The organism is Ktedonobacteraceae bacterium, from assembly GCA_035653615.1.
GTDB lineage: Bacteria > Chloroflexota > Ktedonobacteria > Ktedonobacterales > Ktedonobacteraceae > DASRBN01.
Genome location: DASRBN010000007.1, coordinates 115,344 through 173,014, shown reverse-complemented (window position 1 = coordinate 173,014; position 57,671 = coordinate 115,344). Strand labels below are relative to the sequence as shown.

Sequence of the window (57,671 nt, the reverse complement as noted above, 5' to 3'; positions counted from 1 at the left end):
GAACAGCTTTCGGGCGTGCAGTTCATAAAGCGCCGGGAGGATTATATCGAAATGCATATTCAGTCCGATCTCAATCCTAATGTGATTGTGGAGGCTGCGCTAGAACACGGCGGAATCATCAGCCGTTTTGAGCTGGCCGAGTCATCACTGACCGATATCTTCATTGAGAAAGTTGGCGCGGTCTCCCTGCCAGATGCGCCTTCTTCCGCGCTTTCAGCATAGAGAAAGAGGATTGCCATGATGCCAAAGAAAGCAGTTGTTACGCCAGACAGAGAGATGCCCTCGCAAAACTCTCCAGAACAGGGCCGTACATCAGTGGTCGTCAGCACGAGCGGTGCCGCCTCGCTCCATAACTGGCGCAATATCCGCCTGATTACTGGGCGCGAATATAAAAATCGCATCACTCAACGAAGTTTCATCATTATGAGCATTCTTCTCCTGATCATTGTGTTTGTTGCCGCTTTCGTCCCTACGATTATGCAGCTAGTGCAGCGTCTTACTGCGAGTCCAGGCCCGCAAACCCAGGTCGTCGTGGTGAATGAAGCCGGTATGATTGCTGGCATGAATGAGACGATGCTGATCTCGGATATCAATTCAGAACTGAACGGGACAAATACCGGAAGTAATGCTCCCTATACGATTAGTGTCCAGTCACCAACCTCTCTGGACAATTTGCAAAGCCAGGTCAAACATGGCAAATTAGATATCCTGCTCGTACTTACTCGTTCCACACAGGGGAATCTCCAGTTTATCTATGATACCGATACCGATCCAAACAACGACCCTAACCTGTCCAATATTCAGACGCTGACCCAGCAGCTCAATTTTCTGGATGTTGCTTATCGCCAGGGCCTTACACCAGCTCAGATACATGATCTGGTCGCATCTCCCAGCTTGACGACGGTATATAGCCAGCAGGGCCAGAATACACGTTCGACGAATCAAATTGTCGCCGAATATATCCTCGCCTTTGCCGGTCCCCTCCTGATCTATACCTGTATCTCGCTGTATATCAATATTGTCGCGTCGGGAGTGGCTGAAGAGAAAAGCAATCGCATTATGGAAATTCTGGTGAATGCCGCAACCCCATTCCAGTTGCTGGCCGGCAAGATTATAGGCATCGGGGCGGCGTGCCTGACCCAGATGGCGTGCCTGGTGGTGGTTGGCATCGGGGCGCTCCTTCTGCAAGCCCCTCTGCAGGACGCACTGCTCGGCGCGAACGCGGGAGGCTTCGGCCAGTATCTTACCAGCATATCCATCCCCTACTACCTCCTCTTCTTGATCTGCATCCTGTTGGCGTTCTTCCTCTATGCCACTCTGGCGGCAGGACTGAGCGCAACCATCAGACGGCAGGATGAGGTGCAAAACGCGATCATGCTTCCTATGATTCTGATCATTACCGGCTGGATTCTGGTCGTTTTCAGTCTCTCTTCTCCTAATGCGACCTGGGTGAAGGCGCTGTCATATGTTCCGCTCTGGTCTCCGATGTTGATACTGGTACGTGTCGCTGTAGGCACAGTTGCCTGGTGGGAGGTCGTTGTGTCGATCACGTTGTTGCTGGTTGCTATCCTGGCCTGCGCCTGGTTTGCCGCCCGCCTGTACCGGGTAGGAGTTTTGATGTACGGGCAGCGGCCAGGTCTAGGGCAGGTGATGAAGCTGGCATTTGGCCGGTGAAGAGATTATTTCCGTTCGCTGATCCAGCCTATTTCCAATGGCTCATAGGTAATCCAGGAACCGGCGAGCGGAAGGTAGGCAAGGTACTCATCGCCAGCGAACCGATATAAACAGTGCGTAAATCAGGGCCACCGAAGTTGACGCTGGTTATCAATTGCAGGGTCTTGCCGGCGGTTGCCAGCAAATCGGTAGGCTGGGCAGTACCAGAAGCAAATTTCTCGTTATAACCTGCCAAAAGTTCATCGTTCGCCTCCTCGAAGACGACATGGTAATCGCCATCCGGGGTAATGATGCCAACGCCGTTACGAAGAATGGTTGTGAGCCAGATGTTCTGCTGGCTATCAAAAGCGAAGCCGTCGATGAATGCTCCTACGCCAAGTCCATCCGGGCCGAATACCTCTTTATCAGTCAGACTTCCATCAGGCTGGACGCGGAAGCGGAGGATGCGGCTCTGCATTGTTTCGGCGACGTAGAGATATTCTTCTTTGGCATCCAGGCGAATCTCGTTGGTGAAATAAATGTCGTCTCTGACAATGCGCGGACCTTTTTCGTCGAGCAAGACAATGTAGCCATCCGGGCGGGGGTTCGCTGCCGCGGGCCACCAGTGAGATTCGCGGGTTGAGCATGCTATCCAGAAGCGATTTTTGCTGTCGATAAAGATAAAGTCCGCACAGGTAAGTTTGACCCCATCGACCTCCGTCAGAAATTCTTCAACCTGGCCGTCGGGTCGCAGCCTCTGGATGGTGCCGGTGCCAATATTCGCAACATAGAGCGTACCATCCGCGGACATCGCCAGGCCATTTGGCTCGCCGCCCATCCCACCAAAAAACTGCTGGCTCCCATCTGGATGAATGCGCGTAACGCCTCCCCGCCCATCTGATACCCAGAGCGTGCCATCGGGCTGACAAAGGACGGATTCGGGCCTTACAAGGTCATGCCCGGTAAAGGTCAAATCACTGAGTTCAAGCCGGAATGCTTTGATAGGAACTGCTTCGCTGCTCATGGTTTGTCCTTTCTACTGCGGAAATAGAAATTACAGGTTTTCCTTTGATAAAGCTAACCAATTACACGAAGACGCTTGCGGTTAAGAACACCTCATTCTATGATGTTAGCAATGGGAGTGGCAAGGAATGGGCTTCATCTTATGAGAATGCGTGATAGAATACGAAAGCAACATAGCGTCAATCCCAACAAGAGATGATGGAGGAACATATGGACAACGCTTACGTTAAAAACAGTGTCGGTATCTGGGCTTTTGGTCCGAACGTCACGCGATTTGTACCACCCGGCTACCATCCTGAAGTTACCAACGAGGATATGGTGACGCGCACAAAGCGCGTGGTCGATGGGCTTGCCGACCTGGTCGATGGGCTGGAATATCACTACCCGGGCGAGATTTCAGAGGATACGGTCGAGGCGATCAAGGCTGCACTTGGGCCGATGGATATCTACTGCATCGCTGCCGGACTGCACCCCGACCCTACTTATAAGCTAGGAGCGTTCATCAATCCCGATCCCGCTCTACGGCGCCGGGGTATCGATACACTCAAACGTGGCGTTGATCTCGCGGCTGTGTTGGGCGCGCACTTTATTATCTGGCCGGGCGCCGAAGGGTACAACTACAATTTCCAGCGTGAGTATGCGCGCACCTGGGATCTATTTGTCGAAGGAGTAGGAGAAGTCGTTGCCCACGCGGCTTCCAGGGGTGTGACCGTCTTTCTGGAACATAAGAACAGCGAACCGGCCATGAATATCCTGATGCGCAACATCTCTGCCACGCTCTATACCATTGATCGCGTGCGCCGCCTGGGGGTCGATACCTCGCGCTTGCAGGTCAATATGGACTGGCAGCACCTGATTATGAATGGCGAGAACCTGGCGGAATACGCGGCGCTTTTGCATAGCGAAGGTAAGCTGGGGCATCAACACGCCAATTCTGGTTGGGGAACCTTCGATGATGATAACATGGTCGGCGCGGCTTTCTTCATGCAGACCCTGGAACTGGCGATGACACTGCAAGATGTGAACTATGGCGCGCAGGGGCAGCGTATCGGCTACGACCTCTATCCATATACCGAGGATCAGATAGCAGCAGTGCGGCGCTCGGTACTGCAATGGGCCTACATCGACGACCTTGCTACCAGGATTGACCGCCAGGCGCTCAATGAGGCGCGTTCCCATGCCGATGCCGTCGAGGCTTATCGCATCGTCTATGAAACCATGGGACTCGATAAGGCTTATATCGATCGCATAATTGCGCGACGCAAACAACATTCATGAGAAATGAGGACTTCTGGCATCAATTTGATCAACTTGTGGCCTCAAATCCCCACCGGGAAGCCGGGAAAAGGTCCAGTTCCTGCCGCTTCTCTATAGGGAGAGTGTAGGGGCCAGACCCGAACATGACAAGGGCAAATGCACTAGATCGCCAAAAAGGATCGGTTCACCCGCGCTATCCATTGGACTATGGGTATCTATCGGGGACGCGATCCGGCGATGGCATTGATGTCTGGATAGGCAGTTTGCCTGTCCAGACGCTGGCCGGCATTATTTGCGCGCTTGACCTGCAAAAGCGCGACGCGGAAATAAAACTTCTCCTCGGCTGCATATCAGACGAGATGCAGCAAATCGTCAACATCCACAACACCGGCTCGCAATCCGCGATATTAATCGAGCGTCCCACTCACTGATCGTACCTTCTTGATAGCAGCAAAGTGTTTTCTTTTCGTTCAGTATCTATATTTTGTAGTCACCCCGTATAACGGAAGGAGAATAGGCGATTTCCTATCAAACTCTGCGTTTTACTATACGGTAGGGATATGTATATATATTTGCAAGTATCTCTTTTTCGCTAATAAGAGACCGAACATGACTACAGAACCACGAGCACAAATATCCATAGACCAGCAAATGACCCAACCGGATGTCGATGCACTACCCCGGCAAAACCGGGAGCATCCGTTAGCTGTGCCGGTAATAACCAGGCGCGTATTGATCGAACGCCAATCAACCATTCCTATGCGGCTCCAGCCACAAGCCATAGAGCAACAACAAACGTTGCCAATGCCGCGAGAATCAAAAAAAAGCTCTTCCCGTTACCTCCGGGGACTGATACCGCTATTTCTTGGCGTAACTTTGTTGATTGCCAGTTTTGTACTTCAAGCTATATTGACGAATTCGCCTCATAAAAATTTAAAATCTGCACTGCTGCATTCGCAGGCAGTTCATGCGCGCGGGCCGCTTGTAAATCAAGCTGCACAGCAGTTTATGCATGATTTTATGCAGAAAGATTGGGCAGGGATGTGGTCAATGTTATCGCCTGATGCGCAGGATTTGTGGCAAGGTGAGAACGATTTCGTGCATTTTGAACAGAGCAAATTTGGCTCCTTACATTTTATAAGCTATACACATGGCTCATCGCAAACGCAGCATGCCTGGCTTGACCCGGATACGACACAGCAATACGCTTCGGCTGTAACATTTCAAGTGACCCTTGATGCTACTGCGCCTGCCGGATTACTTTCCGCACCATCCAATCTGGCTCTCAATCAAGGCCTCTTCAAGAATACTTTGCTGGCGCTGATTCAATATAAGGGTAACTGGCGTGTGCTGGTTGCGGGGCCCGGCGACCTCGATGCGCCCATACTCGTTCCTGCCACGCCTCCTGCCGTCAAATTGCTGATGCCCATCTTTATGTATCATCATGTCTCCAACAAGCCAACCACGAACGTATTGGATTACAACCTGACGGTCACGACAACCGATTTTAACGCGCAACTCAACTGGTTGCAGCAAAACGGATATTCCAGCATTACCCAGACGGAGTTATTCGATGCGTTTTACTACGGCAAAGCGCTGCCAAAGCATCCGGTGATCTTGAGTTTTGATGATGGTTATGAGGATATGTATACTGATGCATTACCGGCACTCCTGGCACATCATTTTCGCGGGGTCTTTTATATCATTACCGGGATGATCGGCGGAAACTATATGACCTGGCCGCAGGTGCGCGCGTTGGCGAAAGACGGTATGCAGGTAGCTTCGCATACCGTACACCATGTCAATATCGGCGAACCCCCATCCTGGACGAGTACGCAGCAAGAATTACTGCAATCGAAAGCGACGCTGGAAGCCCAAATTGGGCAGCCGATTCAATTCTTCTGCTATCCATCCGGCGAACCATTTCATCATGATACCGTTGCCGAGCAACAAATCGTGCTGGCCGATCTTTATAACGATGGCTATGTGAGCGCCACGCTCGATCCGTTCTCGATATTTTCGGCCATCCAGGATGCGCAAACCCCTTACCAGCTTCCTCGTATCCGTGTCAGCGGTGGTGAAACGCTCGATTCTTTCGTGGGCATTCTCCAATACACATTACAGGCAGGGACGGAAGAGCTTGCGTCGTAGAAATTAAATTCAGCGCCGTATCTACTCCTTGACCGCGCTGGTGGGACTTCCGTAAACTGGTATAGAGCGAAATTTTAGCCCTTAAGCGCATTCAGAGGAATGTGCATAAAAGAAAGATATGGCACACGCGTAAAGTCACTGTCTGTTGTTACTAGAGTAAGCCGGTAGTTTAGTGCAGTAGCTGCGTTGGGTAGGCCGCTGGCGAGGTACATTGTGTGCCCTTTTCCATCGGCCCCCCACCAAACTGTACATGCGTCTTTCGATGCATACAGCTTTCCAGTCATTCAATCCGTTGTTTTCCGTCTCGTTGGTCGTCCTGTGTGGATGGCTTGATGACAGAAATGGCAAACCACAAGGGTCTTCCTCCGGCGGGTTTATTTTTTTTATTTTTTTTCTCCGCGTTCTCGGATGATTGTGAGGACAGTTTCGGCGTTCCTCATCACGAATACCTCCCTGTGCTTTCCAATCTGAATTCCCTGCCGCCCTTCGCCATGTGATCGGTGCTACCGTCTCGGACTACTACGGCGGCTCCGTTGCCCTGGACCTCGCGGTCTGTAGGCAATCCCACGCTGCGTCGGTCATATACGTCTCAGCATCAGTTAGGCTCCCTATTCATCCCTTTGTTCACCCCCGTTGGGTGCCCTTTCACGATCTGAAGGTTGCTTCTGCCCTGATTGCTTGCAGAGGCAGATCATGACATCGGTTGCAGACGTTTTTCCGATGGGTGGATACTTACACCAAGTTAGGATTGGGGTTCAGGCAGTGTAGCTTTAGCCATGTGATGCGGGTCTTGCGGGTACGACTCATCCACAACGCCTCTGGATGTTCCCCGCTTTCCCATCATGCTCTGGTCCCCTTCGCTTTTCAGCTCCAGGTAAGATGGGTGGCCCAAGAACCTCCCTTCAAGTTCTTCCCCAGTTGCTGGGGGATATATGTCCGCGTATCGCGGCGCACAATCAGCGTATCGATGTCTCCAATTAATCCTGGCCCGAACGGTGGACGCAATGCACGGCGCAAGTCCGCATATTGCTCAAGCAAAGAATAAGTTAGAGGGTAGGGATGCACTTTCTTGAGCAAGGTTCGAAGGGCAGCTTGATGTCTAGGAAACTCTACAAATCCCTTGAGATATTCGGTAAGCTCTCCGTATACGACAATGCTTGTGCTAGCTTCGTCATTGAGTATCCATGATCGAGCGAGGGAAAGCGCACCTGATCGACCCTGTAGGTAAGCTCCCAGGACATTAGTATCAAGTAAGTATTGTCTCATAGATACTCCAATGGCGGTGTAGGAGGGCTTGCGTGACGAATTTGATCAAGTTCTTCGAACATAGTATCAGGCAGGTCACTCCATGCCCCTGCAGGGTCTTCCCACTCTTCCATTGTTTCTCTTTCCCTGGGAACGGACTTCAAGTTGCCAGATGCAGAAGCCCCCCGTTCGAGGGCTTCTGCCAGAGCTTCAATATAAGTCGCTGCTTCTTCCTGCGCTTCTGGTGGAAGTTGTTCCAGATAAGGCAGGATATCTTGTAATCGTTCTATCATGATACTACCTCTCTATTAACGGATATATTTATCTGGGCCTCTTGTCAAAGAGTATAGCACAATCAGGATAATGATAAAACTTCCTGGGAAGCCTATCTAGCTATTTCCTCTTTAGCTTGTTTCCCGTCCTTTTCAGGTGGCATAATTCACCTGTACCAGATATTTCGCATTCTATGTCTGTTCAATGAAACTGAACAATAGAAAGGACACCTGCCCATGCCCACTATTCGCACACCCGAAGAGCGCTTTCAAAATCTGCCAGGTTTCCCATTCCAGCCGCATTATGTTGATGTAAATGGAGCGCGCGTTCACTATGTAGATGAGGGCCAGGGAGAGGTCATTCTGTGCCTGCATGGGGAACCATCCTGGTCGTATCTATACCGCAAAATGATTCCCATACTGGCCAAAAATCATCGTGTGTTGGCGATGGATTTCATTGGCTTCGGACGTTCCGATAAGTACACCGAACGCGACGAGTATTCGTTCCAGATGCATGCTGACACGTTGAAGAGCTTCATCAATGTATTGGCGCTGGAACAGATTACCCTGGTCGTTCAGGATTGGGGCGGTCTGATCGGCTTAACAGTGGCGACCCAGATGCCTGATCGATTTGCACGGCTGGTCATTATGAACACGGGACTGCCCACCGGAGATTTCCCTATGGGCGAGGCTTTTATGCGCTGGCGGCAATTCGCGGCAAGTTCGACTGATCTGCCGATTGCGCGTTCGATTGTTACAGGCATGGCACATCGCGATGCAATTACGCCTGATGTGGTTGCAGCCTACGAAAGCCCGTTTCCTGATGTGACATATAAGGCTGGGGCGATGGCCTGGCCGCTACTGGTGCCTATCCATCCTGACGATCCTGGAGCAGCAGAAATGCGCAGAGCCACGGAAGAGCTTTCTCATTGGGAGAAACCCGTACTCGTGATGTTCTCCGATGGTGATCCCATTACTCGAGGTGGAGATAGATTTTTCCGTGCGCTCATCCCTGGTGCAAGGGATCAACCGGAGATCGTCATTCGCGATGCAGGTCATTTCTTGCAGGAAGAGAAGGGCGAGGAGATCGCACAGCATATCGTAGAATTTATGGATCGAACACCGCTGAAAGACTAAATGACACATGAGCTTTGCCGATGCCATTTTAACCGAGAACCTTGAGCCATTGCGACAGCATTTGCTACATCATCCTTTGTGGCAGGGCATAGAGACAGGAACGCTTGAACGAGAAAAGCTGCGCCTGTTTGCGCTACAAGACTGGTGGCTGGTACGCGAGGCATACCGACTCGATGCCCTGGCTATCTCGGCCTCTTCCGACCTTGAAGTGCAGGAATTGCTGATCGCAAAGCTGATTCCAAAGGTAGGTGGATACAAACTGCTACTACGATTCGGTGAGGCGCTGGGATTATCGCGGGCCGATTTTGATGCAGTGGAGCCGCTTGCGGGCTGTACGGCTCTGACCAACTTTTTCTATTGGATGCTGGCCTATGGTTCGTCCGGTGAGAAACTGGCCGCCGTCGGTGCGAGCGAGGATATTTTCATCCAGATTTGCCTGCGTATCGGCCCTGCTCTGATGCGCAATTATGGATTGAGCGCCGAACAGGTCGAGTTCTTTACGGCGCATGAAGAAATAAGCGCGCGCGTCACGCCGGTTGACGAGATGCTGCTGGCACGATATACCACACAGGCCGATAGGCAATTGATTACGCGTGCCGTGCGTTTAAGCCACGAATTTGAGCTGATGTTTTATGATACGGTTATGGAAGCGGATCCCAGGCAATAATTCCCTAATAGAAGTAACTCGTATCACTTCTTTGCTTTGGTACGTATTGAATGTAGTACAACATCAGTTAAACGTCCCTCTTCAAGATGACCGGTACAGGAGATATATATGGCAAACCCACAGCTCATGCAAGAACTGGTGAAACAGAAGCTGGAGGCTTTCGAGCAACTGCAACCCGAATTTGAGGCAAGCTTTCCTTTCGTGCAGGACGTTCATGGATTGAAGCGTTTTTCCACGTTTCCTGTGTCCGACTCGGTGCGTTATCTCCACGCTCTGTGGGTATGTGAATGCAAAGATCGCTTGCTGAGCGTTTATAAGAATATTTCGAGGTACGAGGGCCGCGAGTGCCTGGAACTGCTGCGTGGCTGGCAGGAAGGAAATACTGCCGACGTGGTCGCATTTCTCAATCGCAAGCTGGATATGCTGCCTTTTGCCGACCTCACACGCCGCATACACGAAGCGCAGCAGGGCGGAGAGAGTGGGTTAGCCCAGCGCCTGATTCATGGCCGGCGAGTCCTGCTCAATCGAGGCATGAATCTGATGCAGGCGCTGGATGCCATCTTTGCCCCGTCAGAGGATGAACTGATTCGCGAGGTGCAGGCGGCTTGCGCACAGTATGGGCATCGTCCCGAACAGATCGAGCAACAACTGGCCGCAATGGAAGGACTGCTCTATAGCTACGTACCGCATCAATCGCTGTCCCAGCGCAATATGGTTCTGATGAACAAAATGGGTGTACAGGTCACATCCAAACCGGCTGATCGCCCAGGCGAACGTTCCTGGCGCGTGCTTGAGCCAACAGTACCGCCGGGGCCTTATGCCCAGCATATTATAGAGGGCTATCTCGAATTAACCTCACCCTTTTTCAATAACATCAAGAATGATCGTTTCGTCGATCTTCCTGAACCGGGAGAGAACGTCGAGGTACAGCGTGATGTACAAATGGAATAGCATTACGCTCTATTGTGGCTTTTAGATCGGTTCGTATGTTTCAGCTATCCGGCTTTCGGTGATCTTCCAGAGTCCATTGGTTATAAACTGTGTGAAATAATCAGCACTGCGATGGGCCTCGAGCGCATCTTGATCTTTATATTGTTCATACAGGAAGAAACGGCGTGGGTCATTCGGCGAGCGATGAACGATATACAAGACATTCCCAGGCTCTTTGTGGGTATGCTCGGTCATTTTGTGGAAGAGGTCAAGCGCCTCGGCCTCGTGCCCTGGCTGGATGATATAGGTTACGGCAAGACAGATCATGGTATTTGTTCTCCTTGAGTTGAAAAATCCTTCGATACTAGCAAATCATAAATTCCAGGGTGGGCGCAAGAGACTTTGATACCGGTGACAAAATCTGAACTATCGGGTATACTTATATTGCCGGCATTGGTATGGGGGTTACCGACTCGCGGATGTACTTGCTTCTTTTTGGGTGCTATTTGACGTTCATTCTGGCCGAGTCAACCAGGGTAACTACATGGCTGGTCTGTAGTGTTCAGTTTTGTTCATGCCAGTTTGTTCGCGCTTCCGTTCGTCTGATTGTTGCCATAACAAAGAAAGGACTCAGATTATGAAACGTTGCCTTCCTCGTCTCGTTGGCTCAATTGGATTCTTCCTGGTTTCAGCTTTTCTCCTGGTTTTGCTTCCATTTGCCAATCCCCTCATCGCAAGTGCTTACGGTCCTGACGGAGCGGGAAATGGCGGGGCCGTTAGCCACGGGAAAAGCCCGACACGTCCTGCTGTTGGAGCCAGTTTCTCCACTGATGTAAAAGGTACACATTATATTTACGTCAATAATGGTTCTACACCCAACAGCGTGAGTGGCTACAAGCTGACAAAAAAAGGTTTAACACCTTTGCCAGGCTCTCCATATGCCACTGGAGGAACAGGTGGCGGGTCTGGCTATGGTGGGAACCAGATAGCTATTTCACCGGATCATAAATGTGTCTTCGCCAGCGACGATGGCAGCGGCACCTTCAACTCGTTCCTGATTAACTCTGATGGTTCGCTGACATTAGTGACACATGCCACAGTCGAAGCAGCTAATGTCCAGGGCATTGCCGCCTCTCCCAAAGGAGGTGTCGTCTTTGTCGTTATGTTCAACGGCTACTCAAGCGGCCCGGTAGATAGTTTCAGTGTAAACTCTGGCTGTGCTATGACCGAGGCACAACACGCGGACATTAACAATGCCATGGGTAGCGTTGTTGTTTCACCCGATGGAACTGAACTCTTCGTCAGTTCTTATATTGGTGGGTTCATCAATACCTATTCGATTTCCGGCACCTCATTTACCCTGCAACATACGAATTCCGCTAACCCACCTTCTCCTGGCGGTCTGGCTGTAAACGGAACAACACTTTTCGCTGGCAATGCCGGTCCTACTGAAACTGATGCGTACACGTACAATTCTAGCGGCGTGCTCACCGCGCTTCCTGGCAGCCCTGCGTCAGATCCTCAAGGCTCCAATTCAGCACAGGTCTGGTACGATAGCAAAGATAACCAGTTGGTTTGCTCGGAGCAGAACTCAAACAGTTTTGGGCTGTACGCTGTCAAGAATGGTACATATACGTTCCTGGCTCATTTTGCCGGAACGGGAGTTGAACCTACTGCTATGGTCCAGATCGGTAGAACGCTGATAGTCACTAATGATGGCTCAGGTAGCATGAGTGTGTACAAGATAAAGCCTGGCAAGCTGATTTTCAAAAAGATGGTACCGTTGCCGGTCGCTGGTAGCCCAAATGGGATAGCAGGGTTCTAAAGCGCTCTGGCTGCTTAAATTAAAGGGAAAGCAGTTTCAAAAAGCGTCTGTATTCTCCAAAAGACTTTCGCATTTCATCAACCTGCTAGCCCGCTTTTCGAAAACGCAGCCATTACCAGCGTCCTACCCTAATGGTTTATCAGGGGCTGCTTCTATCCGCTGGCTAAAGCACAGCGGATAGAAGCAGCCTCGCTTCGCTTGAGCAAACGTTCTACATGTGGTATCATCTAAGTAGTACCTTTGTGTTATTCCAGTAGACGTGGGCCGTACCTATTGCTTATAGGTCTGGCGGAGTCGTCTGGATACGTCTTGTGCTTCCCAGTGGTTTCTAGGAGGGTCATCATGCCAACTCGCGCAGAGATTTTGGGCACACTTGCAGCATCGCAGACGCAGGTGATGGAGTTTTTTCAAGGGCTGAGCCCGGACGACCTGGAGCGCCCGGCAACGGCGAGTGAAGTTCCTGGAGCAGTTCCGTGGTGTGCTAAGGATCATTTTGCTCACCTGGTAAAAAGCGAGCGCAACATCCAGCAATTGCTGCGCCGTACACTCGCCGGTGAGACTCGAGACGTTCTCTTACGCTCTCAATACCCGCCGGAAGCAATACCGGCCATCCTGGGCGATCTGAGCGCTCTGACCCCAGAGGAGGAGGAGCGGCTGGGGATGGCCATCGCCAGAATCAATCAAACCTACGTGAACGCGCATCATGGCGACAGTATGGAGATGCTGGTAGCGGATTTCCTGGCGGCGCGGCAGGAAACATTGGACCTCCTACAACAATTCACCGATGATCAGCTGGCCACTCCAGTGCCCACTGTTATAGGTGAGCAGTCCGCCGGCGACTTGTTTGCCGGAAGAGCCGGGCATGCGGCTGAGCACATTACCTCGATTGAGGAAGGATTTCGTCAAAGAGCAGGGGGCGCCTCGAAATAGAGCAAATTGCTCTAAGTCCTAAAATAGGTGTTACCTGAGAGTTAGCTCTTCATGGATTAGAAAGGAAACCAGCATGAAATTTCTTCTCACGTCTGGCGGCATCACCAATGACAGCATTCGCAACGCTCTGGTTGATCTGCTGGGGAAAGCCATTGCCGAGTCCAGCGCCCTGTACATTCCTACCGCGCTGTACGCCAACCCCAATGGTCCGGCCATGGCCGCCAGGCTGATCCGCGGAGAGACCAAGACCGCTCCATTCCCTGACGGATTCACCTCCATGTGCGAAGTGGGGTGGAAGTCGTTGGGAGTGCTGGAGCTGACTGCGCTGCCCAGTATCAATGAAGAGCGTTGGCTCCCGTTGGTTCAAGAGACGGACGCTCTGCTGGTGGAAGGCGGCGACCCCCTGTATCTGTGCTACTGGATGCGGCAATCCGGACTGGCCGACCTCTTGCCGGAGCTTGGGCGCGAGACGGTCTATGTGGGACTGAGCGCCGGGAGCATGGTGGTCACCCCCTACTTCGGAGAGACCTACGATGGCTGGTTCTGTCGCGAGCCTCCGGCAAGGAATCTGCCCGCAGGCGACGATCGAGCGCTGGGACTGGTTGATTTTTCGGTGTTTCCGCACCTGGATTACCCCTCTTTTCCGGAGAATTCCCTGCCCAACGCAGAAAGATGGGCCGCCAGGGGGCCGGTGCCGACATACGCGATTGACGATCAGACCGCCATCGTCGTTCTCGATGGCGAAGTCTCAGTTGTCTCCGAGGGCCATTGGAAACGCTTTACGCCCTAATGGGGTGTTTCAGCCCAGTTCTTTTTGAGATGTGAATGCAAGCTCATCCCTTTAGTCTATCAGGTGAGATCATCTCTGTGATTAACAAAACGCGCTCTAAGATGTTGACGGAAGGAGTAGTATAGCTGTGTCGATCAACATTGATTGATACAGCTATACCTGTTGGCCAGGCGCTGATTTTGTTTCGCAACAAGGGGGATTGACTATGAAAGGCGCACACTTCCTTCGTTACCTGCTATTTGTCCTGCTATCCTGCTTTCTCCTCACCTTATCACCCATTGTCTCCGCTCACACCATACCAACTATGCCAGGAAAAATCAGGGAATACCCGATTCCGGGTGGAAATGGCCCCAATGGAATCGTTTTCGGCCCGGATGGCAACTTCTGGGTGGTAGAGACAGATGGAAATACAATTGATAGGATCACACCAGGTATCAAAGTGACACACTTCCCGATTCCTACCTCCCAGAGTATTCCGGCTGAAATAACCGTCGGCCCGGATGGCAATCTCTGGTTTACTGAGGAAATCGGCAACAAAATTGGGCGCATTACCCCTCAAGGGGTGATCACTGAATTTCCTGTTCCAACGGCTAATGGCTGGCCTGCTGGAATTACTTTGGGACCCGATGACAACCTCTGGTTTACTGAATATAACGCGGGTAAGATTGGCAAGATTACTCCTGGTGGGCAAATTACAGAATATGCCCTCGCGGATTCTCAATCTGTTCCATGGGGTATCGTTTCCGGCCCTGATGGCAACCTCTGGTTTACAGAGGCGAACGATAACAAAATTGGACGGATTTCCCCTGACGGGCAGATTACTGAATTTCCGGTCCCTACATCTAACAGCTATCCTTTTGGAATCACCAGTGATGCTAATGATCATCTCTGGTTCACTGAACGAGAAGCAGGTAAGATTGGGCGCATTAGCATCACTGGTAAGATCGCCGAATACCCACTTCCGAAGGCCTCGAGTCAACCATCAGGGATCACTCTGGGTCCTGATGGGAATATCTGGTTCACAGAGGTAATAGGGAATCAGATTGGGCGCATTACTCCGCATGGGATAATCACTGAATACCTGATTCCATCTGACCCCAGTGTCGCGCAGGATATCACGCCTGGTCCACATGGGAAACTGTGGTTCACGGAAGACTATACCAATGATATCGCGAATATCACCGGCCGGTGATATTCGCGAGTTGTATCCAGGGCAGCGTAAATTGAAATGACTCTATTGAATGTTTTTTCATGATGGAGTCGAAGCCGGCCCCGGCGGCGGATTGGTCGGCAGCACCATAGGTGGACGCGGCGACTGGCTAAAGTCGAAGTCTGCCAGCAGGTTGCCGAGGATAGAGGCGTCTTCGCGCACGTCGGGGCGTGGGTCGGGACGACCATCGGTCTTGGGATCGAGGCGCTGGCTGTTCAGGAAATCATCCTCGATGAACTTCAGGTAGGCGTCGAAGCTGAGCGTCTGGTGATCGATGTAGCCCTTTTTGGCGTAAGGACTGATCACGATACCGGGAACGCGCAATCCATATCCATTCTGATCGACCTTCGGCGGCACAACGTGATCGTAGAAGCCGCCCCAGTCGTCCCAGGCCAGGAAGATGGCCGTACTGCTCCAGTCTGGTCCTTGCATGATGGCATTGATCAGGCCGGTCACGTAGGCCTGGCCGACGCTTACTAAGGCAGGTGGATGCTCGCTCTCCTTGCCATCCGGCGTGATCCACGAAACGGCGGGAAGCGTGCCGTTTTTGGCCGCCGTGTAGAAATTGTTCACGGACTGGATATTGTTCAGCTGCCCATCTTGCTTGACAGTATCAAAATTGGGCAAGGGATTCCAGATGCCCGGAGTTTTCGGCCCCTGCTTCACGGGAGCGCATGATGCCGCGTCATCGTCACAGTCAGGCTGGGTGCCTGGCGCGACGTAATAGGCCCAACTGATATGGTTTTTATAGAGCAAGTAGGTGAGGTCGGTCCAGGCGTAATCTGCCTGGTAGGCGTTGGCTTGCTTGAGGCTCACGGGTCCTTTGATGTTATTCACACAACTCTGCGGGTCTCCCGGTTTGCTACAATAGGCCGACCAGGCTGAAACCATGAACAGGTGCGAGGGCAAGCTCCAGGAAGCGTCCGGCTCGAACATATGATCCTGCAATACGAAATTTTCAGCATAGGTCCAGTAGTTGGGAATTTCACGCGCATCGTGATAGCCCATTACATCGGTCTGGCCATTGCCACTGCACGCGGGATTATCCGGGGTGTTACAACTGCCTTTTCCTTTTTCAGCCTGCGCAATGAAACCATCCATCTTGCCATTGTCTATGTCTGCGGCTGCATTTACCGCGCCATGCGGCCCCCCATGATTCAGGTCCTGCGAATCATGGTATGGCTTGACACATTGATGCGTCAGAGGGTCATTGACACAGACGGTAGGCACGCCATTCTGCATGGGAATGCCATCGGCTCCAGGGAATGTGCCAAAGTAGCTGTCAAATGAACGATTCTCCTGCATGATTACAACGACATGTTGGATCTTGTGAATATCGCCATTGCTATTCTGACTTGTAGTAGAGGAGCCGCTACAAGCTGCCAGCGTTGTTGTGGCAATAAGAAATGCCGCGACAATCGAAAAAAGCTTCTTTGAATCTCCAGCTATCTTCTCTTTGAAAAATTGCATGTCTCTCCTTCCTGGCCGGTCCAATTTGATTTGCATAGAATGCTGCATGACCATGTTTGACGAAGAAGCTTACCCTGAAGGAAGCTCTCTGTACATATACTAGCGAAAACAACTCAAGGAAGGTTCAAGAAACCATAAGAATCTGATAAGAATTGCTCGCCTGATGGATATCGTTCAGGAAGTCGCAACGTATTTTGTGGTACTATAGTTGGGAATATGTTTGCTGCTGTAGGGACAGCGCCTTGTGCCTGTCCTGCAACCCTAATGAGGACAGGCACAAGGCGCTGTCCCTACAGCAGCAGGTGAACAAAAAACGCTTTGCAGGCTGAAAGGAAAAAATCATGGACGAGCGCAGATCGTGGGTACTGGTTGCTGTATGGTTCGGTACCATCGCATTGTTGGGTTTGCTCAAACGCTCGCTTGAACGAAGACCGGGCTAAAGCCCGGCAGATAATCAATAGACGGAAAGCGAGTTAACTTTGGATAGGCAAGCAGGCTATATTCAAGTTATTCATGATCTCTATCCTGATTTGGAGATCGAGAAGGCGCATTTAAATCAAAATGGCCAGTTCAACGATATTCTGGTAATTAACGACAAAATTATCTTCCGTTTCCCAAAAACGATGCGTGAGGCGGGCAAGATGGTGACGGAATGCGCGGTTCTGTGGAGCTTACAGGGTCGTCTGCCATTGCCAATTCCCGATCCTATTTATCGTAGCGAGATGGGTGAAGCCATTGGCCATGTTTTTATGGGCTATCATATGCTGCCCGGGGTGCCGCTCTGGCCGCAAACATTGCACGCGATACACGATGAAACGCAGCTCCAGCACCTGGCAGATCAGCTGGCAACATTTCTCCGCGCCTTACACGCTACTCCTGCTGAGGCGCTAGAGGTGAAATTACCGGACTTTCGTGGTTGTGAGGAATGGCAGGAATTATACGAGCGATTTCGAGATAAGCTGTTCCGTTATATGCGACCTGGTGCGCGCGCCTGGACGACCCGGCATTTTGAAGAATTTTTGAGCGACCCGCACAATTGTGATTATACGCCCGCGTTCATTCACGGCGATTTTGGGCCGAGCAATATTCTCTATGATGCCGGTACAAGGAGTATCAGCGGGATTATTGATTTCAGTTCCGCGGGTTGGGGCGACCCCGCCACAGATTTTGCCGCTATTCTCTGCTCTGTTGGCTACGGCGAACAGTTTCTCAAACGCTTCTCTGCTACCTATTCTGGCATAGAGCAGGTGTTGCCGCGCGCGCGTTTCTATGCCGGAACGTTTGCCCTGCAAGAAGCCTTATATGGCCTGGAAGATGGCGACTGGCAGGCTTTTGAACGAGGCATAGCCCAATACCGCTAAGATATCCTTTTTCTCCCCGCCTACAGACCTACCGTAAACAGGACTCCAGACGCATCACATATTTATGCTTCTCGCTTATTCTTTACACAGTTACTGATTGAGGTAACAGTTAGATAACAAAAGAGTAAAGAAAGAGAGAAGAGAAGCAATATGAACACACAAATCATCCTCGAACCAGAGCAAAACCAGAAGGTAGCAAATGCAGTCGTTATGGATGTGCGCGATATCACCAAAAGCCTTCCACTTGGTCACGAGCGCATCGAAATTCTCAAGGGCATTAGTTTTTCGATTATGAGCGGTGAATTTGTCTCCATCGTCGGGCCGTCCGGTTCAGGCAAAAGCACACTGCTGGGCATCATTGCCGGATTGGATAATCCCACCACCGGCCAGGTGCTGGTTGATGGCGTCGATATCACTCGCATGAGTGAGGCCAAACTGGCGGTTGTGCGCAACGGCAAAATCGGCATGGTGTTCCAGGCATTCAACCTGATCCCGACGCTAACAGCGCAGGAAAATGTCGAAGTGCCTCTCTACGTTGGCAAGCATAAGGGTTCGCCTTCCGCGCGAGCGCAAGAGTTGCTGACCCTGGTTGGTCTCGCACACCGGCTCGATCATCGTCCCACTCAGCTTTCGGGTGGCGAACAGCAGCGTGTGGCGATTGCTCGCGCACTGGCAACCGACCCCGCGTTCGTCATCGCGGACGAGCCAACGGGCAACCTGGATGCGCGCAATGGCGAAAACGTCCTCAAACTCATCGCAGACCTGCGCGAAAAAACCGGCAAAACCTTTATCATCGCTACCCATGATCCGGTTGTGGCCTCGCATGCCGACCGCGCTATTCGTATCGTCGATGGCAGAATTGGCGAGATCGATCATTCCAACGGCAGAATCACGCAGTAGTTTCCGGTGCAATCTAAGGAAAGGAAGATACGACAATGAAAACTTCTATGTACTTCAACTATACTTCGCGTTCGCTGCTCCGTGGCGGGCAGCGGACAGTCCTGGCAATCTTCTGTGTAGCCGTCGGTGTGATGGCGATTGTCGCTCTACAGCTTGCAGGGTCTATGCTGCAAAACTCGCTTACTTCAAACACGCGCGATACGAATGGCGGCGATATTGCCGTCACTTCAACAGGTGTGCCGCTTAAGTCGAGCGACCTGTCTGTCTTTGCCCAGCTTGAGAGCAAGGGCACGATCACCAATTATACGGCGGTCACCACCGCGAGTGGCACGTTGAGCGCAACGGGATCGACACTCTCATCTTTTACAGTTGAAGCGGTTGATCCGAATAACTTTCCGGTCGTCTCAGAGCCAACATTTGTCACCCCGGGCAATGGGAACATCGCGAATCTGCTTACCAATGGCCGGGTCATCGTCACCCAGAACTTCCTTGATACCTATCATAAGCATGTAGGTGATAGCCTGAATGTATATACAAAATCGCTGGCCGGTTCGGGCGAGACGTTGCATGTAACCATTGATGGAGTCGTTGCCAACTCGGGCGTGTTTGCTCAGTCAAGCAATCTCGTCCTGGTTTCGCAGCATGATTATACAGCAGCTGCTCCCAATGTACCTGCAGCCTATAATGAAGTCTATGTAACGACGGTAGACCAGGCGCATACCGATGCGGCGGTTAAGGCGATCAACTCACAGTTGCCGCTGGTCTCTACGCAGACGGTTGCGGATGCTCTGAAGGCCCAGCAGACCTCAATCAATAATATCAACGAGTTTTTAGAGATTGCCGGTTTGCTGGCACTGCTGATCGGTGGCGTGGGTATCGTCAACACGATGCAGGTCTTACTCTCGCGGCGCAAGACCGAGATCGCCATGCTCAAGACTGCTGGCTATCGCAAGGTTGACCTTTACCTGCTCTTCGGGTTGGAAGCTGGTATGCTCGGCCTGATCGGTGGAGTCGTCGGCGCGGCAGCAGCTACCGGCGTCAGCTATATTGTACGCTCCTTGATGCAAAATCTTGGACTGGCAATCCCGTTCATCCTGAACCCCTGGACGGTCGCGGGTGGAGTCGCAATCGGCTTTCTCACAGCTCTGATCTTCGGCCTGATGCCGATAGTGCAGGCCGCCAACATTCGACCATTGAACGTGATACGCGAATTGCCGGAAAATAAGGGCGCGAGCAGCGTGATGCTGACGATTGGCCTGCTGGTCATCCTCTCGGTATTGTTCTGCGGGCTGGCCATCGTGATACTGAATAACAATGTAATGCTGGGTATTGGCGCGGTTTATGGAACATTCGCCTTCTTGCTGGTGCTGAGCGCATTCTTCGGACTGGTAGTCTTCATCGTCAGCAAGCTGCCGGTGCCGGAACGCTTCAATCTCAAGTCCCTGGCCCTGATCCTGGCCGGTGTAGTTGCATCGGCGCTGGTCTACCTGCTGCTTCCGGTCTTTGGCATCCTGATGTTCGCGGCTTCATTGATGGGCATTGCCGTTATATTGATGCCTCGCAGCTGGAAGGTTAGCACAAAGATGGCCCTGCGCAACATCGGACGGCAACGCACACGCACGACGACGACCATGGTGGCCCTGTTCATCGGTGTCTTCACAGTAGGCCTGGTGCTGGCGCTGGGGCAGGACTTGCAGGTGCAGATCAGCAATGCATTTACGCAAAACCTGACCTATAACGTCGTCACCCTGACCTCTGGAACAGATACTGCTACCCTGCAAAGCAAGATCAACACGGTGCCTGGTCTCTCGAAGACGCGCACGGATACCTATACGCAGATAGTGCCGGTTGCTATCAACGGACAACCCTTGCAGCAAATCCTGGGATATACGGGACATGATCGCCAGGAAGTGGTAAGTTTCCTGAGTTCGATGGAGGGATACAACCTGGCGCGGAACGTGCCCTCATTAACGATTGTACAGGGGCGCAACCTGAATGCGAGCGATGCGGGAACAAATAACATTGTGATTAGCGACCTGCTGACCAGCTCTGGCCCATTCGGGATGCACCTGAAGCCCGGCGACACGATCACGTTTGCCAGCGCAGACGGCAAAACGACCACTACCGCGACAGTTGTCGGTGTCTATGGTCGCACATCAGCCGGTTCGCAGGTTGGAAGCGTGCAGGTGGCAAACAGCACTGTACAGCATCTCAGCTCGGCAGGCGCCGGAATCACGACCATCACGTACATGAAGATCGACCCGGCGCAAGTGAACAAGGCGCTGAACACCCTTGGCACGATTGTTCCGAACGCTACCGTTCAGAACCTGGCCGATCTCGGAACCTATATCACGCAGATGCTCAATAACATTCTGGAGATGCTGGTCGCGATTGCCTCGCTCTCCTTGATTGCCGGCATCATCATCGTCGCGAATGCCGTCGCCCTGGCAATGCTGGAGCGCCGGCGCGAACTCGGTATCCTCAAATCAGTCGGCTATACCAGCAGCTCCGTCTTGAGCGAGGTGATGATTGAGAATGGTATTGTAGGTTCGATAGGCGCATTCATGGCCATGCTGCTGGCGACGGGCGCGATAGCTCTGCTCGGAAGCTTCCTGTTCAATCTGAAGTTGAGCACGACCCCCTGGATCATCGTCAGCTTGATAGCTGGCGCGGCAGTGCTCGCGATGGGCACAGCTGCCCTGGTAGCATGGGGTTCGGTACGGGTTCGCCCGCTTGAGGTGCTGCGTTACGAATAGGATGTCAATGAGAGATAAAGAGACCTCACACGACCATAGCACGTGAGGTCTCTTTATCTCTTATCAGGTATGTTATACTGAGGACTAAGGATATCTATCAGAAATCGAGGAAAACCATGCTGAAACGCTTCACACGGCCATTCCGCCAGTTACGTGGAAAACTGACGCTTTCATATACACTGACTTCAGTTGTGACGTTTCTGCTCATCGAGTTGACCTTCATCGGCATTGTATTCGGTTTTGTCAGTCTGAACGTCTTGACAATTGTTCTGAATAATCTCAAGCAGGAAACGCCGCAGGCCGCGCCTTATTTTGTGCATGCCTCGCCGGATCGTCAAGAACTGACAATATGGTTGCAAACAATCAGTCCCACCCTGACTAATCAAGGTCCTTTCAAAAATCCGCCTGATTTTCTTGCTGTCGTCGATACACATGGACAAACGTTAGCCTCGATTGGTACGCATGCGATTCCCGTTGGTACGCCGATCTCAGCGCAGCTATCTCCGCAAAGCCGTGCGAATCTGAATGCCGTGCTAAACGATGCAAAAGGCGCAACGAGTAAGATTCGCCAGGAGTCGGATGGAAAGTTGGTGGCGATAGCACCCATCGTAGGACGGAATGGTACATTGCAGGGTGCGCTTCTCATGAAGGTGGTCAAACCGGATATATTTCAGCTGGTTTCAGATCTCTTGTATCTCATCTTATTCACCGGTGGTGTTGTGACGATCATCGCGGCCATCGCCGGGTCGATCTTCGGTTATCTGACGGCACGCGGGCTTACCAGGCGGCTCAAAAGGCTCTCTGTCGCGGCGGACATGTGGGGGCGCGGTGATTTTTCCGCACTGGCACATGATACCTCTCAGGATGAATTGGGGCAAACCTCGCGGCAGCTCAATCGCATGGCCGAACAGTTGCAGAATTTGCTGCAGGCGCGACAAAAACTCGCCATGTTGGAAGAGCGCAATCGGCTGGCACGTGACCTGCATGATAGCGTCAAGCAGCAGGTGTTCGCCATCTCGATGCAGATAGGGGCGACGAAGGTCTTGCTCAGGCGCGATGTGAATGCTGCCGAGGCGCGCCTGAACGAAGCGGAAAAGCTGGTGAAGCAGGCGCAACAGGAATTAACCTTTCTCATTCGCGAACTACGACCCGTTGCGCTCGAAGGCAAAGGGCTGGTTGCCGCGCTGCGCGAACTGGCAACCGACTGGACAAAACAGACCGGCATCGTCGCTACCTTGCAAGTGCAGGGCGTCGAGGGTATGCAGAATGTCCAGGTTCTGCCGCTGGCTGTCGAGGAAGCATTGTTTCGTGTGGCTCAGGAAGCGCTATCCAATGTGGCCAGGCATAGCAATGCGACCCTGGTGCAAATGACGCTGACTATCGCTGATGAGAATGTGACTCTCGCAATTAGTGATAATGGTCAGGGGTTTGATACGACTCAGCATGGAAGTCTGGGTGTGGGCCTGCTTTCGATGCAAGAACGCATGAAGGCGCTTGGCGGAGAAGTACAGGTAGAAAGCATACCCGGAAAAGGAACACGTATCGTTGCGCTTTGCTGCTGGTCAGATGGCGCTACAAACGATCCTACGACTGAACCAGAGAGCAAAGATATGAAAAATCTCTCGCCCACGACGCTGGCTGTCTCGAAGTCTGATTTCAGCGCCCGAAGTGATCCGCGATAAACCTGCAGAAGCCAACAAATACTAAAGCTTTACTTGTTTCTCCAATCAACGCTGCCGCGGCTCCAATTGCCAGCCCTATGATGAGACCTGCTTTGCCCGCTGGATGGTGAATCAGCCGTGAAATATTGTCCATACGTGTAGCTCCTTTCCTTGTATAGAAATAAAGAGAACCAACTTCCCACTCTTTCTTTTACGAGTTTCTTGCCACGAAGGACTCACTGAAAAACCCGAAAAAACACTCCGTTTTTTTGTTACTTTCAACTAAACAATGCCGTTGAAACTCTGTAAGAAACATATAAATAAAAGTTTCTGTATGCGGACATTTTCTTTTGAAATTGGTACCATTTTCTTGTTACCGATGAGTTCGCTTTTCCGTTCTCTTTTGTTAAAGGGAAACTGATGTTTCCCGAAAATTTTTTACGTAAAATTCATACAAAAATGGATGGGGTGGGATGAAATCCATTACTCGAACTTATCAGCCAATTAATTCTTATGGCGTCATCGGAGATTGTCATTCTGTTGTACTGGTTGCCCCAGATGGTTCGGTAGATTGGGGTTGTTTGCCGGACTTCGATAGCCCTGCTATCTTCTGCAGGCTGCTGGATGCTGAAAGAGGGGGGTACTTCCAGATAGCTCCAAGCGACGCAGCGATACCGGGAACGCAACGCTACCTGCGGGGCAGTAATGTGCTACAAACTCGTTTTTCCAGCATACAAGGTGAGGTTGTCCTCACCGATTTTATGCCGGTTGAGACGTTGAGCGCGTGGCAGTTCCGGGAAATGAACAACAACACGTGGACGCGCGAAGATGGTTCTTGCCATTGCCTGGTGCGTATTGCCGAATGTACCCATGGCGAGATGTCTATCACTATGCGGCTCAAGGTCAGTCCTAACTATGCCGCCGCGCCCGGTGAAGTGTTCCTCTCACCCAATGGTACAGGAGCTGTCGTTTCCGGCGGTCAACAGCATGTCGGGCTGGCCATCATAGGTGCGCACCTGCTTCCTTCGTTCTCAATGTGTGTTGTACGTGAGGAAGACGAAATGCATCCCTCTGTCATTGTGCAAGTAAACTTGCGCGAGGGCGAGCGCCTGTTGTTTACGCTGGGCGTGGGTCGTACTGCTCAGGCGGCGCGACGCCTGGTCGAGGTTGAACTGCTCCAGCGCAACTTCGATGCCGAACTCGCTCAAACGCTGCATTGCTGGCGCAAATGGTTGCAAGGGCTAGCCTACCATGGCCCCTACGCAGAGATGGTGGAGCGCAGCGCTCTCGTACTCAAGATGATGACCTATGCTCCTACCGGGGCCATTGTCGCCGCGCCGACTACCTCGCTGCCGGAGGGCCTTAAAGGGGGACGCAATTGGGATTATCGCTTTACGTGGCTGCGTGATGCGACTTTCACCCTCTACGCGCTCAATGTACTTGGCTTCACCGAGGAGGCACATGCCTTTACACACTGGCTGCGTCGTCTTTCGTACTCAAATGGCGAAGATTTGCAGATCATGTATGGCATTCGTGGCGAGCGTGAGCTGGCTGAGCGTGAATTGACGCACCTGAGTGGTTATCGCGATATCGGGCCGGTGCGTGTAGGCAATGGCGCAGCCGGGCAGAAGCAACTGGATGTTTTCGGCGAGGTCCTCGATTGTATTCACCTCTACAGGCGTCAAGGTTGCTTTGAGCGTTATGGAGAGAGGCTCGAAGGTCCGTTATGGGCGATGATGCGTATGCTGGTCGAGCATGTATGTGCCCACTGGCATGAAACCGATAGCGGCATCTGGGAGATTCGCGGCGGCCCGCAGCATTTTGTCTATTCCAAAGTCATGTGCTGGGTCGCGCTTGATCGCGGCATACGGGCGGCGGAACAATTGCACCTGGAAGCCGATTTGCCCAGGTGGAGACAGGTGCGCGATCAAATCCGTGCTAATATTCTCACTCATGGGTACAATACGCAAATAGGCGCATTTACGCAATCCTACAATAGCACGGCACTGGATGCCTCGAATTTGCTGCTGCCACTGGTTGGTTTTATCGCGCCCGATGATCCACGCATGCGCTCAACCGTTGACCGCATTATGGAGCAGTTGACCGATGAGCATGGCTTTGTGTATCGCTATCTTGCCGATGATGGGTTAGAAGGCCACGAAGGTACGTTTACGATCTGTACGTTCTGGCTGGTCGATAACCTGGCAATGCAGGGACGCATCAGCGAGGCAAGGTCGCTCTTTGAGCGGCTGTTGAAACATGCTGGTCGCCTGGGGCTGTTCTCTGAGGAAATCGACTCCGAACATGATATCGCGCTGGGGAACTACCCGCAGGCATTCACGCATATTGCCCTGATTAACAGCGCCCTGAATCTGAAAAAGGCCGAAATGCGTCTTGGCGAACATCATACCGACCCGGTTATCGCCGCCATCAAGTTGCACGATGGAAAGGTGTAGGGACAGCGCCTTGTCCTTTCACACTGCCCCAACGGGCGCCCTGCCTCGCCGGATAGGGCGCCCGATTTTTCATTGAAAGAACGTATCTCTTTCTTCCCTCATATGAGATAATACGAGAAAACAGATCGCAAGAAGAAAGAGTGCATTGTGTCATCACCTGTACACTATCCCACCGCCAGCCTGAAACCACGCCGCGAGGAGAGCCTGCTCAATGGGCACCTCTGGATCTTCTCCGGCGCATTGCAGCAGCCGCCTCATTGGATCGAGCCTGGTGGATTGGTTGATGTCAAATCGGCCACGGGAGATTTCGTGGCCCGTGGCTACTATAACCCCAACACGGATATTGCCATACGCATACTCACACGCGACATCGAGCAGGCTATCGATGATGAATTTATGCGCAGGCGCATTCGCAGCGCGGCAGCATTGAGGAAGGTATTTGATCCCGATAAAACCAATGCCTACCGGTTGGTAAACGCCGAAGGAGACGGTTTACCGGGATTGATCGTTGACCGCTTTGCCGAGGTGCTGGTCGTCCAGATTCATACGCTGGGTATGGAGCGATTGCGTCCGCTGGTTATCGATGCGCTGCTGGAAGAGGTACGAACGCGTGGAATCCTGATGCGCAATGATAGTCAATCTCGCCGGCGCGAGGGGCTGGAAGTAGAGGAGCCACGTGTTGTCTACGGTGGCGTACCCACGCAGGTAGCTGTGCGCGAAAATGGCGTATTGTTCCTGGTGGACCCGTGGGAGGGGCAGAAGACAGGCTTTTTTCTCGATCAACGTGATAAACGCGAAGCCTTGCGCAAATACGCGGCTCGCGCTGATCGCATATTGAACTGTTTCAGCTATACGGGCGGTTTCTCCGTTTATGCTGCTCTTAGCAATAGCAAAGCCCGTGTTACCAGCGTGGACATCTCGGCCCCGGCGATTGAAGCGGCGCGCGAGCAATTCATCCTCAACGGCATCGAGCCAAACGCACATCTATTTCTTATAGCCGATGTTTTTGATTACCTGGAGCAGGCGCACAAGGACGGGGAATTGTTTGATGTGGTGGTACTCGATCCACCTGCCTTCGCTAAAACCCGGGACGCCCGAGCGCAGGCCTTGAAGGCATATCGTCGCCTGAATACCCTGGGCATGCAGGTCTTGCGGCACGATGGTATTCTGTTGACCTGTTCCTGTTCGGGCTTCGTAGGAATGGATGACCTGCTGGGTGCGCTTTCGCAGGCCGCACAGCGCCTGCAACGTCCGGTGCAATTGCTGGAAACCTATACCCATGGCGTTGATCATCCCATTCACCTGGCAATGCCCGAAACTTCGTATTTAAAGGCTGTATTTTGCCGGGTAGGGTAGCCTAGAAAGAATCAATTAACTGGAGCAGCGCTTGCAAACGAAAGGGTTTATGCAGTACTGGAATGGTGGGAAAGAGAGATTGCAGTTCTTGCATTCCCTTGACTCCTACCCCTGTAATCACGATGATGGGTAGTTGATGCGCGGGAATATCTTGCCGGATGCGCTTGATTGCCTCAAGTCCTGAAATGGTACCTGGAAGAAGTAAGTCGATAGTGACGAGGTCGTAAGGGAGGGGAGTGCGGATAGCTGTACCGGTGAGTAGGCTTTGTAAGAATAGATAACCGTCGATAAAGGTGTCTACTTGATGTCCGGCCATCTCTAAAGCGGTCTTCATGTACTCAAGAATGTCGGGGTTGTCCTCGAGAACTGCAATCTTCATGCATTTTTTCCCTCTCCCGAGAGACGAAGCGGATCATTCCTAAACGTTACCGGAATTCAGGGACTGGACCAATTTCCAGGTAAGAAAAGGACTCAACCTGCCAAATAGTAATACGCCAATTAATTAAACTTAGATCATACATAGAAATATCGGTTGTTCTTATGAATATGTTATACTGATTTCATCGTTCTTGTATGCTCATTCAAGAGGCAGGTTTTCTATGTCGCAAACTATCGATGAGAGCCGTACACAACTGATTGCGGACTTGCAAGAGCGCGCCGAAGAACTGGCACAGGTACACCGTATCGCGATTGCGCTCACCTCAGAATTTGACTTGCAGCGCTTGCTGCAAATGATTACTGATGCTGCCCGCAAAGTGACTGCTGCTCAATATGCCGCGTTCTTCCTGATCCCGGAGATTGCGAATGACCATGGAAAGTTATCTGCCAACCAGGTCACCTTTAATATGGCGGCTATCTCCGGTGCGACGGAAAGCATTGAGAAGCACTTCCGACGCCTGGGTCCGGTGGAAGGCCTTGGTGTCTTAGAGCCGGTTTTCTGGGAGGGTGAATCGATTGTCGTCGATGATGTGCATGATGACCCACGCTATGTAGGTGTTCCTCGCGGGCATATTCCTGTGCGCAGTTTCCTTGGCGTGCAGATGCGCACACGCGAAGGGACAATTTTAGGAGCGTTTCTGATCGGCGATACTCGACCATCCCGGTTCAGTTCGCGGCATGTCGAATTGATTGAAGCCTTGAGCGCGCAGGCAACCGTTGCTATTCACAATGCGCGGCTGATAGCGCGCGAGCGGCGGGCTATGGAAGAGCACGCTGCTATGCTGGAGCGCGAAGTTCATGAGCGCACAGCCGAACTGGAACGTCGCAACCAGGAACTGAGTAAATTTGCCACCGATCTGCAGACACTGCATCATGAACTGACCGAGGTGCAGAAGCGCCAGATGCTTGCCGATGAACGCAGCCGTATCGCGCAGGAATTGCATGATCGCGTGCAACAGACATTATTTACGATTGGCCTGAAAGCCGACTGGGTTTTAGAGCATGTACCCTCCAATTCGATACTGGTTCGCCAGCTTGGAGCGATCAAGCAATTAGCCTCGTTGGGTACAGCGCAGGTACGAGATGCGATCTTTGCCCTATCGTCAACGGAGGTGCAGGAGGGTGGCCTGGTCGGTATGCTTTATACCTTAATTCAAAATTTACGCGAATCCTCCTCCATCGAGGCCGATCTTGTTGTTGCCGAGTGGGCCAGTCCTTTACCGTCTCATATCGAGCAAACACTGCTTACTGTGGCGCAGGAGGCTCTCTTGAACGTGCGCCGCCACTCGCAGGCGACAACTGTGATCGTGACGGTGCAGGTGACTCCTGAGCAGGCGATGCTTGTCGTACAGGATAACGGTACCGGCCTTTCTTCCCAGCTCTTTCAGACGTATCAGAGCAATACGATGCATCTGGGTCTGAAGGGTATGCGCCATCGCATTGAGGAACTGGGCGGCCAGTTTTTGCTGGCGAATGGCGAAGAGGGCGGCCTGATTGTAAAGGCGGTGGTTCCGCTATGATCCGCCTGTTGATCATCGACGATCATGAAATGGTGCGCGAGGGGCTGAAAGCTATCCTCACATCAGAGCCGGATTTTGAGATTGTTGGCGATGCTGCCAGCGCAGAGCAGGGAGTTGAGCTGGTCGAACGCCTTAGCCCCGATGTGATCCTGCTGGATATCCGGTTGCCGGATAGAAGCGGTATCGAAGTCTGCCGCATTGTTTCAGAACGTTATCCACAGTCCGCGGTAATTATCCTGACGACGTTTACCGATGAGAAACTGGTGGCAGAATGTATCCAGGCGGGCGCGCGTGGTTTCATCGTCAAAGATATCGAGCGCTTTGACTTGAAACGTTCGATTCGCGCTGTGGCACGCGGCGAGGCGGCGATTGATCCCAAAGCGGCTGTGGCAGTCCTGGCCCAGCTTCGCCGCACACCCCCGGTGAAATCTGAACCCTCTCCTGAGCTACTCAGCTCGCAGCAGTTGGTGATCCTGCGTCTCGTTGCCCAGGGACTTTCCAGTCGCGAGATCGCCACACAACTGTATTTGAGTGAGAATACCGTTAAGGGTTATGTGCAGGAGATCTTGCACCGCCTTGGTGTCAAGAATCGAACCGAGGCGGTGATGGTGGCCGTAAAGCAGGGATGGCTATAAGGCAAGCTATCCCACCTGCCGCGGTGCGAGCACTCAGACTTTTCTCATCCATTGACGTCTGTTTGATAATACCACTGTAATGAACCATCCCTCGTCTGCAAGACATAAACAATACCGTTGAGTGCGCTAACATAGAGGTAGTTGCCCGAGAGAACAGGCGTATCGAAAACCTGGCCAATTCTGGTGTAACTCCAGAGCAGACTACCATTATCTGCTCGTAGCGCAAAGACAGCGCTGCTATTTGAGCCGATATACAGTATTCCGTTAGCGACCACTCCGCTATCAGGAGCGTCGTCAGAAGTTTGCTGCCAGATCAGGCTGCCATTGCTAGCCCGCAACGCATAGATGGAGTTTTTCCCGCTATCGACACTTGCACCCGCATAGATTACTCCATTGGCTATCGAAAGCAATGTTCCCCAGCTATTCTTTCCGTTATTCAATGTGTAGTGCCACAGAGGTGTGCCATCGCTGGCTCTCAGTGCGTAGACGGACGAGACCCCAGATTTGAATGGTGCGATCGATGTGAAAGGGGTAATCTGCTCGCTGGAAATGGTTCTGGCCATAGAGCCGCCTCCGCTTGAAGAAGTTTCAGCCAGCGAAACTTTGAGCGCCATGGTATAGATTATTCCGTTGAGTACGATCGGCGTTGAGAAACCGGTGCTTCCGAGGGCAAAGTGCCAGATAGGAGTTCCATTGCTGATACGCAGGACCGTCAGGCCCTGCGCTGACTCCACGTAAACCGCCCCATTGGCTACTGTTGCCTGGGAGACGCCGCCCTGGGTAGTGAAGCGCCAGAGAAGGGTGCCATCGCTTGCCTTTAAGGCGTAGACCGTGCCAGGGCCTTGCTCTATGTAACTGCTGGCGTAGACTACCCCATTCACTACGCTAAGATCGTCAAAAACAGGACCGTGGGTAGTAAAATGCCAGATTGGCGTGCCGTCGTTGGCGCGCAGGGCAGTTACTGTATTATCCCACGCGCCTATATAGACTACTCCATCAACTACCACCGGCGTGTATGTGTAACCATTGCGGGCGAACCTCCAGAGCACGGCTCCATCACTGGCACGTAAGGCATAGGCTATTCCTGTGTATTCCTCCCCAGGTCCCACTACTGTGTTTGCGCTGACATAGACGATCCCATTTACAACGAGTGGTGCCTCGCTGATTGATCCCTGCGTGTGGTAACGCCACAGCAATTTACCGTTGCCCGCGCGCAAGGCATAGATGTCATTATTCATCGTGCCCGCATATACTACTCCATTATTAATGGTCAACCTTACGTCATGGCCTATGAGAGGCGATGAAATATCAGCTGTAGGCGTGGGTGTTGACCGGGAATGAGAGGACAAGACCGAAGAAGATGGATGTGGCAGACGCGCGAACGCTAGCCAGGTGATGATGAGACCTGCGATGAGTAGAGCTGCCAACACTGCTTCTCCTACACGCACTACAGCATGGGTTTTGGGCCTGATTGCATCCTGCCGCGATAGATGGGTTGAATTTATGATCTCATCCGAATCGGTTAATGGCATAGTATCATCCTCCTCTTGCCAGTCTTTATTGTCTATCTTCCAGGCAGGCAATCTCCTGACAAGTTCAATAAGCTTGACACGAGAGGAATTGGTTCGCTTTTGAAGATCGGTGCTTGCCTGAAGCATCGGTGTTTTAGTCGAGGCACTTGTCGAAAGGCGTAAGGTATCTATGTGGGCCTGCTTCATCGCCAGTTTTGCGGCTTCACGCACCTGTGTATCCTCACGTTCGGCATTCGCAAGCATTTGTAGAGTCTCATAAGCCCCGTGGTCGGCCAACTCTCCTAATGTCAACGCAGCAGCCTCACGCACGATCCATTCAGAATCATGAAGGGCTTCTAGCAAATGGTTCATTCTGGCTTGTTCAGGCAGATATCTCAGTATCCGTACTGCTGCCGCTCTTACAGTTGTATCTTCGTCATTCAGTGCTGTTATAAGCGGCTCAACAGGAGTATGCTCACCCAATTCTCCGAAACTTCTTACGGCGGTTGCTCGTACATGCCAGTCGGTATCTTTTATAGCTGCCAGCAGGCGATCTATCTCTGGCGAATTTGTAGGTTGGATTGTTACACTTGCCTGTCTGATGCGGCTCAGCACTGATGGAATCAGGGAATCTGGGGCTTGAATCTCTGCCAGGCTATGTTGTTGCCTGCTAAATGGGCCGGCATCGATTATTGGATTGTTTTCGTTGTTGTTTTCCATCGGCTCATCTCATTTCGTTGACTTGTATTTCCAACGCTTTACGCAGCAACCGTATGCCGCGATGGATAGTAGCTTTGACTGTTCCTACCGGTTGATTCAGTAGTTCTGCTATCTCACGATAGCTGAGATCTTCAAAATAGTGGAGATTAACCGCCGTGCGGTACTGCTCAGGAAGCTCAGCTATCCTTGCCTCTAGCTCGTTCCGCCACTCACGCCAGTATATTTTGCTAAGTGGTTCTTCATCCTGATCCTCTATCTCAAGTATTGGATTGTCCTCTGATGTGTCTATTGGAACCGATGGAGGCTCCAGGTGGCGAATACGGTTACGGAAAACATTCAACGTGATTTTGAAAAGCCACTGCCGCAACTGCAAGCCCTGAATACGCGAGGATGGGTAGTTCTTAAGAGCATGATGCGCGCGTAAAAAGGCTTCCTGGACGATATCTTCGGCATCCTGCGGATTTCCTACCTGGCGCAAGGCAAAGGCATACAGTCGATGCTGATAAACGAGCATGAACTGCTCGAAATAAGCATCCAGGTCGGCTGCCAGCAATAGTTGCAAATCCCTATCCTGGTGATCCATAGTGCCCTGCTGCACCCTCCTTTTCTCCACTTCTACTTACTTAAACACAGACAATGCTCAAGGTGTTGCAAAGGTATATCTTACTTCGAGGCTTTAAAGTAATTAGAAGTTTTACGAGTGATCGAGCAATCTGGCACAAAATGAATTTTTCTGCTACAATTTAATACAACCAGGCGTTATACAGGGGGGTCCGGTATGGCGCTTGTAGAAGAGCTTAGCGAGACGCTGCTGTAAAGGGGTACAACTGCGTCTTAAGCGAGTTTTAGCAGCAGCAGAGGTTATTAACTGCATACAGTCAGTATGAAAGGAGGGATAAAGTTTCTGACCGCAGGGTGCAGTTATACCGATCGCAAAGCACTCAACTGTGACGTAGAAGTGTTTTTCAGTGTCTTCTAAAGGAGAGACTTGCATGCGGAAACTCATCGTTCCAATGTTCATGGTACCGATGCTGTTACTGTCAATTGTAGCGATGTCCCCCTCAAGTGTCTTTGCTGCATCAGCAGCCTCTACGACGACGGCTTCACGCCATCACATTCCGCATTTCTTTCGCAAGCCGGGTCAAATCAAGCCCGATGCCAACAATCTCGTGTATTGGGGTGGGCCTGTAATGTATGGTACCGCGAATGTCTACGCCATTTTCTGGGAGCCAACCGGCAATGTCCAGGCTGGTTATAATTCCCTCATCCAGCGGTACTTCAACGATGTCAATGGAACAGGCCTTTATAAGAACAATACCCAGTACCATGACTCGTCCGGTCGCTATCCTTCAGCCGAACACCTGGTCACGTCCTGGGTTGATACGAGCGCCTACCCAGAAAGCCCATTGCTGGATAGCGATATCCAGAATGAAGTGAGCTATGCGCAGGCAGTAAATGGATGGTCTTCTAGTACGCATAACATCTTCTTTGTCTTCCTGGAAGCCAACGAGGATTTGTGCTTCGACAATTCCTATTCAGAGTGTGCCTCCAACTACTTCTGTGCCTATCACAGCTACTTCGGCTCGAACACCATTTACGCGGCCATGCCCTATGCCGCCAGCTTCTCCTGCTATACGGGTTACAGCCCGAATAATAATGATGCCGATCAAACGATTAATGTTACCTCACACGAACAAATGGAGGCGGCCACCGATCCCTTGCTGAATGCCTGGTACGATTACTCCGGCAACGAAATAGGCGACAAGTGCGCCTGGATTTTTGGTTCCATCAACCAGTATGGCGGTGATGTGACCTGGAATGGCCATACCTACATTGTGCAGAAAGAATGGGACAACCATCGCGGCGGTTGTGTTCTTTCCGGGCCGTAGAGTTCATTGATTCGCTGTTCATCGAAGGCTTCCTGGCTACCAGGAGGCCTTTTTCATCTGCCCTGCATAAGTTCCCTCCATTCGTATGCTTCTGATTACCTCCTTTCGTAGGTAACAACTATCTTGCCGGCATGCTACACTTGATTACAGTCAGGATTCTGCACATCCTGAGCGGTAGACTGCCTCCCGTTTGGTCGGCGTATTTTTTCCTTTGAAGCGCCGGAAGTTGCGCATGTATGACTATTGGAGGTGACACTTTGATACCTGGTTCCTTCGATTATATGGTGGCACACAGCGTCGACGAAGCTGTGGCCCTCCTGGACCAGCATGGCGATGAAGCCAAAATTCTCGCCGGTGGCCAGAGCCTCATTCCCCTCTTGCGTTTCCGTCTTGCTCGCCCGTCGATTCTGATTGATATCAACCGTATCGATGGTCTGGAGTACATTCAGGAAACGGATGGCATCCTGCACATTGGTGCCATGACGCGCGAGGCGGAACTGGATAGCTCCGATCTCATTCGCAGCCGCTACCCCATTCTATTGGATACCTCCTCCGGGGTAGCCGATCCGGTGGTACGAAACTGGGCCACTGTTGGCGGCAATCTTGCCCACGCTGATCCCGCCAACGATCATCCCGCTACGATGCTCGCTTTAGGAGCGCGCGTTGTCGCCAGGGGACCTGCCGGAGAGCGGGTCATCCCAATCGACGAGTTCTTTACCGACATGACCTTCGAAACCACGCTCAAGCCTAATGAGGTACTCACCGAGATTCGCATTCCGGCCCCCACAGACCGCAGCGGCGGTGCGTATTTCAAGCTGGAACGCAAAGTAGGCGACTATGCCATCGCAGGCGTGGCGGCATATATCACGCTGGACGCTAATGGAAATGTCACGTATGCTGGCATTGGCCTGACTAATGTAGGTCCGGCACCGATCAAGGCGCGCGATGCCGAACAGTCCCTGCTGGGCAAGCCCCTGGACGATGCGAGTATCCACCAGGCGGCCGATCTTGCCGCCGCTGCTTCCCAGCCTGTCAGCGACACACGCGGCCCCGCCGAGTATAAGCGCGATATGGTGCGCACGTTGACAGTTCGCGCGTTACGCAAAGCGCTCGCCCGCGCTACAGGAGGTGAATAGATGAGTACTCATCATATACGTGTCACAATCAATGGAACGCCTTATGAAGGCGATGTCGAAGCTCGCCTGCTACTCGTCCACTGGATTCGTGATGTGCTGCGCCTGACCGGGACGCACATCGGCTGCGATACTACCTCTTGCGGCGCCTGCACGATTCTTGTCGATGGCAAGGCGACCAAATCCTGTACCATGTTCGCGGTGCAGGCCGATGGGCGCGAGATTATGACCGTCGAGGGATTGGAGCAAAACGGCCAGTTACATCCGCTGCAGGAAGGTTTCCACGAGGAGCATGCCTTGCAGTGCGGTTATTGCACACCGGGTATGATGATGTCCGGTCTGGCCTTATTGCAGCGCAATCCCAATCCAACTGAAGAGGAAATTCGCGTCGGCATTTCCGGTAACCTGTGCCGCTGCACCGGCTATGTCAATATCGTCAAAGCCATACAATATGCTGCCAGGAAGATGCAGGCATCTGAGCAGGTTCCGGTAAGCGCCGGTGAAGGAGGCGAATGATGGCGACCGAAGTACATGCCCATGGCCTGGGCGAATCCTACAAACGCAAAGAGGACGCGCGTTTCATTCGTGGGCAGGGACACTATGTCGATGATGTCCAGCTCCCCGGCATGCTTTACGGGGATATCGTCCGCAGCCCATATGCCCACGCGCTCATTAAGAATATCGATATCAGCGAGGCGCTGAAGGTTCCAGGAGTTGTGGCAGTCATTACCGGCAAGGACCTGGATGCTTCCGGTCTTGCCTGGATGCCCACGCTCTCAGCCGATACAGAAGCAGTGCTGGCGCTGGATCGCGTGCATTATCAGATGCAGGAGGTCGCTTTCGTTGTTGCGACCAGCCGTTATGCTGCCGCGGACGGCGTGGCTGCTGTCGAGGTAGATTACGAACCGCTGCCGGTGGTCGTCGATCCTAAGAAGGCCCTTGAGCCTGATGCGCCATTGCTGCGCCCTGACAAGAAGGATAGGCAACCAACCAATCATATCTATCACTGGGAGACGGGAGACCGTGAGGCAACCGCCGCGGCATTTGCCGAAGCTGAGCAAAATGGTGTCGTGGTGCGCCAGGAGATGTATATCCCGCGTATTCATCCTGCACCCATTGAGACTTGCGGCTGCGTTGCCGACTTCAACAAGGCGACCGGCAAATTGACCGTCTGGATGACCTCACAGGCTCCGCACGCCCATCGCACGCTCTTCGCGATTGTCTCGAAGCTGCCAGAACATCGTATCCGCATCATCTCACCTGATATCGGTGGCGGCTTTGGCAACAAAGTGCCGATCTATCCCGGCTACGTCTGCGCGGTAGTTGCCTCGATTGTCACCGGCAAGCCTGTCAAGTGGATCGAGGATCGCACCGAAAATCTGAGCAGCACGGGGTTTGGGCGCGACTATCATATCAAGGCGGAGATTGCCGCCGACAAAGATGGCACGGTGAAGGCGCTGAAGGTCTACACGCTGGCCGACCATGGCGCATTCGACGCGGCAGCGCAGCCGACCAAGTTTCCTGCCGGCCTTTTCCATATCTGCACCGGCTCGTATGACTTCAAGAATGCTTTTGTGGAAGTGGATGCCGCGCACACCAATAAGGCTCCTGGCGGTATCGCGTATCGCTGTTCGTTCCGCGTGACCGAGGCGTCGTATCTGATCGAGCGTGCCATGGATACACTGGCACGTGAGGTTGGCAAGGACCCGGCGCAAATCCGCATGCAGAACTTCATCAGGCCCGAAGCTTTCCCTTATCGTTCGGCCCTGAACTGGACATACGATAGCGGTAACTACGAGGCGGCCTTACATCTGGCGATGAAGAATGTAGATTACGAGGGACTGCGCCGCGAACAGGCGGAGAAGCGCGCCCGTGGTGAGCTGATGGGCATCGGCATCTCCAGTTTCACCGAAATCGTTGGGGCCGGCCCTGGCAAGCATTTTGATATCGCGGGCATTCAGATGTTCGATAGCTGCGAGATTCGCGTGCATCCTACCGGCAAAGCGCTGGCCCGCATCGGCGTGCAGACGCAGGGCCAGGGGCACGAAACGACCTTCGCGCAGATCATCGCCGCCGAACTTGGTATGTCGCCGGACGATATCGATGTCGAGCATGGCGACACGGATACAGCTCCGTATGGACTTGGTACCTATGCCAGCCGCAGCACGCCCGTCGCCGGTGCCGCGACTGCCCTGGCGGCTCGTAAAGTGCGCGAAAAGGCGAAGAAGATTGCCGCCTACCTGCTGGAGGTCAGCGAAGATGACCTCGAGTGGGAGCCGGGGCGTTTCTTCGTCAAGGGATCGCCCGACAAGGGCAAGACGATTCAGGAACTCGCGTTTGCTGCCTACACCAATTGTCCGCCCTATCTTGAGCCGGGATTGGAGGCCGTGAATTATTACGACCCGCCCAACCTGACGTATCCATTCGGCAGCTACATCTGCGTCGTCGATATCGACCGTGGAACGGGGCAGGTGCATATCCGCCGCTTCATGGCTGTGGACGACTGCGGCACGATCATCAATCCAATGGTCGTCGAGGGGCAGATTCATGGTGGCCTGACGCAGGGTCTTGCTCCGGCAATGTACGAGGAGATCTCTTACGATGAGAATGGCAACGTCCTGGGCAGCAATTTCCAGGACTACCTGATACCGACCTCTATGGAGACGCCGCGTTGGGAGACCGATAAGACCTATACTCCCTCGCCACATCATCCCATCGGCGCCAAGGGCGTCGGTGAATCGCCCACCGTCGGCGCTCCGCAGGCCATCGCCAACGCGGTGGTCGACGCGCTGGCTCATGTAGGGGTGCGGCATATCGATATTCCGATCACCCCCTGGAAGGTCTGGAGTATCCTGAAGGAAAAGGGTTTGGCGACGGATTAACGTCTCTGGGACATGAATCATTCTAAATGTGGGGGGGGCGCAGGCTACGACAATGAGGTCGCTTCGTATGGGTGCGGAGTCATTGTAAGGGCGGGGACGGTTGGGACCCTTGTGGTCGCCCTCCACGTGCCCGTTCCTCAACATTCGGGATGGCTCATGTCCTCGCATGTTTTGGGTGTTGTCCTTGTAATCCTACCCTCACTTTCATGGGACAGAATAGCATGTCAAAATCTCTGCTTGAACTTGCATACCGGTTGGAGCAGGCCGGAGAGCCATACGTGCTCGCCACCGTTATCTGGTGCGAGCGACCTACCTCCGCTAAACCGGGGGCCCAGGCCATTATTCAGGCCAATGGACAGATGACGGGCTGGATCGGCGGTAACTGCGCGCAGCCGGTTGTAGTGCGCGAGGCTTTGCGTGCCATGCGCGAAGGGGATGATCCTTATCTCTTGCGCCTGGGAGACCCGGGAGTTGGCGTGGTGCGCGATAATATTCGTATGTTCCCGATGAGTTGTACCAGTGGAGGAGTGCTGGATATTTATATGGAACCACATCTTCCGCGGCAGCGCCTGGTATTGATAGGCGATTCGCCTGTAATCGTCGCTTTGAGCCAGCTTGCACCCGTTTTGGATTACGTAGTTACTCAACTGGATGCCGCCGATTTGAGCCAGGTCCGTATCGACGAGCGAACATGCGTCCTGGTTGCCACGCATGGGCAATACGATGAAGATGCGCTGGAGCAGGCATTACGCAGCCCGGCGGCTTATATCGGCATGGTTGGCAGTCGTAAACGCGCTGACGCCTGCCGCGATTATTTACGTACATCAGGGTTAACCGAGCAGCAGGTAGCGCGCCTCAAGGCCCCGGCAGGGCTGGATGTGGGAGCGATTACGCCGGAAGAGATCGCGGCCAGCATTCTTGCCGAGCTGGTGCAGGTACGCCGTCGTGGCTTGCAAGGGGATGTAGGGGCCGATTCATCGCGCCCAGCGCCGATTGATCGGCCCCAGGGGGATGTAGGGGCTAGATTCATGGCGCCCAGAGGTGAGGCTATTCCCTCCATTGAAGAACAATCTAAGAGCAAGGATGCTAAAATGGCGAAAACTGCTGAGACGGCTATTGACCCGGTCTGTGGTATGATAGTAGAAATAGCAGGTTCCCGGCATCACAGCACCTATGAGGGTAGAGAATACTATTTCTGTTGCCCGGCCTGCAAACGGTTGTTTGAACGCAATCCACAAGAGTATCTCGTGCAGAACGAAAGGTAAGCGAACGTATGGAATTTTCTGGAACACAAACTATTGCAGCTCCTATTGAGAAGGTCTGGGCCTTTCTTATGGATGTAAACAAGGTTGCCTCCTGCGCGCCCGGTTTTCAAAGCCTGGACGTAACAGGGGACGAACAATGGAAGGCTGTCGTTGCGGTCGGCATCGGCGCAGTAAAAGCCAGATTCACCTTAGATGTTACACGCCCTGAGAAGGAAGAGCCTACGAAGATGGTTGTAAAAGCACGAGGTAAGGCCCCTGGGAGCGCGGTCGATATGTCCGGTAATATGCAACTCACCTCGCTTGACAACGGTGAGACGCGCATGGACTGGAAAGCCGATGTAATCGTGAGTGGGACTATCGCAAGCGTTGGCGCGCGCCTGCTGCAAGGTACTGCCCAGCGTCTGACCAGTCAGTTTTTCGATTGCCTCAAGACCAGGCTACAAACGCCGGATACGGCCAATACAGGTAGTTAGCGCCTATGGAAACCGCGGTTGAACGCTGGAAAGCTATACTTACTACACGTGCGCAACAAATGGATGCGGCCTATGCGCGTTTAGGCCGCACCAGCGCCGATTTTTGGGATCGCCGGGCACGTGGTTATCATCGTTCGACAAAGGACACGGTTGCCCACGATCCTTTTTATCTGCGTCTGCGTGAGGTGATAACTCCGAAGACCACACTGTTGGATGTAGGGGCCGGTACCGGTCGTTTCACGCTAGCCCTCGCACCACATGTGAAGCATATTACTGCCGTCGAACCCAACGCTGCCATGTTGGATTACTTGCGCAAGGATGCCACTGAGCGAAGGTTAGCTAATATCTCGTTTGTGCAAACAAAGTGGCAAGATACTCCCGGCTATCTTCAGGCCGATATCGTGATTTGCAGCCATGTTCTCTATCCTATTCTCGATATCGTGCCTTTCCTCCAAAAGCTAAACTATGCAGCGCGCGATACCTGCTACATTTACATGCGCGCCACCCATATTGATGCTTTGACGGCTCCAATCTGGAAACATTTTCATGGTGAGGAGCGCTGCCTTCCTCCTGGCTATATCGAAGCGCTGGATGTTCTGTACGAAATGGGCATCTATGCGAACGTTGAGGTCGTCAAAATCCCATCCAGCCTGCGCTTTCCCTCGCTCGATGTGGCTGTAGAAGAACTGCTGGAGCAGCTTATTCTGCCAGATGATGAAAAGACGCGCGATGAATTACGTACTCTACTCGGAAACTGGCTGGTTGAGGATAACGGTATGCTGGTGCCGCCGGTTCAGTCCATGGTGTGCGCTATTATCTCCTGGGGCTTCAGGAAAGGCCGGTAGGGACAGGTCTTGTGCTTATTCTGTAATCGCCATTCTGATGAAGTTTACCAATCAAGGGCGGTAAGGACGCCGTTCGTGTCATGCTGAGCCTTTCGCTTCGCTCGAAGGGAAACCTCCGCGAAGAATCTGCGCCTCATCGCACTGCGATTCTTCGCTTCACTCAGCATGACACGAACGGATTGCCCCATCCAGTAGGGACAGGTACAAGACCTGTCCTCTTCGTGCCCCAAGAAGGACAGGTACAAGACCTGTCCCTATAGATCAGGCGATGGTCTTATCTAGCTTATCAAAGAAAGTTTTGAGGGAATTCTTCGTAATACCCTGACCCAGGGGATTGTTCGCGATAGCAATGGGGCCTTCGAGGTCGGCCACGGCATCATACGTCAGCACCGCACCATCTGGCTCGTCGGCAATTCGAATCTGACTGGTAGCATTAATGGAGCCGCCTGTACCTTTACGCTGAACTTGCAGCACAAGCACATTGGGGTCTTGACGCTGGGCAATTTGAATAACCGCTCCGTAGGGGCCTTTTAAACCTGGTAAAGGCGTTGTGATGCTAGCCTTCAAGCGATTGGCATCGAGGTACTCGACAGATTGGCAACCAGGAATGCACATTTGCAAAACCTGTGGATTGAGAATGGCATTAAAAACTTGCCTGCTGTTGGCTTTAAATTTGTGCGAACCGTTAAGCTTCATAGAACCCTTCCTAAATGTAGAAAATAAATATAACTGGCAACATTATGCATAGGCAGAACTAAGATGCCAGTGATATGCAACCTCTGACAGAACATCATTGTACCGGTTAAGCTCCAGACTTTCAAGAAAAGGATGACTTACTACCAATTATTCCTATTGCTTTGTTTCGCTCGATCCGGGGCCAGTTTAGCTCTCATTCTTTTTATTCGGCAACGTGTATCTTAACCGGTAGAGAAAATAAGTAATCTATCCGACCCAAATGTGCTAATTTATACTATCCTGACAACATGGTATGCTATACTGCCTCTACGTGCTTCATCGTATATCGTAAATTCGATTGAAGGAATGAGTATTTCAAAGGAGGTACACAATGGCATCTCCCCAGGAAACCGATGAGTTGGCGAATCAACAATGGCATGCACGTTTTGCGAAAGAAAGGTTGAATCTATCCGCCTCCGTGGAAGAGGCGCTTGCTGAACCTGCGATTGATGAAGACATCCTGGCAGATGAGGAGGATTGTGTACCTGATAAAACTGATGAGCCGGTTTCTGAATCACACAGCGTGCCCATCATTCCTCCTAAGTTAAGCCTGCAATCAAAAACGATGCCGGCGGTCCGTCCCCAGCCGCCAGGAACGACGCTGGATGCGAAGATTGAGACGGCACCGGCTCCCACCATACCGCCTACGGAGACGCCAGGACGAAGCCAGAAGAAGCAGCGGCTGGGTGGGCGAACGACCAAAGTACGGCTGCAGGCCATTGCTAAGACTGAACAAAAATCAGGTAAAAAGGGTAAAACTGAGAGGGTTGATCCCGATCATGAACGAGAAACTGTGGCCGGCAAGCAAACGTTGGCAGTTAGTGACGAGTTGCATAAGCCCGAAGGCGACGGCAAAGCAATAGCTGAGAAGCAGCTTGAATCGAGCACTACGAGGCGGGGAAAGTTATCCGGTTCCGGCCTGTTCGAGCGAGGGCAGGAAGTGGCGTCTGTAACTAATCCACATATTTCCTCGTCCAGTGTGGTGATAGTGACGCTTATCGAAGATCCCGGTCCGGTGGTCGTTCAGTATGTCTCTTTGCAGCCCCAGACCGGATTCACCGTTCATTTGAGCGCTCCCGCCATGAAGCAGGCCGCATTTAATTATGTGATTTTGCTGACAGAACTGTTTTAGAGCAGAAGCCTTACCCGGACGCGATAAATCTGGTCCCTGTCCCTATCCAGGAGGTTTTAGAGTTCTCCTCCGGCCTCTTTTCGCAGGCGGGTAAAGAACTCTTGCATGAAGCCGAAGCGTTCATGAGCTAATTCTCTTCCTGTAGTAGTCATCATGCGCTCAGGCAAGTTACCGAAGAGCAACTGAAATTCGATACTGGGAGAGTAATCGGGCCTGTGCCTTAATTGTCTTACCAGCAGCGGATCGACAGGCTCGACAATTCCTGCCGGCAGCGGCGAATACACTTTCTGGTTGCGCCTACCGGTAATCATGTAGAGCCGCCCGATGCCAATCGCTCCAAGACCGTCTAATTTATCCGCATCGTAGAGAATGCGCCCTTCTAAAGTTTGTGGAGCTATGCCGCCCGTCATACGATGTTCACGGATGGCCTGTTGTGTTCCAGGAATGGCCTGCTGTGGAAACATTGTATTTGTAAGCAGTTCGGCCGCCATTTCGGCTCCGATAAGCGCATGATCGCCGCCATGCCGACGTTCGCGTTCCTGCCCAATATCATGAAAAGCTACCGCTGCCCAGATGGTTGGAAGATCGCCGCCTTCGCGTGCCGCAATTGTATTCGCGATGGCCATCACACGCTCCAGGTGATCAAAATCATGCGCGGCGTCTTCGCTGCCCTCGCGAGCCATGGTTTCTCTGGCCAGTTCAAGAAGCCAGTTCTGAAGGTTTTTCATTCGCACCTATCCCTCTATTGTATTTACGCTTGACCTCGCAAGCTTGAGGACGGGCAGGCGCAAGGGATGGATAGGCACAAGGCACTATCCCTACAGAATCTGCAATGGTAATGTGAAAATGAAGCGACTGCCCTCACCAAAGTTGCCGCTGCTCTCTACCCTGATCGTGCCTCCGTGCAAGCGCAATAATTGAGCCACGATATAAAGGCCAAGCCCGATGCCCCTGGTCTTGCTGCCTTGAATATTCGGCGCGCGGTAGAAGCGCTCAAAGAGGCGTGCCTGCGCCTCTTTGGGAATACCGATACCCTTATCTTCGACGCAGACTTCGATAAACGGTTTGCCCTGGCTACTGGTAATCTGGCGCAGCGAGACTGTAATCGGCCCTCCGAGTGGGCTGTATTTTATCGCATTCTGTACCAGATTGGCAAGAATTTGTTGCAGGCGCGCGCTATCGCCCTGCACTATGTAGGGATGCTCGGCCTCTTCAACGGTACAGGTGAGAGTATGGTTGCTTGAAGTCGCGCTGTGGTCATTCACGACCTGTTGGGCCAGGGCCGCTACGTCGACCTCTTCCAGTTTCAGCGCGAGCTGTCCGCGATTGATCTGGGTCACTTCCAGGAAAGTATTGACAATGTTGGTCAACTGGTGCGTCTGTTCCTCGATGGTCGCGAGATTTTCGTTGAAGTAAGAAGATAGGTCGTCACTGATTTGTTCCTGGCTGGCGGCCTTGCGTAAAGTCCGTAGAGCCATCTGGGAATGGGCAAGTATGACGGTAAGTGGGGTGCGAAATTCATGCGCGGTAATGGCCAGAAATTCATCCTTGAGCATATTAGCTTCGCGCATCGCTGCCTCACGGGTTTGAGCATTTTGTGCTTCCTGCTGCCAGCGAGCCTGCTCGACAGCTAATCCTGCCAGTTGCACGATTCCCTCAAGTATTGCCATATCCCAGACACTGAATTCCTGATGACGCGTATCGGGCTGCCTGGATTCCGCTTGTGCCACATCGTTCGCGAGAGACTGCGAGCGATCCAGCAAGATGAGCCCATGCAGCCGATTGCTATGAATGATGGGGGCCGCGAGAATCATGACGTTACTGAGGTGATCCCGCTGGTCTGAATGCATCTCGAACTGGTCAGCGCTCACAAGGGTCGCGTGCCCCTCCATCAACTGTGTTTGAAAGCCATGATAATCGTCAGGAGCAGGGTTAAGCCAGGCGTTTTGATCAATGAGCCACTGCTTCTCGGCCGCTTTCGTAAAGCCAATCGACAGCAATGGAGTGAATGCGTGCTTCTCGTGATCGTAGAGTTGAATCATCCCGCGGTCACAATTAAGAACCTTCATCGTCATCGAAAGAACGCTGTTGAGAATTTCTTTGATGTCAGTAATGCCTGAAACTGCTTCCGCTACATGCAACATGGTTTCAAGAGCGTGCCGGATGCGCCGCTCAATGCGCATTTGCTGGGTGACATCACGAAAAGCGCAGACAAGTGCGGTCTGCTGCTTTGAGCTATCGAGCAGGGGAGTGATATTGACCTCTACGACGCGTTCAGCACCGTCACTGCGCGTGGTCACGAAGCGCTCGCCACGGATGCGCTCGCCGCGCAAGGCGCGAGACACAGGAAAATCTTCCTCACTGACCGGTTGTCCATGTAAGGTATAGACGGGGAAACGGCGCAGCCAGGTCGTGAGGGGTTCTTTCGTGTTCAAAGGGACGCCCAGAAATTTAGAGGCGGCGTTGTTGCTTACCAGCACCAGCCCCTCACGATCGATAACGGTGATACCCTCGTTCATGGCTTGAAATACAGCGTCTAGCGTATTCGCGCGCTCGGTGGCCAGTTCCGCGGCTTGATGGGCCTTAGCCAGCAGTCGGGCCTTCTCGATAGCCAGCGCGCACTGTGCGGCAATATCCTGGGCGAATGCCAGTTGTCCTCTCGAGGGATGTGTATTGCAGTCATGGAAGGTGACAAAGGCCAGGCCAACGCAGCGTGCATCAGCGATTGATGCTTCAGGCGCGTTCATTTCCTGCCTGCTCTTTGTGCCTACCATGAGAGGTACGATCAGCGTGTTTTCCAGACAAAGTTGCCCGAACCAGCTTGCTTCCTCACCCTCAAGCTGTTCTTTTTTGACGAGCAGCGGTACCCCTGTTGTGGCGACGAGCCTGCAATGTGGAAGGTGAACAAGTATAGGAGCAGGTGTATTTTTGCCATGTTGCTGTAGATTGACCTCACTCGCCAACTGCAGGTTCTCATCCAGCAGTACAATGGCGCCTCCATCGGCGTTCAAACCGGTTACCAGGTAACGAGTCGCGACTTCAAGGGCAGTAGAAAGCTCCTCTCCTGAGTTCACAGTCAGAGCTACCTGAGAAATTGCTCGTGCGCGATCGATTAAATGCTCTGTGCGCCGTCTTTCTTCCTCGGCATGCTGGTACAGGCGCGCATTATCAATGGCGATGGCGGCCTGTTGACCAATCGCGTGGGCCAGTTGCTGCTGTTGGGCAGAAAATGTAGATGCTTTATCCGGGTTATCCAGTGTTAACATGCCAAGCGGGCGGCCCTGGCGCACCAGGGCAATGAGCAGTACAGAACGCACCAGAAATGTCTCTGCTACCGGACGCAGTGTTGCTATTGTATGGAGATCGGCGATATATAAGATACCTTTTTCTTTAAATAACTGCTGGATGACCGGGTCTTGAAACGAGAGAGTACTGCGATACCAGATGGCATCTGCCGCCTGGATCGCGTTACTGCTGATGTTCTGCGAGGAAAGATGATAGGTAGCGGGTCGAAGGACATGTGATTTCTCTTCTAAGAGCCATACAGTACAGCGCTCAACTTCGCAAACCTCGGCACTACGCTTCACAAGCACTTGCAAGATGTGATTGAGGTCGAGAGATGATGCCAGTAATTCCCCCAATTCCCGCAGAATTTCACTCTCGCGCAGGGCCGCGCGTAAGTGTTCCTGTGTCTGCTGGTTAGAATTTGAGAGAGTTTCATCTGACATGCCTTAGACCTCTGGAAGAGAATGCGATTCATTACGCTGAAGCTTGAAAGAGATGGTCAACCTGTTACGGGTAATGGATGGTACAAGCCCCCGCCATTTCCAGTTAGGAGGATGAACATTGCTTATGCGCTACTAAAGTTCACAAGATAGAATCAGACGATGGGAAAATCTCTTGCCCAACTTATCCTGAAGTGTAACAGAAGAGTAACAATGCGTCAAGCATCATGAGACACCTGGATAGCCCGTTCCATACGACTAAAGAAGATGTGCTATAATAGCACCATTCAAAAATCAGGCGAGGAGAAAACCATGGTTGAGGCAGCTAAACCGGGAAGGAATGTTATGAGCGTATCTCTGGGTGTGTCTTGCGGGAGACAGCATTGGCAAACCTGTTTGATGGAAAAAGGGCACGTGCTGGAACTCAACTCGTTTGTCGATCCGGGCGCTGCGAGGACGTGCCTTGAACATACATGTGTACTCTATCCAGAACCAAATATTGTCGTGGCTGCGGCGATCAACACTCCATTTACGCGCCTGGTGGATCTTTCCCATGAATGCTTCGAACGCGTGGTGTCAGGAAATGATGCTCTTCAAGATTTTCTTATAGCCATCGGTTATAGTAACGTCGCGAGTTATGTGGCACCCTCAGTAAAATTTCTCTCTTCTGTTCCGCTACATAGGAAGTTGATGCGCGAGGACCTGGGAACCTCGGATAAGCTCTGTGCTTTTGCCGCGCTTTTGTTGCAGTTAAGGACAAGTGAGGCGACCTGGCCGGAAATGAACTTTATGTTCCTGGAAGTTGATAATGATGATTGGAGTGTCTTGATTGCCGAAGATGGACGAGTTGTCAATGGGATGACGAGTGGGGTGAAAACAGGGAAACAATTTGAAGAAGCCTCTAAACGGGCCTACTGGGAAGGTTTGAATCAGGAACTGGCCGGTCTTATGGCAATCCATCATTTTGACGAAATTGTCGTCATGGGCCGTTTGAGAGATGCATTTATTGAGCGCTTCGCCGACTCCTACCAGGTTTATCTCTTTCCTTATGCACAGGCGGAATTTCAGGGCTTTGAAGCGGCTCTAGGGGCAGCGACAGTAGCGGAGGGCCTCTATGGTCATGGTATTGCCGCTGAAATAGTAGGGCAGTTACAAATTTCCGGGGCGATCAGTAGTTTCGATGATGAAACTGACCCGCGGTCTTTTACAGACCGCGGGTCAGCTCTCAACTTCGATAGGCATCTAGCTAGTATGCCAGCATCGAGAAGAAGCCAGGAAAGCAATCCCTTTATTTCCCCTTGCGCTCGCGGAAAAGCTCAATCATAAAGGCCAGGGCAGTCCCTGCCACGACCTCCAGGATGGTAAATCTATTGGAGGCTCCCGGAGTACGACCTTTCCCTTTCTTCTTATTATTCTCTTTATGCTCTGTTTCTGACGGTGTTTGCATCTGACCGTCAGAACTCGCTGCCGTCTTGCCATTAGAGCCAGTCTTCTGAGCCTGCTGTTTCAATTTACTGGCTTCACCTTTGGGAAGGATAGCTTTTGGCTGCTCATCTTTGTGCGAGACTGCTGCCTGTTGCTGAATAGCCTGCTCGTTTGTTTGCAGGTGGCTGGTTAACTCGTGGATCATCGTGGGAATATCAGCCGGTGTAGCGCGTACCTTCTCGGCGATGAACGCGTTCACTTCAGCGCCCAGCAACAAAATCACCGAGAAGTAGTAGAGGAAGAATAGCAGAATGACGGCGAAACCTGCTGTTCCTGTGTAGGTGTTCATGAAATGGGTCACATAGAAAGGAAAGAGGATGAGGTAAATTTCTACTAATACCGCTGCTACGAGCGCGCCTAACCAGCTATTGCGGAAGCTGATTTTCTGATTGGGCACGACGACGTAGATGGTCTCGAAGAGGATCCACGCGAAAAGTATGGCGAATACAATACCGATCGCCGTAAAGAAAATCCCACTGCCAGGAACATTGTTCAGTGGGGTTGTTTTTAAAAGCGAGACGACAAGGGCCGGTAAAGCGCTACCAAAAATGATAAGAGGTATCAGGACGATAAACAGCAGCAGCATCACGAATGCCATGATGTTTTGCCGGATGACGTTGCGTGGACGAGTATGAAAAATGATATCAAAGTATCCCTCTAACGCCACGAAAAGGCGCGAGCCGCCGAATAGGGCTGTGAGGATAGCAATAATGAGTAGAGGGCCGGCATTACGATTCAGGGAATTAAAGACAGGCACCAGTAGATTACCGGCCTGTATTTGTTTGGGAAAGGCATTCTGGATGCCGTCAATAAGCTGCTTTTCTGAACCCGGTGCCAGGTTTCCGACAATGAGGCCGAAAATGGCGATGAGCGCGATCAGGATGGGAAAGATAGCTGTTAAGACGTTGAATGCCAGACCTGAGGCAAAGTTCATGACCCAGTCGTTGTTGAATTTTGAAAAGAACTGCTGGATCGGTTTGACATCTTTCGCAACCTTTTTAACATCTTTCGAGGATGTGATGCGTTGTATTTCCTCTTTTGGTTTTGATTCCTTCGCCTGTGTTACCATGATCTCACCTCCCTAATTACCTGAACAGTGAATGATATCAAAGGTTCTCATTCTGCTATTGTATGCACGGTTTGATGTGCTCAGACGTTTCATTGCGGATAGTATCATATGGAGGTACAATACGTTAAGCCCAATGAAGAAATTATGTTGCCAGGTTGAAAGATAGGTATGAGTTCGCAACCCCCGCCGAGACAACAGAGTTTTGCCTCTCTTTTATGGCATGTGATCCGTATAAGCGCGCGCGCGCTCTGGATGAACCCCGGCAATCCCGTTCGTGGCATGTTGGCACGCCAGCAAGCGCTCAATATACTGGGACTTCCCGCCAATGCGACTCGACAGCAAATTAAACGTCGCTATCGCACCCTGGCCAAACAATATCATCCAGATAAGGGCGGTGATCAGCAGCAGATGCAACGTATCATTGCTGCCTATGAATTCCTGATGAAGGATATGTCACAAAAAGGCCAGGAGCGGCCTGATTAAGGCAATCGCGCTCCGCAATGGTTGCAGAAACGCTTGCCGGGACGAACCGGCGCGCCGCACTGGTCGCAGAAAAGTGTCTCATCGTCCTGGTTCTCTATCGTACCTTGAACAGGTGGTTGTGAATACGCGGGGGCTGACCGGGCGGGCTGTGCTGGCCCAGGCTGGGGCGAAGCAGCGGGAGCCTGATACCTTTGACCTGGTTGCTGCTGGGGAGATTGTGCTGCTGGGGATGACGTTGATGGAGGACTCTGATTGCTCTGCAAGGTGTCCTGGATGGTTTTCGCTGCCTTGATAGCGGCGCCACCGATAGCGCTCGCGATTTTAAGCCCCTTAGCGATGTCTTCCATATCCATCTTTAAACGATTGGTGGGCGGCAACAAAGTAGAGTCTGAGATCTTCTCAAACATATTCTGGCCAAGCTGTATGCCGTTGGCAACAAGTTGACCCTGCTCTTGCGTGCCATCATCGAAATTGAGCGTAATACTGTTTCCCTGGTATGTATAGGTTCCCTCGCGTTTTGTTTCCGGCACCTGGGTACTGATTTGTTGTCCGCTTATTACAGATTGGGCGGCATGAGTAAGCCGGCTGTGTTCCTGCACGATCATGGTAAAACGCCCGTTTGCCAACAATGTAAGCCGGTCTAAACGCGAAGTGAAGAAGTCAAGCCCTATTCCAGAGCGGTGGGAACACTCGTATTGTCCGGTGATCGATTGCATCGTAAAGTGTCCTTCTGCAAAAGGTTTATTGTTCCTGATAGTGATGTCATTATATCATCCACAAGCACGCGAGCGCTCGCGTGCTTGTGGATGATGTGGCAACAGATGCTACTGAGAGAACAACCCCACCCCAGGACATAATGATGCACTTTGACATAATAATTCAACAAAATGCTCAATCCATAGAAGCCCCGGCATTTATGTCTGGGGAATAGTCGGTGAATCCTGAACCAATGTTGGAGAGGCGTATGGCCATATCGTGTTCAGCTTTGCCTTCCTTCTCCCTGCCCTGCTTAATCAAGTAGTTTCCGAGCAGGATATGAACGCGAGCCCTGGCTCCGAGCCGGTCCGTCTTCACAAGTTCCGCGATGGCCTTTCGGAATGCTTCCTCCACCTCTGGATCATCAGGTGTGCTGGCTGCCAGGATTTGCCCTTTCATCATGTAGGCTTCAGCCCGGCGCAGGGTATAACTCTGCCCGCCTGCATCGATAGCCAGTTGAATATATTCCATCGCTTTCTCGCGGTTACCCGCTTCGTTTTCAATTCCGGCCAGGTAACAGGCCGCGGCTGAGACAACATTGGCCCGTTCTTTTAGCGAGTAGCGGTTTTTGCCATTATGATTGTTGCTGGTATGCCCATTTGGCTCCATTGCCTCAAGTGTCGGTTTCCAGATGGTCAGGACCTCATTGAGCCGTTTACTGGCGGCCCCGGTTTTGCCCTCTGAATGCTCGATGAGGGCAATCTGGCAATTGAGTAAAGCTGCGCGTAGTTTTTCACCGATGGAGTTGTAAAGAATACAGGCGCTTTCCGCGTGACTCATCGCAATCTGCATTTGTGACTGGGTATCGGTTGATGACGCTGATTCAGCGTTAGCATTGTCTGGCGTCACCTTCCCTGTTTGTTCAAAAACCACCAGTGCCATGCCCCAATGCGCCTCAGCTATATAACGGAGCGGGGTAGAATCATTCATCAAGTTCAGAGCTTGTTGGTAAAAATCCAACGCTTCCTTCAGTTGCGCGAGTTCCCTGGTCGCGGCTGCCAGGTGAAGACGCAGTGTTAAAACTTCCATTGCTTGATCCGGCGGTATCTCATCTGGAAGCAAGGCGACCGCGGAAAGGAAATCCTGCTGAGCGGGCACAAACCTGCGCAGAGCGAAGTGACATTCTCCGCGTAACGCGAGAATCCTCCAGCGTAGGGAGTTCGGCAACTGGCTAATAGTGACGTGTTTCAATTCATCCAGAGCATGCCGTGGTAATTTGTCGGAGAGCAACTGGGTAGCAACTCTCCTTTGATCTTCAACAAATTTGTATGTATTCGACTCGGATTCAGATACACGATGTCGTTGATCTAAGACTACGAGCTCTTCCAACGGGAGTCGCAGGCGGTCGGCCAGATATTCCAGGCTATCCCGAGAGGGGTCCACACGATTTCGCTCAATCTGCGAAATCAAGCTCGTACTATATTTTTCTCCCGCCACCTCGGCCAGGGAGAGACCCTGTTTCTGTCTCGCGGATCGAATTCGTCCTCCTAAGGTATTGGGGGGAACCTGTTTTGATGGACGTGGCATACATCCTTCCTTGATATCTATTCTTCGCCGGATTAGCACGATGGACTAATCCAGTACTATATTTTGCCGCATAAGTTGGTTTAGTAATACAACGAGGTAATCGATTAAAAAATCTCAAAATTTTCGCGTGTTACGCTTGACGAGGTGGATAAACAAAAACAGGCTTATGAGCGCATATGGCCTGTCCTCGATATAGAAACCGTCTGAACTACCCATGCCTACAGTTCAATTATACAATAGAATTTCATAAAACAGAATTATCTTCAAAAAGAGAGGTTCTTTTGACCTATTTTACAGTAAAAAATTTGTCTCCTTCCCCATAGACGCAAGAAGACGGTACTTTTAGCGCTTGCTTTCTCACCTGCTTATGTGTTAGAACGAATGACCGAAATTCCTATTGACATTTGGAATAGAAGACTGTATGCTGAAAGGCAAGAATATCTTTTAATAGAGAGGAATCCAGCTATATGGCTCGTTCTCCCAAATTATCCCCGGTGATACAAAATGAGTTAGATCATGAGCAGCTTTCACTGTTTGCTTCACGGAGAACAACTGAGGAAATAGATTCGACTACGCATACAATAGAAGCGAAGAATACAGCACCGGCTAAAAGTACGACCCGGTCCAAAAAGCAGGGTAATTATTCAGCGGCGGATATCCAGGTTCTGGAAGGTATCGCTGCTATCCGCCATCGTCCGGGGATGTATATTGGTTCAACATCATCATCCGGTTTGCACCACCTTGTTTGGGAGGCGCTTGATAATGCGGTCGATGAAGCGGTGGCCGGATATGGCAAGCACATATGGATTACCATTGATAGAAATGGTTGGGTAACGGTGCGGGACGAGGCGCGCGGCATGCCGTTTGATCCCATGCTCTACCAGGGAGATTACCTGCCTGCCGCGACGGTTATTCTAACGGTGCCTCATTCCGGTGGCAAGTTTGAAGAGGGGGCGTATAAGACAGCAGGCGGCCTGCATGGTGTCGGTTCAACCGTCATAAACGCTCTCTCCGAAAAGCTGGAATTGACCATCTGGAAGGACGGGCAGCAATTTACCCAGGTTTTCAGCCGGGGCACTGCCATGCCGCATCACATTGCGTCCTGCGACCCTAAGTTGCATGGGACGCAGCTGCGCTGGTTGTATGATCGCACTATCTTCGATGCCGACGCCTATTATTCGTTGGAGGCCATCGAAAGCCGCCTCAAAGCTGCTGCTTATCTCAATCGCGGCGTAACCTTTCATCTCGATGCCTGGGATGATGCCGCCGAGGAGCAGGTCAGCCGCGTCTTCTACTCGCGAGATGGCCTGCCCGATTATGTGCGAGATCTCGCGACAAGCACCAGCGCGCCCCTTTTCAAACAGGTTATCGGGATTGTCAAAGAAAAAGACGGCGTGCAGGTTGAGGTGGCATTACAGCCAACCACCGGCTATAAGATCACGATGTACAGTTTTGCCAATGCCGTTCGCACGCGGGATGGCGGCGTGCATGAGACCGGTTTCAAAGCAGCCCTCACGAAAGTTGTGAATGATTATGCTCTGAAATTGGGCGTTATCAAAAGTCGTGAGAAAGAAGGGTTCAAGCCGGAGGTCATTCAGCAGGGATTGAACGTGGTGATCTCTGTAAAGCTGGCGAATCCACAATTCCAGGGACAGACCAAGGATCGCCTCAATAACGCGCCGGTTGAGGGCATTGTCCGCTCAGTGGTTGATGAAGGGTTGAAGGAGTGGTTTGATCGCAATACAAGCGCCGGGAAAGAGTGGCTCAAGAAAATCCAGCAAATGCAAAAGGCGCGCAACGAGGCTCAGCTTGTTGAGGAGTTAGCGCGGGCGGGCACGAAGAAAAATGGCGAGTTGATCGATACGACCTTATCCAAAAAGTTCTTGCGCTGCAATTCCTCTGACCCTGAGCGCTCAGAATTGTTTATCGTCGAAGGCGACTCCGCGGGTGGTAGCGCCGGGCAGGGACGCTTCTCGGAATTTCAGGCTGTGCTGAAGCTGAAAGGAAAACCACTGAATGTGGCAAAGGCCGATCTCAAACGCATCGTTGAGAACGAGGAGATTCGCACCATCATCAACGTGCTGGGAACAGGCACTCGCGATTCGTTTGATATTGGGCGCTTGAAGTTTCATCGCGTCATCATTGCGACCGATGCGGATGTGGACGGACTGCACATCCAGTGCCTGTTGCTCACGCTCTTTCACCAGGAGTTCAGCGACCTGATTGAACGAGGTCATGTCTTCATCGCCTGCCCGCCGCTTTATTCGGTCAAGTACAAGGGCAAAGTACACTGGCTGCTGGATGACGAGGCGCGCATTCAATTTGTCAAAACACACGCGGATGCCGCGGAGTTGGAGTTCAAGCGTTTCAAGGGATTGGGCGAGATGAATCCCAAAGAACTGCGCGATACGATGTTTGATCCTGCTCGCCGCACACTGAAGCGCGTCACGATGGAAGATGGCGTGCTGGCTGCGCGCCTGGTAGCAGAACTGATGGAAGATGAGAACGCGGAAGCACGCCGCACGTTTCTGGCGGAGCATGCGCGCAAGATTAAAGAACTGGATGTTTAAAAAATGGCTCGTGTGACTGAAAATACTACACCAGAAGTTGGGATTATTCGCGAAGAAGATTTTTCTGTCATCATGACGCAGGCCTTCGCGACCTATGGCCTCTCGGTTGTGACCGACCGGGCGCTGCCTGATGCACGTGACGGTCTGAAACCTGTGCAGCGGCGTATTCTCGCGGGTATGCGCGATGCCCGTTTCCTCTCCAGCCGTCCGACGGTGAAAAGCGCCGAAGTGGTTGGTCTCATTCTGGGCAATTATCATCCCCATGGCGATGCCTCGGTCTATGACGCTGCCGTTCGCCTCGCGCAGCCCTTTACTCTGCGCTATCCCTTAATCGAGGGCCAGGGCAATATGGGCAGCGAGGATGGAGATGCGCCCGCTGCCTATCGCTACACTGAAATGCGCCTCTCTCCGTTAGCTGAAGCGCTGATGGCAGATATGGAGCGCGAGACGGTTCCGCTGCATCCCACCTACAAGCAGGACCCGAAAGTTGTGGAGCCGGATTACCTTCCGGGACGCATTCCGCCGGTTGTCAATCCATCCAGTGGTATCGCTGTAGGTCTCTCAACCAACATTCCACCGCATAATCTAACCGAGGTATTGCGTGCCTGCATCGCCCTGCTGGACCGCCCTCATATGACCGTTGATGAGTTGATGACCTATATCCAGGGACCTGATTTTTGCCAGGGTGGTCGCATTATGGGCATTGAGGGCATTCGCGATTACCTGACGACTGGCAAGGGGCGCATCATTGTGCGGGCGGAAGTGCGCCTGGAAGAAACGCCGCGCAGTCGTGCTCTGATTGTGACACAGCTGCCGCCGATTGGTAGAGATAAGGTAAAAGCCTCAATCGTCAAAGCCATCAATGCGCGCAAACTGGAAGGGCTGATGCCTGATTTGCGCGATGAAAGCGATACTGAAAAGGGTACGCGTATCGTGCTGGAACTGCGCAAGGATGCTGATGCGGCGCAGGCTCTCTCGCAGCTTTTCAGCGAAACAGATTTGCAGGTCTCGCTCTCGTTCCAGATGGTCTATCTCTTTGGTGAGCCGATGCAGGCCGCACGCCAGCCGAAGCAGGTGGGGATGATCGAACTCCTCAACTACTGGAATGCGCACCAGATCGATGTATTGACGCGCCGGGCACAGTTTGATCTGCGTAAAGCCCAGGAGCGCCTGCATATCGTCGAAGGCCTGATTATAGGCGCGGCCAACGCTGATCGTATCGTCAAGATTTTCCAGCAGGCAGCGGACCGGGCAGAAGCGCGCAAAAAGATCGAGACTACCTATAAGCTGACATCGATCCAATCCGAAGTCATTGCCTCTATGACGCTGGCGCAGGTGACGCGGCTGGATGCAAGCAAGTATGCGAAAGAGAAAGAGGAGCTGCAAGCCCGCATTCACGAGTTAGAATTGCTACTGGCCGACCGCAAAGCGCTGATTGCACTTTTGAAAAAAGAGATGCAGCAGCTAATCAAGCAGTTTGGCGATGAGCGCCGCACGCTTATCGAGGTGGAAGGCCAGGCGCATGCGCCCATCATCGAGGTGGCGAGCCTGCATGAGCGCGAACCCCTGACTATTGCCTTCACACGCAATGGCACGCTCAAGACGCTTCCGGCAGAGACGTATAAGCCGAAAGGCAAAAATGGTGATGCTGAATACGTCCCGGTGCGTGGGGATGAGCAGTTGCGGCAGGTAGTTGCCGCGACCTCGCAGGATTATGTGTTGTGTGTCTCTTCAGCCGGTCGCGTTTTTCAGGTCGCGTCGCATAAGATTCCGCAAGGGACGCGACCAGCGCGTGGTGAGCCAGTACGCAAGCTGTTGGAACTGGCCGCGAACGAGGAAATAGTGACGATTTTGCCTGTTGATGCTTATGATGACGACCGCTACCTGGTTACCTTTAGCAAGCTGGGCAAGGTGAAGAAATCCGCTCTGAGCGAGTATCGTACAGCTGATGTGGATGGCTTGCAGGATATGAAGCTCGCGGATGGAGATGTGGTCGTCACTGCGTTGATAGCGCGTGGGCAAGGCGAATACTTCGTGACGACGGACAATGCGCAGACCCTGCGTTTCAGTGACGAAGCATTGCGTGCTCAGGGGCGTGTAGGTCAGGGCGTTGCTGCTATTGCTCTTACTCCGGGCGCCAGGGTTGTAAGCGCTTCCTACCTGGATGGCGAATCCCAGGAGACTTTGGATGCCTCTCTAAGCCTGTTCGTGATAACTGAGTCGGGTCTGGCCAAGAAGGTGTCGCTGGACCAGTATCCTCAAAAGGGACGAGCAACGGGCGGTGTTGTAACGACGGAATTGCTTGCGAAGGATCGTGTGCTGCTGGCAATGATCATGGATGAACACGATTACCTGCTGGTCATCTGGAATGGCGATGGCAACGAACAGGTGAAGGCGATCAAAGTGAGCGAGTTGAAATCTCTCAATCGAGCGAGGAAGGGTGTGCCGCTGGTGAATGGGCATGTGCTAGGAGTGGTAAAATTAGGAGTATGAATCCTGGTTGTGAAAAGAGAAAAGCCGTAAAGGATCGCTACTGGTAGCGTCCTGAAAAAGGAAAAGCGTATGACGAACACAACGCTCAAGTCAGGGCTACTCGACCTGCTCCAGCTTGCCTGGAACGAAGAGCAAGACGTACTCAATGGGCTAAGCGAAGCCGAGCGTAATGAAGCCGGCACGCCGCAGCATTGGTCAGTAAAGGATAACATAGCGCATATCGCTTTTTGGAGAGAGCAAACGGTTAATCGGCTGACTGATGTCTCACTTGATAATGCGCCACTCGATGCTGATGAAGTTGAACGGCGCAATCAGAAAAGGTTCGAGGAGCATCGCTATCGTTCATGGCCGGAAGTGTTGCTTGAGGATAAAGACAGTCAAGATAAGCTTATCGAGCAAGTACAAAAACTGACCGATGATGATCTATTAAGTACCTCGCTTTTTGCCTGGCAGAGAGGGCGCCTGCTCTTATCCGCAATTTTGGTCAATGGCTACTGGCACGTGCAGGAGCACCTGGCGCAGTTTTACTTTGACCGTGGCAATTACGAAAAAGCTCTGAGCATTGCAGAGAAGCTGGCGCACGCCTTAAATAATGCCTTGCAACAATGGGATGCAGCTGCGTCCGCAAGAGGGGATACACTCTACAATCTGGCCTGCTTTTATGCTAGAGCCAACCGGCTTGATGAGGCTTTGCCTGTGTTGAAAGAATCTCTGCGACTTAATCCTGAGCTTGTAGAGTGGTCGCATCAGGACCCAGACCTGGTTCTGTTGCGAGAGAAGTATGGGTTTCAATCCCCGCCGGGAAAAGGTCCGGGTCCTGCCGCTTCTGCGTGGGGAGAGTATAGCAGCCAAACCTGAACATGACAAGGGTAAATGCACCAGAATTTATGCCCTGACGCTTACAAATAAGTAAATCAAACCAAGCACTAGAGAACCGGTACCGGGCAGCCAGAATGAAAGGAAAAACGGCACAAAGCCACCCGGCGTCAAATTCGCGGCCAGCAGAAACTCGATAATGCCGGCTACGATCACGATCATTGCTGGCGTCACTGCCCCAATACTGATGTAGCCACGCCGCGCCATCAAAGCGATTCCCAACAGCCCGATGCCAATGGCGAGCACAAATAATGCCAGGCCCTGACCTTTGAAAATTGCGAAGGTGGGTTTAAGGGAAAAGTAAACGGCTAAACCGATCAATGTCACAAGAAATCCGGCCATTATCAGGCGATACGGGTTGATCACTGCTGCCACGAGTATTGCCAGGCCAAAAATAAAGACGCCAGCAGGGTACGTATGGTAGTCGAGAGGTTTTAGCCAGGCCAATAGCAAGAAGAT

Annotated in this window: 48 protein-coding genes (2 of these 48 cut by a window edge); 33 read left to right on the top strand and 15 right to left on the bottom strand. The window is 52.3% G+C overall.

What is annotated here, in order from left to right; all coding sequences use genetic code 11:
• Both VFA09_04930 and VFA09_04925 read left to right on the top strand, forming a co-directional pair.
• Window positions 1–222, top strand: partial view of an ATP-binding cassette domain-containing protein gene (locus VFA09_04930; protein ID HZU66604.1) — the end only. It extends 717 nt beyond the left edge of the window; 222 of the gene's 939 nt are visible here — the last part of the coding sequence; the start codon falls outside the window, past its left edge; its stop codon occupies window positions 220–222.
• Window positions 223–237: 15 nt separating this feature from the next.
• The gene (locus VFA09_04925; GenBank protein ID HZU66603.1) at window positions 238–1,674 is read left to right on the top strand and encodes an ABC transporter permease; all 1,437 of its coding nucleotides are present in this window, start codon (window positions 238–240) and stop codon (window positions 1,672–1,674) included.
• Window positions 1,675–1,702: 28 nt separating this feature from the next.
• On the opposite strand, the gene VFA09_04920 is transcribed toward VFA09_04925, so the two are convergent.
• A complete protein-coding gene (locus VFA09_04920; GenBank protein HZU66602.1) occupies window positions 1,703–2,677 on the bottom strand; it encodes an SMP-30/gluconolactonase/LRE family protein in 975 nt (324 codons plus the stop codon).
• A gap of 209 nt (window positions 2,678–2,886) precedes the next feature.
• Here VFA09_04920 and VFA09_04915 point away from each other — a divergent pair, with 209 nt between their 5' ends.
• The 3 genes from VFA09_04915 to VFA09_04905 all read left to right on the top strand — a co-directional run bounded on the left by VFA09_04915 (window position 2,887) and on the right by VFA09_04905 (window position 6,084).
• Window positions 2,887–3,954, top strand: coding sequence for a TIM barrel protein (locus tag VFA09_04915; GenBank protein HZU66601.1), 1,068 nt, complete (start codon window positions 2,887–2,889; stop codon window positions 3,952–3,954).
• Between the two features lie 122 nt (window positions 3,955–4,076).
• Window positions 4,077–4,364, top strand: coding sequence for an inorganic pyrophosphatase (locus VFA09_04910; GenBank protein ID HZU66600.1), 288 nt, complete (start codon window positions 4,077–4,079; stop codon window positions 4,362–4,364).
• A gap of 178 nt (window positions 4,365–4,542) precedes the next feature.
• The gene (locus VFA09_04905; GenBank protein ID HZU66599.1) at window positions 4,543–6,084 is read left to right on the top strand and encodes a polysaccharide deacetylase family protein; all 1,542 of its coding nucleotides are present in this window, start codon (window positions 4,543–4,545) and stop codon (window positions 6,082–6,084) included.
• A 1,262-nt stretch (window positions 6,085–7,346) separates the two neighbouring features.
• On the opposite strand, the gene VFA09_04900 is transcribed toward VFA09_04905, so the two are convergent.
• Window positions 7,347–7,622, bottom strand: a complete 276-nt coding sequence (locus tag VFA09_04900) for a hypothetical protein (protein HZU66598.1) — start codon at window positions 7,620–7,622, stop codon at window positions 7,347–7,349.
• A 216-nt stretch (window positions 7,623–7,838) separates the two neighbouring features.
• Here VFA09_04900 and VFA09_04895 point away from each other — a divergent pair, with 216 nt between their 5' ends.
• From VFA09_04895 to VFA09_04885, 3 genes are all read left to right on the top strand, one after another.
• Window positions 7,839–8,738, top strand: coding sequence for a haloalkane dehalogenase (locus VFA09_04895; GenBank protein HZU66597.1), 900 nt, complete (start codon window positions 7,839–7,841; stop codon window positions 8,736–8,738).
• Window positions 8,739–8,745: 7 nt separating this feature from the next.
• Window positions 8,746–9,405 (top strand): iron-containing redox enzyme family protein, encoded by a 660-nt coding sequence (locus VFA09_04890; GenBank protein HZU66596.1) that lies wholly within the window; start codon window positions 8,746–8,748, stop codon window positions 9,403–9,405.
• A 108-nt stretch (window positions 9,406–9,513) separates the two neighbouring features.
• Window positions 9,514–10,356: a hypothetical protein gene (locus VFA09_04885; GenBank protein HZU66595.1), complete on the top strand. Its 843-nt coding sequence runs from the start codon at window positions 9,514–9,516 to the stop codon at window positions 10,354–10,356.
• A gap of 21 nt (window positions 10,357–10,377) precedes the next feature.
• Here VFA09_04885 and VFA09_04880 read toward each other — a convergent pair whose 3' ends face one another.
• Window positions 10,378–10,662 (bottom strand): putative quinol monooxygenase, encoded by a 285-nt coding sequence (locus tag VFA09_04880; GenBank protein HZU66594.1) that lies wholly within the window; start codon window positions 10,660–10,662, stop codon window positions 10,378–10,380.
• Window positions 10,663–10,972: 310 nt separating this feature from the next.
• Here VFA09_04880 and VFA09_04875 point away from each other — a divergent pair, with 310 nt between their 5' ends.
• The 4 genes from VFA09_04875 (at window position 10,973) to VFA09_04860 (ending at window position 15,072) form a co-directional block, all read left to right on the top strand.
• Entirely contained in the window at window positions 10,973–12,160 is a 1,188-nt protein-coding gene (locus VFA09_04875; protein HZU66593.1) for a beta-propeller fold lactonase family protein, read from the top strand.
• Window positions 12,161–12,502: 342 nt separating this feature from the next.
• A complete protein-coding gene (locus VFA09_04870; GenBank protein HZU66592.1) occupies window positions 12,503–13,090 on the top strand; it encodes a DinB family protein in 588 nt (195 codons plus the stop codon).
• A gap of 73 nt (window positions 13,091–13,163) precedes the next feature.
• Window positions 13,164–13,880 (top strand): Type 1 glutamine amidotransferase-like domain-containing protein, encoded by a 717-nt coding sequence (locus VFA09_04865; GenBank protein HZU66591.1) that lies wholly within the window; start codon window positions 13,164–13,166, stop codon window positions 13,878–13,880.
• Between the two features lie 205 nt (window positions 13,881–14,085).
• On the top strand, window positions 14,086–15,072 hold the full coding sequence (locus tag VFA09_04860) for a Virginiamycin B lyase (protein HZU66590.1): 987 nt from the start codon (window positions 14,086–14,088) through the stop codon (window positions 15,070–15,072).
• Between the two features lie 57 nt (window positions 15,073–15,129).
• On the opposite strand, the gene VFA09_04855 is transcribed toward VFA09_04860, so the two are convergent.
• Window positions 15,130–16,560: an alkaline phosphatase family protein gene (locus VFA09_04855; GenBank protein HZU66589.1), complete on the bottom strand. Its 1,431-nt coding sequence runs from the start codon at window positions 16,558–16,560 to the stop codon at window positions 15,130–15,132.
• A gap of 479 nt (window positions 16,561–17,039) precedes the next feature.
• On the opposite strand from VFA09_04855, the gene VFA09_04850 reads away from it, so the two are divergent.
• The 4 genes from VFA09_04850 (at window position 17,040) to VFA09_04835 (ending at window position 23,259) form a co-directional block, all read left to right on the top strand.
• Window positions 17,040–17,921 carry an aminoglycoside phosphotransferase family protein gene (locus tag VFA09_04850; protein HZU66588.1) on the top strand — a complete coding sequence of 294 codons (882 nt, stop codon included), beginning with the start codon at window positions 17,040–17,042 and terminating at the stop codon, window positions 17,919–17,921.
• Window positions 17,922–18,071: 150 nt separating this feature from the next.
• Window positions 18,072–18,821, top strand: coding sequence for an ABC transporter ATP-binding protein (locus tag VFA09_04845; GenBank protein HZU66587.1), 750 nt, complete (start codon window positions 18,072–18,074; stop codon window positions 18,819–18,821).
• Between the two features lie 35 nt (window positions 18,822–18,856).
• On the top strand, window positions 18,857–21,577 hold the full coding sequence (locus tag VFA09_04840) for an FtsX-like permease family protein (GenBank protein HZU66586.1): 2,721 nt from the start codon (window positions 18,857–18,859) through the stop codon (window positions 21,575–21,577).
• A 116-nt stretch (window positions 21,578–21,693) separates the two neighbouring features.
• The gene (locus VFA09_04835) at window positions 21,694–23,259 is read left to right on the top strand and encodes a sensor histidine kinase (protein ID HZU66585.1); all 1,566 of its coding nucleotides are present in this window, start codon (window positions 21,694–21,696) and stop codon (window positions 23,257–23,259) included.
• Here the strand turns inward: VFA09_04835 and VFA09_04830 are convergent.
• Window positions 23,234–23,392, bottom strand: a complete 159-nt coding sequence (locus tag VFA09_04830) for a hypothetical protein (GenBank protein HZU66584.1) — start codon at window positions 23,390–23,392, stop codon at window positions 23,234–23,236. The genes VFA09_04835 and VFA09_04830 overlap by 26 nt on opposite strands.
• A 319-nt stretch (window positions 23,393–23,711) precedes the next feature.
• On the opposite strand from VFA09_04830, the gene VFA09_04825 reads away from it, so the two are divergent.
• Window positions 23,712–25,694, top strand: a complete 1,983-nt coding sequence (locus VFA09_04825) for a glycoside hydrolase family 15 protein (GenBank protein ID HZU66583.1) — start codon at window positions 23,712–23,714, stop codon at window positions 25,692–25,694.
• A gap of 147 nt (window positions 25,695–25,841) precedes the next feature.
• Window positions 25,842–27,050: a class I SAM-dependent rRNA methyltransferase gene (locus tag VFA09_04820; protein HZU66582.1), complete on the top strand. Its 1,209-nt coding sequence runs from the start codon at window positions 25,842–25,844 to the stop codon at window positions 27,048–27,050.
• A gap of 1 nt (window position 27,051) precedes the next feature.
• On the opposite strand, the gene VFA09_04815 is transcribed toward VFA09_04820, so the two are convergent.
• Window positions 27,052–27,429 carry a response regulator gene (locus VFA09_04815; GenBank protein ID HZU66581.1) on the bottom strand — a complete coding sequence of 126 codons (378 nt, stop codon included), beginning with the start codon at window positions 27,427–27,429 and terminating at the stop codon, window positions 27,052–27,054.
• A gap of 220 nt (window positions 27,430–27,649) precedes the next feature.
• Here VFA09_04815 and VFA09_04810 point away from each other — a divergent pair, with 220 nt between their 5' ends.
• Together VFA09_04810 and VFA09_04805 are read left to right on the top strand one after the other, a co-directional pair.
• Window positions 27,650–29,008 carry a GAF domain-containing protein gene (locus tag VFA09_04810; GenBank protein ID HZU66580.1) on the top strand — a complete coding sequence of 453 codons (1,359 nt, stop codon included), beginning with the start codon at window positions 27,650–27,652 and terminating at the stop codon, window positions 29,006–29,008.
• Window positions 29,005–29,643: a response regulator transcription factor gene (locus VFA09_04805; protein ID HZU66579.1), complete on the top strand. Its 639-nt coding sequence runs from the start codon at window positions 29,005–29,007 to the stop codon at window positions 29,641–29,643. Before VFA09_04810 ends, VFA09_04805 begins: the two co-directional genes overlap by 4 nt.
• 44 nt (window positions 29,644–29,687) lie before the next feature.
• Here the strand turns inward: VFA09_04805 and VFA09_04800 are convergent, their stop codons facing one another.
• Window positions 29,688–31,874, bottom strand: coding sequence for a PQQ-binding-like beta-propeller repeat protein (locus tag VFA09_04800; protein ID HZU66578.1), 2,187 nt, complete (start codon window positions 31,872–31,874; stop codon window positions 29,688–29,690).
• Window positions 31,875–31,878: 4 nt separating this feature from the next.
• Complete coding sequence (locus VFA09_04795) at window positions 31,879–32,472, bottom strand: RNA polymerase sigma factor (GenBank protein HZU66577.1); 594 nt, start codon at window positions 32,470–32,472, stop codon at window positions 31,879–31,881.
• 394 nt (window positions 32,473–32,866) lie between these two features.
• Between VFA09_04795 and VFA09_04790 the strand changes: the two genes are divergently transcribed.
• From VFA09_04790 to VFA09_04760, 7 genes are all read left to right on the top strand, one after another.
• Window positions 32,867–33,763 carry a hypothetical protein gene (locus VFA09_04790; protein ID HZU66576.1) on the top strand — a complete coding sequence of 299 codons (897 nt, stop codon included), beginning with the start codon at window positions 32,867–32,869 and terminating at the stop codon, window positions 33,761–33,763.
• A 236-nt stretch (window positions 33,764–33,999) separates the two neighbouring features.
• On the top strand, window positions 34,000–34,899 hold the full coding sequence (locus VFA09_04785) for a xanthine dehydrogenase family protein subunit M (GenBank protein HZU66575.1): 900 nt from the start codon (window positions 34,000–34,002) through the stop codon (window positions 34,897–34,899).
• Window positions 34,900–35,412: a (2Fe-2S)-binding protein gene (locus VFA09_04780; protein HZU66574.1), complete on the top strand. Its 513-nt coding sequence runs from the start codon at window positions 34,900–34,902 to the stop codon at window positions 35,410–35,412. It begins immediately after the preceding gene.
• Window positions 35,409–37,778 (top strand): aerobic carbon-monoxide dehydrogenase large subunit, encoded by a 2,370-nt coding sequence (locus VFA09_04775; GenBank protein ID HZU66573.1) that lies wholly within the window; start codon window positions 35,409–35,411, stop codon window positions 37,776–37,778. Before VFA09_04780 ends, VFA09_04775 begins: the two co-directional genes overlap by 4 nt.
• Window positions 37,779–37,999: 221 nt before the next feature.
• Window positions 38,000–39,043: an XdhC family protein gene (locus VFA09_04770; protein HZU66572.1), complete on the top strand. Its 1,044-nt coding sequence runs from the start codon at window positions 38,000–38,002 to the stop codon at window positions 39,041–39,043.
• 8 nt (window positions 39,044–39,051) lie between these two features.
• Entirely contained in the window at window positions 39,052–39,516 is a 465-nt protein-coding gene (locus VFA09_04765) for a carbon monoxide dehydrogenase subunit G (GenBank protein ID HZU66571.1), read from the top strand.
• Between the two features lie 5 nt (window positions 39,517–39,521).
• Window positions 39,522–40,361, top strand: coding sequence for a class I SAM-dependent methyltransferase (locus VFA09_04760; protein HZU66570.1), 840 nt, complete (start codon window positions 39,522–39,524; stop codon window positions 40,359–40,361).
• Between the two features lie 261 nt (window positions 40,362–40,622).
• On the opposite strand, the gene VFA09_04755 is transcribed toward VFA09_04760, so the two are convergent.
• A complete protein-coding gene (locus tag VFA09_04755) occupies window positions 40,623–41,057 on the bottom strand; it encodes an SRPBCC domain-containing protein (GenBank protein HZU66569.1) in 435 nt (144 codons plus the stop codon).
• Window positions 41,058–41,427: 370 nt separating this feature from the next.
• On the opposite strand from VFA09_04755, the gene VFA09_04750 reads away from it, so the two are divergent.
• A complete protein-coding gene (locus VFA09_04750) occupies window positions 41,428–42,228 on the top strand; it encodes a hypothetical protein (protein ID HZU66568.1) in 801 nt (266 codons plus the stop codon).
• A 56-nt stretch (window positions 42,229–42,284) separates the two neighbouring features.
• Here VFA09_04750 and VFA09_04745 read toward each other — a convergent pair whose 3' ends face one another.
• The gene (locus tag VFA09_04745; protein HZU66567.1) at window positions 42,285–42,956 is read right to left on the bottom strand and encodes an HD domain-containing protein; all 672 of its coding nucleotides are present in this window, start codon (window positions 42,954–42,956) and stop codon (window positions 42,285–42,287) included.
• A gap of 90 nt (window positions 42,957–43,046) precedes the next feature.
• A complete protein-coding gene (locus tag VFA09_04740) occupies window positions 43,047–45,956 on the bottom strand; it encodes an ATP-binding protein (protein HZU66566.1) in 2,910 nt (969 codons plus the stop codon).
• A 342-nt stretch (window positions 45,957–46,298) separates the two neighbouring features.
• Here VFA09_04740 and VFA09_04735 point away from each other — a divergent pair, with 342 nt between their 5' ends.
• Window positions 46,299–47,279 carry a DUF1464 family protein gene (locus tag VFA09_04735; GenBank protein ID HZU66565.1) on the top strand — a complete coding sequence of 327 codons (981 nt, stop codon included), beginning with the start codon at window positions 46,299–46,301 and terminating at the stop codon, window positions 47,277–47,279.
• Here the strand turns inward: VFA09_04735 and VFA09_04730 are convergent.
• Window positions 47,242–48,507, bottom strand: a complete 1,266-nt coding sequence (locus VFA09_04730; protein ID HZU66564.1) for a YihY/virulence factor BrkB family protein — start codon at window positions 48,505–48,507, stop codon at window positions 47,242–47,244. The genes VFA09_04735 and VFA09_04730 overlap by 38 nt on opposite strands.
• 168 nt (window positions 48,508–48,675) lie before the next feature.
• On the opposite strand from VFA09_04730, the gene VFA09_04725 reads away from it, so the two are divergent.
• The gene (locus tag VFA09_04725; GenBank protein HZU66563.1) at window positions 48,676–48,990 is read left to right on the top strand and encodes a J domain-containing protein; all 315 of its coding nucleotides are present in this window, start codon (window positions 48,676–48,678) and stop codon (window positions 48,988–48,990) included.
• On the opposite strand, the gene VFA09_04720 is transcribed toward VFA09_04725, so the two are convergent.
• Together VFA09_04720 and VFA09_04715 are read right to left on the bottom strand one after the other, a co-directional pair.
• Window positions 48,987–49,706 (bottom strand): zinc-ribbon domain-containing protein, encoded by a 720-nt coding sequence (locus tag VFA09_04720; protein HZU66562.1) that lies wholly within the window; start codon window positions 49,704–49,706, stop codon window positions 48,987–48,989. The genes VFA09_04725 and VFA09_04720 overlap by 4 nt on opposite strands.
• Window positions 49,707–49,881: 175 nt before the next feature.
• Window positions 49,882–51,273 carry a helix-turn-helix domain-containing protein gene (locus tag VFA09_04715; protein ID HZU66561.1) on the bottom strand — a complete coding sequence of 464 codons (1,392 nt, stop codon included), beginning with the start codon at window positions 51,271–51,273 and terminating at the stop codon, window positions 49,882–49,884.
• 467 nt (window positions 51,274–51,740) lie between these two features.
• Here VFA09_04715 and VFA09_04710 point away from each other — a divergent pair, with 467 nt between their 5' ends.
• From VFA09_04710 to VFA09_04700, 3 genes are all read left to right on the top strand, one after another.
• A complete protein-coding gene (locus VFA09_04710; GenBank protein HZU66560.1) occupies window positions 51,741–53,843 on the top strand; it encodes a toprim domain-containing protein in 2,103 nt (700 codons plus the stop codon).
• A gap of 3 nt (window positions 53,844–53,846) precedes the next feature.
• A complete protein-coding gene (locus tag VFA09_04705) occupies window positions 53,847–56,336 on the top strand; it encodes a DNA topoisomerase (ATP-hydrolyzing) (protein ID HZU66559.1) in 2,490 nt (829 codons plus the stop codon).
• A gap of 69 nt (window positions 56,337–56,405) precedes the next feature.
• On the top strand, window positions 56,406–57,194 hold the full coding sequence (locus VFA09_04700; protein HZU66558.1) for a DinB family protein: 789 nt from the start codon (window positions 56,406–56,408) through the stop codon (window positions 57,192–57,194).
• Between the two features lie 27 nt (window positions 57,195–57,221).
• On the opposite strand, the gene VFA09_04695 is transcribed toward VFA09_04700, so the two are convergent.
• Window positions 57,222–57,671, bottom strand: the 3' portion of a protein-coding gene (locus VFA09_04695; protein HZU66557.1) for a hypothetical protein. 81 nt of this gene lie beyond the right edge of the window; 450 of the gene's 531 nt are visible here — the last part of the coding sequence; its start codon lies beyond the right edge, outside the window; it ends in the stop codon at window positions 57,222–57,224.

What these genes read in the sequence shown, in the direction of transcription:
- VFA09_04925 (HZU66603.1), top strand. Translation starts at nt 238, where the DNA reads ATGATGCCAAAGAAAGCAGTTGTTACGCCAGACAGAGAGATGCCCTCG.
- VFA09_04920 (HZU66602.1), bottom strand. Translation starts at nt 2,677, where the DNA reads ATGAGCAGCGAAGCAGTTCCTATCAAAGCATTCCGGCTTGAACTCAGT.
- VFA09_04915 (HZU66601.1), top strand. Translation starts at nt 2,887, where the DNA reads ATGGACAACGCTTACGTTAAAAACAGTGTCGGTATCTGGGCTTTTGGT.
- VFA09_04910 (HZU66600.1), top strand. Translation starts at nt 4,077, where the DNA reads ATGACAAGGGCAAATGCACTAGATCGCCAAAAAGGATCGGTTCACCCG.
- VFA09_04905 (HZU66599.1), top strand. Translation starts at nt 4,543, where the DNA reads ATGACTACAGAACCACGAGCACAAATATCCATAGACCAGCAAATGACC.
- VFA09_04900 (HZU66598.1), bottom strand. Translation starts at nt 7,622, where the DNA reads ATGATAGAACGATTACAAGATATCCTGCCTTATCTGGAACAACTTCCA.
- VFA09_04895 (HZU66597.1), top strand. Translation starts at nt 7,839, where the DNA reads ATGCCCACTATTCGCACACCCGAAGAGCGCTTTCAAAATCTGCCAGGT.
- VFA09_04890 (HZU66596.1), top strand. Translation starts at nt 8,746, where the DNA reads ATGAGCTTTGCCGATGCCATTTTAACCGAGAACCTTGAGCCATTGCGA.
- VFA09_04885 (HZU66595.1), top strand. Translation starts at nt 9,514, where the DNA reads ATGGCAAACCCACAGCTCATGCAAGAACTGGTGAAACAGAAGCTGGAG.
- VFA09_04880 (HZU66594.1), bottom strand. Translation starts at nt 10,662, where the DNA reads ATGATCTGTCTTGCCGTAACCTATATCATCCAGCCAGGGCACGAGGCC.
- VFA09_04875 (HZU66593.1), top strand. Translation starts at nt 10,973, where the DNA reads ATGAAACGTTGCCTTCCTCGTCTCGTTGGCTCAATTGGATTCTTCCTG.
- VFA09_04870 (HZU66592.1), top strand. Translation starts at nt 12,503, where the DNA reads ATGCCAACTCGCGCAGAGATTTTGGGCACACTTGCAGCATCGCAGACG.
- VFA09_04865 (HZU66591.1), top strand. Translation starts at nt 13,164, where the DNA reads ATGAAATTTCTTCTCACGTCTGGCGGCATCACCAATGACAGCATTCGC.
- VFA09_04860 (HZU66590.1), top strand. Translation starts at nt 14,086, where the DNA reads ATGAAAGGCGCACACTTCCTTCGTTACCTGCTATTTGTCCTGCTATCC.
- VFA09_04855 (HZU66589.1), bottom strand. Translation starts at nt 16,560, where the DNA reads ATGCAATTTTTCAAAGAGAAGATAGCTGGAGATTCAAAGAAGCTTTTT.
- VFA09_04845 (HZU66587.1), top strand. Translation starts at nt 18,072, where the DNA reads ATGAACACACAAATCATCCTCGAACCAGAGCAAAACCAGAAGGTAGCA.
- VFA09_04840 (HZU66586.1), top strand. Translation starts at nt 18,857, where the DNA reads ATGAAAACTTCTATGTACTTCAACTATACTTCGCGTTCGCTGCTCCGT.
- VFA09_04835 (HZU66585.1), top strand. Translation starts at nt 21,694, where the DNA reads ATGCTGAAACGCTTCACACGGCCATTCCGCCAGTTACGTGGAAAACTG.
- VFA09_04830 (HZU66584.1), bottom strand. Translation starts at nt 23,392, where the DNA reads ATGGACAATATTTCACGGCTGATTCACCATCCAGCGGGCAAAGCAGGT.
- VFA09_04825 (HZU66583.1), top strand. Translation starts at nt 23,712, where the DNA reads ATGAAATCCATTACTCGAACTTATCAGCCAATTAATTCTTATGGCGTC.
- VFA09_04815 (HZU66581.1), bottom strand. Translation starts at nt 27,429, where the DNA reads ATGAAGATTGCAGTTCTCGAGGACAACCCCGACATTCTTGAGTACATG.
- VFA09_04810 (HZU66580.1), top strand. Translation starts at nt 27,650, where the DNA reads ATGTCGCAAACTATCGATGAGAGCCGTACACAACTGATTGCGGACTTG.
- VFA09_04805 (HZU66579.1), top strand. Translation starts at nt 29,005, where the DNA reads ATGATCCGCCTGTTGATCATCGACGATCATGAAATGGTGCGCGAGGGG.
- VFA09_04800 (HZU66578.1), bottom strand. Translation starts at nt 31,874, where the DNA reads ATGGAAAACAACAACGAAAACAATCCAATAATCGATGCCGGCCCATTT.
- VFA09_04790 (HZU66576.1), top strand. Translation starts at nt 32,867, where the DNA reads ATGCGGAAACTCATCGTTCCAATGTTCATGGTACCGATGCTGTTACTG.
- VFA09_04785 (HZU66575.1), top strand. Translation starts at nt 34,000, where the DNA reads ATGACTATTGGAGGTGACACTTTGATACCTGGTTCCTTCGATTATATG.
- VFA09_04780 (HZU66574.1), top strand. Translation starts at nt 34,900, where the DNA reads ATGAGTACTCATCATATACGTGTCACAATCAATGGAACGCCTTATGAA.
- VFA09_04775 (HZU66573.1), top strand. Translation starts at nt 35,409, where the DNA reads ATGATGGCGACCGAAGTACATGCCCATGGCCTGGGCGAATCCTACAAA.
- VFA09_04770 (HZU66572.1), top strand. Translation starts at nt 38,000, where the DNA reads ATGTCAAAATCTCTGCTTGAACTTGCATACCGGTTGGAGCAGGCCGGA.
- VFA09_04765 (HZU66571.1), top strand. Translation starts at nt 39,052, where the DNA reads ATGGAATTTTCTGGAACACAAACTATTGCAGCTCCTATTGAGAAGGTC.
- VFA09_04760 (HZU66570.1), top strand. Translation starts at nt 39,522, where the DNA reads ATGGAAACCGCGGTTGAACGCTGGAAAGCTATACTTACTACACGTGCG.
- VFA09_04755 (HZU66569.1), bottom strand. Translation starts at nt 41,057, where the DNA reads ATGAAGCTTAACGGTTCGCACAAATTTAAAGCCAACAGCAGGCAAGTT.
- VFA09_04750 (HZU66568.1), top strand. Translation starts at nt 41,428, where the DNA reads ATGGCATCTCCCCAGGAAACCGATGAGTTGGCGAATCAACAATGGCAT.
- VFA09_04745 (HZU66567.1), bottom strand. Translation starts at nt 42,956, where the DNA reads ATGAAAAACCTTCAGAACTGGCTTCTTGAACTGGCCAGAGAAACCATG.
- VFA09_04740 (HZU66566.1), bottom strand. Translation starts at nt 45,956, where the DNA reads ATGTCAGATGAAACTCTCTCAAATTCTAACCAGCAGACACAGGAACAC.
- VFA09_04735 (HZU66565.1), top strand. Translation starts at nt 46,299, where the DNA reads ATGAGCGTATCTCTGGGTGTGTCTTGCGGGAGACAGCATTGGCAAACC.
- VFA09_04730 (HZU66564.1), bottom strand. Translation starts at nt 48,507, where the DNA reads ATGGTAACACAGGCGAAGGAATCAAAACCAAAAGAGGAAATACAACGC.
- VFA09_04725 (HZU66563.1), top strand. Translation starts at nt 48,676, where the DNA reads ATGAGTTCGCAACCCCCGCCGAGACAACAGAGTTTTGCCTCTCTTTTA.
- VFA09_04720 (HZU66562.1), bottom strand. Translation starts at nt 49,706, where the DNA reads ATGCAATCGATCACCGGACAATACGAGTGTTCCCACCGCTCTGGAATA.
- VFA09_04715 (HZU66561.1), bottom strand. Translation starts at nt 51,273, where the DNA reads ATGCCACGTCCATCAAAACAGGTTCCCCCCAATACCTTAGGAGGACGA.
- VFA09_04710 (HZU66560.1), top strand. Translation starts at nt 51,741, where the DNA reads ATGGCTCGTTCTCCCAAATTATCCCCGGTGATACAAAATGAGTTAGAT.
- VFA09_04705 (HZU66559.1), top strand. Translation starts at nt 53,847, where the DNA reads ATGGCTCGTGTGACTGAAAATACTACACCAGAAGTTGGGATTATTCGC.
- VFA09_04700 (HZU66558.1), top strand. Translation starts at nt 56,406, where the DNA reads ATGACGAACACAACGCTCAAGTCAGGGCTACTCGACCTGCTCCAGCTT.